Annotated in this window: 54 protein-coding genes (1 of these 54 running past the window's edge); 35 read left to right on the top strand and 19 right to left on the bottom strand. The window is 42.2% G+C overall.

The window, feature by feature from the left end; all coding sequences use genetic code 11:
* The 11 genes from TY87_RS15075 to TY87_RS15025 form a co-directional block, all read left to right on the top strand.
* On the top strand, nt 1–1659 hold the 3' portion of the coding sequence (locus TY87_RS15075) for a motility hub landmark protein FimV (RefSeq protein ID WP_100187698.1). It extends 555 nt beyond the left edge of the window; 1659 of the gene's 2214 nt are visible here — the last part of the coding sequence; the start codon falls outside the window, past its left edge; its stop codon occupies nt 1657–1659.
* Nucleotides 1652–2476, top strand: a complete 825-nt coding sequence (gene truA, locus TY87_RS15070; protein ID WP_100187697.1) for a tRNA pseudouridine(38-40) synthase TruA — start codon at nt 1652–1654, stop codon at nt 2474–2476. The genes TY87_RS15075 and truA overlap by 8 nt, the downstream gene beginning before the upstream one ends.
* Nucleotides 2460–3077 (top strand): phosphoribosylanthranilate isomerase, encoded by a 618-nt coding sequence (locus tag TY87_RS15065; protein WP_100187696.1) that lies wholly within the window; start codon nt 2460–2462, stop codon nt 3075–3077. Before truA ends, TY87_RS15065 begins: the two co-directional genes overlap by 17 nt.
* On the top strand, nt 3070–4281 hold the full coding sequence (gene trpB / locus TY87_RS15060) for a tryptophan synthase subunit beta (protein WP_100187695.1): 1212 nt from the start codon (nt 3070–3072) through the stop codon (nt 4279–4281). The genes TY87_RS15065 and trpB overlap by 8 nt, the downstream gene beginning before the upstream one ends.
* Complete coding sequence (gene trpA / locus TY87_RS15055; protein ID WP_100187694.1) at nt 4278–5084, top strand: tryptophan synthase subunit alpha; 807 nt, start codon at nt 4278–4280, stop codon at nt 5082–5084. Before trpB ends, trpA begins: the two co-directional genes overlap by 4 nt.
* Nucleotides 5085–5115: 31 nt before the next feature.
* Complete coding sequence (gene accD / locus TY87_RS15050; protein WP_072839205.1) at nt 5116–5979, top strand: acetyl-CoA carboxylase, carboxyltransferase subunit beta; 864 nt, start codon at nt 5116–5118, stop codon at nt 5977–5979.
* A 4-nt stretch (nt 5980–5983) separates the two neighbouring features.
* Nucleotides 5984–7240: a bifunctional tetrahydrofolate synthase/dihydrofolate synthase gene (folC, locus tag TY87_RS15045; RefSeq protein ID WP_100187693.1), complete on the top strand. Its 1257-nt coding sequence runs from the start codon at nt 5984–5986 to the stop codon at nt 7238–7240.
* A gap of 3 nt (nt 7241–7243) precedes the next feature.
* A complete protein-coding gene (locus TY87_RS15040) occupies nt 7244–7852 on the top strand; it encodes an SPOR domain-containing protein (RefSeq protein WP_232617150.1) in 609 nt (202 codons plus the stop codon).
* A gap of 75 nt (nt 7853–7927) precedes the next feature.
* Complete coding sequence (locus TY87_RS15035; protein ID WP_072839203.1) at nt 7928–8461, top strand: CvpA family protein; 534 nt, start codon at nt 7928–7930, stop codon at nt 8459–8461.
* 77 nt (nt 8462–8538) lie between these two features.
* Nucleotides 8539–10044: an amidophosphoribosyltransferase gene (gene purF / locus TY87_RS15030; RefSeq protein WP_072839202.1), complete on the top strand. Its 1506-nt coding sequence runs from the start codon at nt 8539–8541 to the stop codon at nt 10042–10044.
* Between the two features lie 99 nt (nt 10045–10143).
* Nucleotides 10144–11319, top strand: coding sequence for an O-succinylhomoserine sulfhydrylase (locus TY87_RS15025; RefSeq protein ID WP_100187692.1), 1176 nt, complete (start codon nt 10144–10146; stop codon nt 11317–11319).
* A gap of 102 nt (nt 11320–11421) precedes the next feature.
* Here the strand turns inward: TY87_RS15025 and TY87_RS15020 are convergent, their stop codons facing one another.
* On the bottom strand, nt 11422–14634 hold the full coding sequence (locus TY87_RS15020; RefSeq protein ID WP_100187691.1) for an efflux RND transporter permease subunit: 3213 nt from the start codon (nt 14632–14634) through the stop codon (nt 11422–11424).
* 11 nt (nt 14635–14645) lie between these two features.
* Entirely contained in the window at nt 14646–15740 is a 1095-nt protein-coding gene (locus TY87_RS15015; protein ID WP_100187690.1) for an efflux RND transporter periplasmic adaptor subunit, read from the bottom strand.
* A gap of 260 nt (nt 15741–16000) precedes the next feature.
* On the opposite strand from TY87_RS15015, the gene TY87_RS15010 reads away from it, so the two are divergent.
* The 4 genes from TY87_RS15010 to TY87_RS14995 are packed head-to-tail and all read left to right on the top strand — an operon-like array spanning nt 16001 to nt 23049.
* Nucleotides 16001–17932 carry an ATP-binding cassette domain-containing protein gene (locus TY87_RS15010; protein WP_100187689.1) on the top strand — a complete coding sequence of 644 codons (1932 nt, stop codon included), beginning with the start codon at nt 16001–16003 and terminating at the stop codon, nt 17930–17932.
* Nucleotides 17933–17935: 3 nt separating this feature from the next.
* Nucleotides 17936–18544, top strand: a complete 609-nt coding sequence (locus TY87_RS15005) for a DUF2760 domain-containing protein (RefSeq protein WP_100187688.1) — start codon at nt 17936–17938, stop codon at nt 18542–18544.
* 3 nt (nt 18545–18547) lie between these two features.
* Nucleotides 18548–20326 (top strand): Hsp70 family protein, encoded by a 1779-nt coding sequence (locus tag TY87_RS15000; protein WP_100187687.1) that lies wholly within the window; start codon nt 18548–18550, stop codon nt 20324–20326.
* 2 nt (nt 20327–20328) lie between these two features.
* Complete coding sequence (locus tag TY87_RS14995) at nt 20329–23049, top strand: hsp70 family protein (RefSeq protein WP_100187686.1); 2721 nt, start codon at nt 20329–20331, stop codon at nt 23047–23049.
* Nucleotides 23050–23099: 50 nt separating this feature from the next.
* Here the strand turns inward: TY87_RS14995 and TY87_RS14990 are convergent, their stop codons facing one another.
* The 7 genes from TY87_RS14990 to TY87_RS14965 all read right to left on the bottom strand — a co-directional run bounded on the left by TY87_RS14990 (nt 23100) and on the right by TY87_RS14965 (nt 29678).
* Nucleotides 23100–23933 carry an ABC transporter ATP-binding protein gene (locus TY87_RS14990; protein ID WP_100187685.1) on the bottom strand — a complete coding sequence of 278 codons (834 nt, stop codon included), beginning with the start codon at nt 23931–23933 and terminating at the stop codon, nt 23100–23102.
* Nucleotides 23930–25015 (bottom strand): FecCD family ABC transporter permease, encoded by a 1086-nt coding sequence (locus tag TY87_RS14985; RefSeq protein ID WP_072839193.1) that lies wholly within the window; start codon nt 25013–25015, stop codon nt 23930–23932. The genes TY87_RS14990 and TY87_RS14985 overlap by 4 nt, the downstream gene beginning before the upstream one ends.
* Nucleotides 25012–26031 (bottom strand): FecCD family ABC transporter permease, encoded by a 1020-nt coding sequence (locus TY87_RS14980; RefSeq protein ID WP_072839192.1) that lies wholly within the window; start codon nt 26029–26031, stop codon nt 25012–25014. The genes TY87_RS14985 and TY87_RS14980 overlap by 4 nt, the downstream gene beginning before the upstream one ends.
* A 5-nt stretch (nt 26032–26036) precedes the next feature.
* On the bottom strand, nt 26037–26978 hold the full coding sequence (locus TY87_RS14975) for an ABC transporter substrate-binding protein (RefSeq protein WP_100187684.1): 942 nt from the start codon (nt 26976–26978) through the stop codon (nt 26037–26039).
* 266 nt (nt 26979–27244) lie between these two features.
* Nucleotides 27245–28114, bottom strand: coding sequence for a lipase family protein (locus TY87_RS14970; RefSeq protein ID WP_100187683.1), 870 nt, complete (start codon nt 28112–28114; stop codon nt 27245–27247).
* A 155-nt stretch (nt 28115–28269) separates the two neighbouring features.
* Entirely contained in the window at nt 28270–28425 is a 156-nt protein-coding gene (locus tag TY87_RS22495; protein ID WP_157789903.1) for a hypothetical protein, read from the bottom strand.
* 335 nt (nt 28426–28760) lie between these two features.
* The gene (locus TY87_RS14965) at nt 28761–29678 is read right to left on the bottom strand and encodes a ParB/Srx family N-terminal domain-containing protein (RefSeq protein WP_100187682.1); all 918 of its coding nucleotides are present in this window, start codon (nt 29676–29678) and stop codon (nt 28761–28763) included.
* 197 nt (nt 29679–29875) lie between these two features.
* On the opposite strand from TY87_RS14965, the gene TY87_RS14960 reads away from it, so the two are divergent.
* Nucleotides 29876–30340 carry a GNAT family N-acetyltransferase gene (locus TY87_RS14960; protein ID WP_100187681.1) on the top strand — a complete coding sequence of 155 codons (465 nt, stop codon included), beginning with the start codon at nt 29876–29878 and terminating at the stop codon, nt 30338–30340.
* A gap of 84 nt (nt 30341–30424) precedes the next feature.
* Here TY87_RS14960 and TY87_RS14955 read toward each other — a convergent pair whose 3' ends face one another.
* Nucleotides 30425–31483: a 2,3-butanediol dehydrogenase gene (locus TY87_RS14955; RefSeq protein WP_100187680.1), complete on the bottom strand. Its 1059-nt coding sequence runs from the start codon at nt 31481–31483 to the stop codon at nt 30425–30427.
* Between the two features lie 336 nt (nt 31484–31819).
* Between TY87_RS14955 and TY87_RS14950 the strand changes: the two genes are divergently transcribed.
* Nucleotides 31820–32431 (top strand): MarC family protein, encoded by a 612-nt coding sequence (locus TY87_RS14950; RefSeq protein WP_072839186.1) that lies wholly within the window; start codon nt 31820–31822, stop codon nt 32429–32431.
* Between the two features lie 30 nt (nt 32432–32461).
* On the opposite strand, the gene TY87_RS14945 is transcribed toward TY87_RS14950, so the two are convergent.
* Entirely contained in the window at nt 32462–32947 is a 486-nt protein-coding gene (locus TY87_RS14945) for a putative 4-hydroxy-4-methyl-2-oxoglutarate aldolase (RefSeq protein ID WP_072839185.1), read from the bottom strand.
* A 101-nt stretch (nt 32948–33048) separates the two neighbouring features.
* The gene (locus TY87_RS14940; protein ID WP_072839184.1) at nt 33049–33564 is read right to left on the bottom strand and encodes a hypothetical protein; all 516 of its coding nucleotides are present in this window, start codon (nt 33562–33564) and stop codon (nt 33049–33051) included.
* Nucleotides 33565–33601: 37 nt separating this feature from the next.
* Between TY87_RS14940 and TY87_RS14935 the strand changes: the two genes are divergently transcribed.
* From TY87_RS14935 to efpL, 3 genes are all read left to right on the top strand, one after another.
* Nucleotides 33602–34756, top strand: coding sequence for a M14 family metallopeptidase (locus TY87_RS14935; protein WP_100187679.1), 1155 nt, complete (start codon nt 33602–33604; stop codon nt 34754–34756).
* Between the two features lie 3 nt (nt 34757–34759).
* On the top strand, nt 34760–35122 hold the full coding sequence (locus tag TY87_RS14930; RefSeq protein ID WP_072839182.1) for a nucleotide pyrophosphohydrolase: 363 nt from the start codon (nt 34760–34762) through the stop codon (nt 35120–35122).
* A gap of 172 nt (nt 35123–35294) precedes the next feature.
* Nucleotides 35295–35867, top strand: a complete 573-nt coding sequence (gene efpL, locus TY87_RS14925; protein WP_072839181.1) for an elongation factor P-like protein EfpL — start codon at nt 35295–35297, stop codon at nt 35865–35867.
* 88 nt (nt 35868–35955) lie between these two features.
* Here the strand turns inward: efpL and trmJ are convergent, their stop codons facing one another.
* The 3 genes from trmJ to TY87_RS14910 all read right to left on the bottom strand — a co-directional run bounded on the left by trmJ (nt 35956) and on the right by TY87_RS14910 (nt 40716).
* The gene (trmJ, locus tag TY87_RS14920; protein ID WP_072839180.1) at nt 35956–36738 is read right to left on the bottom strand and encodes a tRNA (cytosine(32)/uridine(32)-2'-O)-methyltransferase TrmJ; all 783 of its coding nucleotides are present in this window, start codon (nt 36736–36738) and stop codon (nt 35956–35958) included.
* Between the two features lie 185 nt (nt 36739–36923).
* Nucleotides 36924–38237 (bottom strand): J domain-containing protein, encoded by a 1314-nt coding sequence (locus TY87_RS14915; protein WP_100187678.1) that lies wholly within the window; start codon nt 38235–38237, stop codon nt 36924–36926.
* Nucleotides 38238–38340: 103 nt separating this feature from the next.
* Nucleotides 38341–40716 carry an EAL domain-containing protein gene (locus TY87_RS14910; protein ID WP_232617149.1) on the bottom strand — a complete coding sequence of 792 codons (2376 nt, stop codon included), beginning with the start codon at nt 40714–40716 and terminating at the stop codon, nt 38341–38343.
* Between the two features lie 260 nt (nt 40717–40976).
* Between TY87_RS14910 and moaC the strand changes: the two genes are divergently transcribed.
* Genes moaC through TY87_RS14895 form a run of 3 tightly spaced genes read left to right on the top strand, consistent with a single transcriptional unit; the run spans nt 40977 to nt 42156 of the window.
* Nucleotides 40977–41459 (top strand): cyclic pyranopterin monophosphate synthase MoaC, encoded by a 483-nt coding sequence (moaC, locus tag TY87_RS14905; protein ID WP_100187676.1) that lies wholly within the window; start codon nt 40977–40979, stop codon nt 41457–41459.
* On the top strand, nt 41452–41706 hold the full coding sequence (locus TY87_RS14900; RefSeq protein ID WP_100187675.1) for a MoaD/ThiS family protein: 255 nt from the start codon (nt 41452–41454) through the stop codon (nt 41704–41706). The genes moaC and TY87_RS14900 overlap by 8 nt, the downstream gene beginning before the upstream one ends.
* Nucleotides 41707–42156 (top strand): molybdenum cofactor biosynthesis protein MoaE, encoded by a 450-nt coding sequence (locus tag TY87_RS14895; RefSeq protein ID WP_100187674.1) that lies wholly within the window; start codon nt 41707–41709, stop codon nt 42154–42156.
* 47 nt (nt 42157–42203) lie between these two features.
* Here the strand turns inward: TY87_RS14895 and TY87_RS14890 are convergent, their stop codons facing one another.
* Nucleotides 42204–43451 carry a tyrosine-type recombinase/integrase gene (locus tag TY87_RS14890; RefSeq protein WP_100187673.1) on the bottom strand — a complete coding sequence of 416 codons (1248 nt, stop codon included), beginning with the start codon at nt 43449–43451 and terminating at the stop codon, nt 42204–42206.
* Between the two features lie 332 nt (nt 43452–43783).
* On the opposite strand from TY87_RS14890, the gene TY87_RS14885 reads away from it, so the two are divergent.
* The 3 genes from TY87_RS14885 to TY87_RS14875 are packed head-to-tail and all read left to right on the top strand — an operon-like array spanning nt 43784 to nt 44695.
* Entirely contained in the window at nt 43784–44056 is a 273-nt protein-coding gene (locus TY87_RS14885; protein ID WP_100187672.1) for a hypothetical protein, read from the top strand.
* A 52-nt stretch (nt 44057–44108) separates the two neighbouring features.
* Nucleotides 44109–44381, top strand: coding sequence for a hypothetical protein (locus TY87_RS14880; RefSeq protein ID WP_100187671.1), 273 nt, complete (start codon nt 44109–44111; stop codon nt 44379–44381).
* A gap of 32 nt (nt 44382–44413) precedes the next feature.
* Nucleotides 44414–44695, top strand: a complete 282-nt coding sequence (locus tag TY87_RS14875) for a hypothetical protein (protein ID WP_100187670.1) — start codon at nt 44414–44416, stop codon at nt 44693–44695.
* A 64-nt stretch (nt 44696–44759) separates the two neighbouring features.
* Here TY87_RS14875 and TY87_RS14870 read toward each other — a convergent pair whose 3' ends face one another.
* A complete protein-coding gene (locus TY87_RS14870; protein WP_100187669.1) occupies nt 44760–46181 on the bottom strand; it encodes a M48 family metallopeptidase in 1422 nt (473 codons plus the stop codon).
* Nucleotides 46182–46216: 35 nt separating this feature from the next.
* Here TY87_RS14870 and TY87_RS14865 point away from each other — a divergent pair, with 35 nt between their 5' ends.
* Both TY87_RS14865 and TY87_RS14860 read left to right on the top strand, forming a co-directional pair.
* Nucleotides 46217–46462, top strand: coding sequence for a sulfurtransferase TusA family protein (locus TY87_RS14865; RefSeq protein WP_072839169.1), 246 nt, complete (start codon nt 46217–46219; stop codon nt 46460–46462).
* A 12-nt stretch (nt 46463–46474) separates the two neighbouring features.
* Nucleotides 46475–47536 (top strand): AI-2E family transporter, encoded by a 1062-nt coding sequence (locus TY87_RS14860; RefSeq protein WP_072839168.1) that lies wholly within the window; start codon nt 46475–46477, stop codon nt 47534–47536.
* A 106-nt stretch (nt 47537–47642) separates the two neighbouring features.
* Here TY87_RS14860 and TY87_RS14855 read toward each other — a convergent pair whose 3' ends face one another.
* Nucleotides 47643–49268, bottom strand: a complete 1626-nt coding sequence (locus TY87_RS14855; RefSeq protein WP_100187668.1) for an alpha-amylase family glycosyl hydrolase — start codon at nt 49266–49268, stop codon at nt 47643–47645.
* A 189-nt stretch (nt 49269–49457) separates the two neighbouring features.
* Here TY87_RS14855 and TY87_RS14850 point away from each other — a divergent pair, with 189 nt between their 5' ends.
* Nucleotides 49458–50609, top strand: coding sequence for an MFS transporter (locus tag TY87_RS14850; RefSeq protein WP_100187667.1), 1152 nt, complete (start codon nt 49458–49460; stop codon nt 50607–50609).
* A gap of 28 nt (nt 50610–50637) precedes the next feature.
* Here TY87_RS14850 and TY87_RS14845 read toward each other — a convergent pair whose 3' ends face one another.
* A complete protein-coding gene (locus TY87_RS14845; RefSeq protein ID WP_100187666.1) occupies nt 50638–51519 on the bottom strand; it encodes a LysR family transcriptional regulator in 882 nt (293 codons plus the stop codon).
* Between the two features lie 93 nt (nt 51520–51612).
* Between TY87_RS14845 and leuC the strand changes: the two genes are divergently transcribed.
* From leuC to hpf, 6 genes are all read left to right on the top strand, one after another.
* The gene (gene leuC / locus TY87_RS14840) at nt 51613–53040 is read left to right on the top strand and encodes a 3-isopropylmalate dehydratase large subunit (RefSeq protein WP_100187665.1); all 1428 of its coding nucleotides are present in this window, start codon (nt 51613–51615) and stop codon (nt 53038–53040) included.
* An 11-nt stretch (nt 53041–53051) separates the two neighbouring features.
* Nucleotides 53052–53702, top strand: a complete 651-nt coding sequence (gene leuD / locus TY87_RS14835) for a 3-isopropylmalate dehydratase small subunit (RefSeq protein WP_100187664.1) — start codon at nt 53052–53054, stop codon at nt 53700–53702.
* 29 nt (nt 53703–53731) lie between these two features.
* Nucleotides 53732–54811 (top strand): 3-isopropylmalate dehydrogenase, encoded by a 1080-nt coding sequence (leuB, locus tag TY87_RS14830; RefSeq protein ID WP_100187663.1) that lies wholly within the window; start codon nt 53732–53734, stop codon nt 54809–54811.
* Between the two features lie 78 nt (nt 54812–54889).
* Nucleotides 54890–56008 (top strand): aspartate-semialdehyde dehydrogenase, encoded by a 1119-nt coding sequence (asd, locus tag TY87_RS14825; protein ID WP_100187662.1) that lies wholly within the window; start codon nt 54890–54892, stop codon nt 56006–56008.
* Nucleotides 56009–56172: 164 nt separating this feature from the next.
* The gene (locus TY87_RS14820) at nt 56173–56850 is read left to right on the top strand and encodes a YoaK family protein (RefSeq protein WP_100187661.1); all 678 of its coding nucleotides are present in this window, start codon (nt 56173–56175) and stop codon (nt 56848–56850) included.
* Between the two features lie 322 nt (nt 56851–57172).
* Entirely contained in the window at nt 57173–57565 is a 393-nt protein-coding gene (gene hpf / locus TY87_RS14815; protein ID WP_072839160.1) for a ribosome hibernation-promoting factor, HPF/YfiA family, read from the top strand.
* The last annotated feature ends 106 nt before the right edge of the window (nt 57566–57671 follow it).

Raw genomic sequence — 57671 nt, 5'->3', positions numbered from 1 at the left:
GGTCAAAATCGTCCGACGAATCAACTAACCATCTATCAAACAATGATGGCGATTCAAGCGCTCAATAAAGATGCTTTTTATTCAGATAATATTAACCTTTTGAAAGAAGGTGCCATTCTGCGTTTGCCAACACAGGATCAAATCGCACTTTTTAATAACTCAATTTCAAAGGAAGAATTCCAACGTCAACATGATGCTTGGATGGCACTGAAAGGCTCTAAAAATAGTTCAGCTATTGAACAAGCTCAATTAAATACTCAAGCAAAAGCTAAAGCTGCATCTAATGCGCCCGCAGCTGGCGGTGATAAGTTGACCTTGGCTTCTGGGCAAAGTTTACTGCCTGAAAATGCTGCGAGCTCAAATGCTGGTGATGATAAGAGTGCCGCCCTAAATGCTTTGCAAGGTGAATTATCTGCTTCACAAGAAATGCTAGACAAAGAGCAGCGTGAAAAAGGTGAATTATCAACTCAATTGGGTGATTTGAACAAGCAGCTTGAAACTCTTGAGCAGCTGATTAGTTTAAAAGATAAACAAATGGCAGATTTGCAACAGCAATTTGCCAGCGCTCAGCAGGCTCTTCAGGAGCAAAAAAATACTGTTGACCAGCTTCTAGAGGCAGATCAAATTCGTCGAGAAAAAGAGCTGGCGGAAGAGAACTCCCTTGTTAACAAGATATTCGGCAATCCAATCGTTGTATCAATCGGTGCGGTGGTATTGCTGCTGTTTGGTTTCTTGATTGGCCTAGTTATGCGTAGAGCTGGTAAGAAGCAAGAGGAGCAAGATCCATTAAAAAAGGATGAGTTTGATCTCTCATCAGCTGCGGTTGTCGCGCCTGTTGCTGTAGCTGCGGCAGCTAATTATGCATTAGACGATGGAATCGAAGAGAAAGAAGAGCTAAAAGAAGAAGATCCTTTCGCTTTTGATTTTGATACGCCTGATGAAGACGATGATCTTGAAGATTTTGGTTCTTTTGGGGACGATATTGCTTCTGTAGAATTTACTGACCCAATGGTCGATGACAAAATAGACTTATCTGAAGATCCGGAAGATGAACTTGAAAGTGCAGTAGAAGATGATGCTATTGACGATGACATGTTTGCGTCTTTTGATGAGCCAGATGATTTGTCTGATCCAGTATTAGACTTTGATGAAGACGATGAGCTAGATGAACTGGAAACCTTTGTTGAGGATGATATACCAACAATGATACCAGAGGCTGTTGAGTCGGTTTCTGATGATGTGGAAGATGAGGTTGAAAGTGAAGAAGAGTCTTTTGTTTCGAGCCTATTAAATGATGTTGATCAAGATGATGTTGATGAGTCGTCTATCTTTAGTGGTACTCCAAATGATTCTTTGGCTAATTCAATAGAAGAAACATTAGCTGAGGCTCAGCAAGAGGAAGATGAAATAGAGGTTCCTTCATTTGGCGAGGCTGAAGCTGCTGAAGATGAAGAAGTTAGCGATGAAGAAGAAGAGTTCGACTTCTTTGATGCTAGTGGTGATGAGGTTGCAACCAAGCTTGATTTAGCAAGAGCCTATATGGATATGGGTGATGAAGAGGGTGCTCGAGTTATTCTGGATGATGTTATTGAGTCAGGTAATGAACAGCAGATTGCTGAAGCACAGAATATGATGGAGCGAATGTTCCCAAGTGACTAAAAAAGTAGTACTAGTTGTTGAATATAATGGCTCTGAGTATAAGGGCTGGCAAGCACAGAAATTTGGTGTTCCAAGTGTTCAGGAGAATTTAGAAAAAGCGTTAGCCATAATTGCAAATCATCCTGTTAAGGTGGTTTGTGCCGGTCGAACGGACTCAGGTGTCCATGCAAGCGCCCAAGTGGTTCATTTTGAAACTGATGTTGAGCGTAGTGAACGTGCATGGACGATAGGAGTTAATACTTATCTTCCCACAGATATTACCGTTGTAGCTGCAAGTTCTGTTTCAGATGACTTTCATGCTCGTTTTAGTGCATTAAGCCGTCGTTACCGATACGTTATTTATTCGTCGGCTTTTTGTCCGGCAATATTAGCCAAAGGAGTAACTTGGACGTACAAAACACTTGATGTTGCGGCTATGGAAGCAGCTGCGAAAGTGTTTCTGGGTACTCACGATTTCTCTTCTTTTCGCGCGATTGGCTGCCAAGCCAATACTCCTATACGGACGATCCTAAACTTTGATGTACAGCAGCTGGGGCAATATATTGTCTTGGATGTTCGAGCCAATGCTTTTTTGCATCATATGATTCGAAATTTCGCAGGTGTCCTGATGTCTATTGGTGCGGGCGAAAAGCCTGTTTCTTGGGCAAGACAGACCTTAGAGGCAAAGGATCGCACCAAGGGTGGAATTACAGCGCCACCGACAGGGTTGTATTTTGTTGACGCTCAATACCCTGATGTCTTTAATGTACCGAAACGACCTTTAGGTCCTCATTTTTTACCCTATGTAGACGAGCCAGTTTATGAATTGCCGAGTTAAAATCTGCGGGATCACAAATTTAGACGACGCAATAGTTGCGTGTCGCTATGGTGCAGATGCTTTGGGATTTGTTTTTTACGAAAAAAGCCCCAGATATGTTGCTCCTGATGTGGCGAATTTTATTGTTACTCAGTTACCACCATTCGTAACCCCAGTTGCTTTATTTGTAGATGCGGATAGATCTCTGGTTCAATCTGTAATAAGTGGCAGTTCCCGCTGGACTATTCAATTTCATGGTGGTGAACCTGAATCTGAATGTATTTCTTATCAACGCCCTTATATGAAGGCATTGAGAATACAGCAAGGGGATGATGTTGCTGCTTTGGTGGATCAATACCCAAGTGCTAGTGCTATTTTGCTAGATGCTTATAAAGCTGGCGTTCCTGGTGGAACGGGTGAAGTATTTGATTGGTCTTTAATACCGGTCGGCTTGTCTAAACCAATTGTGTTGGCGGGCGGTTTAACGCCAAGTAATGTTGAGCAAGCAATAAGACAAGTTAAGCCATATGCCGTCGATGTAAGTGGTGGTGTTGAATTATCTAAAGGCATTAAGAGTGAGCTTAAGGTTCAAGAATTTATTAGTGGAGCGAAATGTGGATAGCAAAGACATTAATCTAGATTTACCAGACTCTCATGGTCGTTTTGGTCCCTATGGCGGCATATTTGTTTCCGAAACGCTGATGTCAGCGTTGGAAGATCTGACTGAGATGTATGAACGCCTGTCTAAGGACAGCGATTTTCAAGCCGCCTTCGATTATGACTTAGCGCATTACGTTGGTCGTCCTTCACCGCTATATTTTGCTGAGCGACTAACGAAAAAAGCAGGTGGAGCGAAGATATATCTGAAGCGTGAGGATTTAAATCACACTGGCGCTCATAAGATAAATAATACAATCGGTCAGGCTCTGCTTGCGAAGCATATGGGCAAGCCAAACATTATTGCAGAAACCGGCGCTGGACAGCATGGTGTGGCTTCTGCGACGGTTGCTGCTCGATTGGGTTTAAAGTGTAAGGTATTTATGGGGGCGGAAGATATTCGTCGTCAATCACTTAACGTATATCGTATGAAGCTATTAGGTGCGGAAGTGATTTCCGTTGAGTCCGGCACCAAAACGTTAAAAGATGCGCTTAATGAAGCGATGCGTTATTGGGTAGGGAATGTGGATGATACCTTTTATATTATAGGTACTGCTGCAGGTCCTCACCCTTATCCTAAATTGGTTCGAGATTTTCAATCTGTAATTGGTCGCGAAACTAAGGCTCAGTGTTTAGCTCAAGAGGGACGTTTGCCAGATGCTCTAGTCGCTTGTGTTGGTGGTGGGTCAAATGCCATTGGTATGTTTCACCCATTCATCAAAGATGAAAGTGTCGCAATGTACGGAGTTGAAGCGGGTGGTGATGGCATTGAAACAGGTCGCCATGCGGCTCCATTAAGTGCTGGGCGCCCTGGTGTTCTGCATGGCAACCGTACTTATGTCATGGCCGATGATGATGGTCAAATTATTGGTACTCATTCTATCTCTGCGGGTTTGGATTATCCTGGTGTTGGTCCTGAATATGCTTGGTTAAAGGATATCGGGCGCGCTAACTACGTGGCGATTAATGATGATGAAGCGATGGATGGCTTTAGAGATTTAACTCGCTTAGAAGGCATAATGCCTGCACTTGAGTCAAGTCATGCTGTGGCTTACGGTATGAAGTTAGCGGCGACCATGGATAAAGATAAGATTGTTGTGATCAACCTTTCGGGGCGTGGTGATAAAGATATTCTTACCGTTGCAGAATTGGATGGGATTGAAGTATGAGTCGCATTAAACAATGTTTTGAAAATTTAGAAAAATCTGGTAAAAAGGCGCTCATTCCGTATATTACCGCTGGCGATCCTAGTCCTGATTCTACAGTGACCTTGATGAATGCTTTGGTTGATGCTGGGGCTGATGTGATTGAAATTGGTATGCCTTTTTCGGATCCCATGGCCGACGGCCCAGTAATTCAGTTAGCCTGTGAACGTAGCTTGGCAGCTGGCACCAGTGTTAAAAAAGTATTGCAAATTATTACTGAATTTAGACAAGGTAATAAGCAAACGCCTATTGTTTTGATGGGTTATTTAAATCCAATTGAGTTTTTTGGCTATCAAGCTTTTTCAGATGCCGCAAAAGAAGCGGGTGTTGATGGTATTTTATTAGTAGATCTGACTCCTGAAGAGGCGACAGATGTAGTAGAATGCTTCCGAGAGAACGAGATAGATCTTATTTATTTGCTGTCACCTACGACAACACCAGATCGCGCAAAGAAAATCTGTGACTTGGCATCAGGCTATGTGTACTACGTTTCTGTGAAAGGTGTAACTGGTTCTGCTGAACTGGATGTTGATAGTGTTAAGAAGCATGTGGATTCATTGCGTGAAATTACCAACTTACCTATTGGTGTTGGTTTTGGTATACGCGATGCTAAAACTGCAGCGGCAGTAAGTAAATGTGCTGATGGCGTGATTGTTGGTAGTGTATTAGTGAATGCTATCGCTGAAAATAAAGATCATCAAAAAGAATATATAGCTGACGCTTTAAGCGCCATTTTATCGCCTATGCGAAATGAAATGGATGCTTAAGCGATAGCAAACGAGAAATGTGGAGAAGTAAATGAGTAGCTGGTTAGATAAATTCGTCCCTTCTATAGTACGAAGTGAATCAAAGCGTAGTGCAGGTTCTGTACCTGAGGGTCTTTGGAAAAAATGTCCAAAATGTGAAAATGTTCTATATCGTCCAGAGTTGGAAAAAAACTTAGATGTTTGTCCAAAATGTAATCATCATCTTCGTGTTGGTGCTCGTCGTCGTTTGGATATTTTCTTGGATAAAGAAGGTCGTCATGAAATCGGTGCTCATCTTGAGCCTGAGGACAAATTAAAATTTAAAGACTCAAAACGCTATAAAGATCGTCTGGCTGATGCTCAAAAAGCAACGGGCGAAAAAGATGCTTTGGTTGCGATGCAAGGTGCTTTGAATGGAATGCCAGTGGTTGCTGTTGCGTTTGAATTTAGCTTTTTGGGCGGTTCGATGGGCGCAATAGTCGGTGAACGTTTTATTCAAGCAGTTAATGTTTGTTTGGAAAAACGTATTCCACTTGTGTGTTTTTCTGCCAGTGGTGGAGCGCGTATGCAAGAGGCGCTAATTTCCTTGATGCAGATGGCGAAAACAAGTGCTGGTTTGGAGCGCCTGAAGCAAGAAGGCATTCCATATATTTCTGTTATGACAGATCCAGTTTTTGGTGGTGTATCTGCTTCTTTGGCTATGTTAGGCGACTTGAACGTTGCTGAGCCAAATGCCTTGATTGGTTTTGCTGGTCCGCGTGTTATTGAGCAGACAGTTCGCGAAAAATTACCTGAAGGTTTCCAGCGTAGTGAGTTTTTGTTGGAAAAAGGTGCGCTAGATATGATCATCAAACGTGATGAAATGCGTAATCGCTTATACAATATCCTGTCTTTGCTGACTAATAAGGTTGCTTAATTAGATGACGCACACGTCATTAGCTAGCTGGCTCTCATATATTGAGAGTCAGCATCCTTCAGAAATAGAGTTAGGTCTAGAAAGAGGGAGCAAAGTATTAGCTCGATTAAATTTATCTAGACCTAAGCATAAAGTGATCACTGTAGCTGGAACAAATGGTAAAGGCTCAACCTGCGCCATGTTGACTCAGTATCTGTGCGAGCAAAATTATTCTGTTGGTACCTATACTTCTCCCCATTTTCTTGCTTTTAACGAACGCATAGCATTGAACGATTTGCCTTGTGACGATGAGATTCTTTGTTGTGCATTCGAGGCAATTGAGGCGGCGCGTGAAGGCATCACTTTGACCTATTTTGAATTCAGTACACTTGCAGCGCTATGGATCTTCGATCAATCCAACCTGGATTATTGGGTGCTAGAAGTGGGGCTGGGTGGTCGCTTAGATTCTGTCAATATGATAGATACCGACGTTGCTGTTGTTACCTCTATTTCTTTGGATCACATAGATTGGTTGGGCGATAACCTAGATGTTATTGCGCGAGAAAAAACAGGCATTGCGAGAAAAGATAAGCTACTCATCAGTGGTGTTGTTAATCCTCCTAGTACTATTGCTAGCACAGCGTTAGAGGTGGGGGCGCATTTGCGTCAAAAAGGTGTCGACTTCCACTTTGAGTTAGATAGCAATACCTGGTCGTGGTCTGGTGATGGGCTTCAGTTTGAAACATTGCCGATACCATCACTTCCTCTGCAAAACGCAGCTACAGTTATTGCAGTTTTGGTTTATATGGGCTTTTCTCCTACGCATGCTGATTTAGTTTCTTTATTTAGCCGTGCGCAGCTAATGGGGCGTTTTCAGAAAGTAGCTACGTTTCCTGATGTGTACATTGATGTGGCCCATAATCCTGAAGCTGCTATTGAATTAGCTCATCGCATAAGCAATTTGCCGATTCAACCAGTTGCTGTCTGCGGTATGTTAAAAGACAAAGATATTGCTAGTGTTATGAAGCATCTTGCAGGCAGTTTTTCTGATTGGTTTTGTTGTGATTTAGCTGGACCAAGAGGGGCAAAGGCAAGTGAGCTTGTTAAGCATATTGTGCATAGTTCACCTTCTCTCGCTTTAAACGCAAAGGCTTTTCAGTCTGTTGGTGATGCTTTTAGTTCAGCTTTAGTGAAAGCTCAAGATGAGCAGCGTTCAGTGATTGTTTTTGGCTCCTTTGTAACTGTCTCGGATTATTTGGCGCTTAATCAATCAAAAGAGTGATTTATGATAGATAGAACCATTACATACAGACTTATTGGCGCCGGCATTATGGTGTTATCAGCGGCCATAATATTACCTTTGATTTTGGATGGTGAGCGTCCAGCTGAGCTTGATGTTCAGGTTCAAGTCACTACTCCCCCGGCTTTTCCCATTGTTGAAATTGCCCCAGTTCAGTCTGTCGATAATTTACCGATAGAGCAATCAATTGGTGAAGATAGGGCGGCAGAGGATATTCGTTTGATTCCAGTTCCTCAATCTGCTAATGACGTTTCAAGTATTAGTGGAGTGGAGTCGACTGTTTCCGCTAAACCTGAGGCCAAACCAGAAGCGAAACCTGCAGTAGAGAAAGAGCCTGTTGAAAAATCGGCACCTGTGCAGGTTGCTGATCGTTGGGTACTTCAGATTGCTACTTTTAAGAGCAAAGAAAATGCTGTTCGTTTAGTCGAAAAGCTTAAAGGGGCAAATTATGATGCCTACAGTTTGACGACCAATTCACTTTATAAAGTGTATGTTGGTCCTGAATTCAAGCGAGAAACCTCCGAAAAAATGCGTGAAGAGATTAAGAAAAAATTTAACTTAAACGGAATTGTTGTTAAATATTCAGTGAATTAGTTCGAGGTTTGGTGTCGTGGTATTTGGAAAATCCTAGGCATCTGTTAAACTTCGCAGCGATTTTTAGAGGTATTCATGGGGCAAATAAGTTCAATGTCGACAATTGATTGGTTGATTATTGCTGTAGTGGTTCTTTCTACTCTTTTGAGTTTAAAAAGAGGCTTTGTTAAAGAGGTTTTATCACTTCTTACTTGGGTTGTTGCCTTTGTTGTGTCGGTAAAGTTCTCAGATCAGATGCAGGCATTGCTTCTTGATCAAGTTCAAAATGACCAGATTCGTTATATTGTTTCTTTTGTTTCCCTATTTATAGCAACGTTAATTGTTGGGTCCTTGGTGAGTTTTTTACTGGGTTCTCTGATTCAAGTAACGGGCTTGTCGAGCACTGATAGAGTATTAGGCATGTTATTTGGCTTTGCTCGTGGTGGTTTGATTGTTGTGGCTTTCGTTTCTTTATTGAGCTTGAGTCCAGCGATAGAAAAAACTGAGTTTTGGAAAACTTCACAATTGATCCCTCAACTGGGGCAGTTGAATGACTGGACGCGTGATATGTTAGGCAAGAGCTCGGATCTTATGGATTCGTCTCTCATTGATCGCGCCCTTGGAAATTAGTTGCTCGAAGTAGCAATCAAATAGATAAAGAACCTTTGCGGCGTTTGTCGCAATTCCCCAACACGAGGATCTAGAACATGTGTGGTATCGTTGGTGTCGTAGGCACGTCTGTGGTTAACCAAGCAATTTTTGATGCGTTAACCCTTCTTCAGCATCGTGGGCAAGATGCTGCGGGTATGGTTACAAGCCATAACGGACGATTATGTTTACGCAAAGACAATGGTCCGGTGAGTGAAGTATTTCGCACTCGCCATATGAAAAAACTACACGGTAACATAGGTATTGGGCATGTCCGTTATCCAACGGCAGGGACTTCTAGTTCAGCAGAAGCTCAACCTTTCTATGTTAACTCTCCCTACGGCATTTCACTTGCACACAATGGTAATTTAACGAATACCGCTAAACTGAAACAAGAAGTGTTTGAATCTGACTTGCGTCATATCAATACAACTTCTGATTCTGAAGTTTTGGTAAACGTTTTGGCTCACGAACTTCATGAAGAAGGGAAGTTGGTGCCAACACCTGAAGATATCTTTAATGCGCTTGAGCGTGTTTACAAGCGTATCGAAGGCGGCTATGCGGTAGTCACTCTGATCACAGGTTATGGTATTTTGGCTTTCCGTGATCCAGATGGCATCCGCCCATTGATTTATGGCTCCCGTCAAACAGATGAGGGCGTTGAATATATGGTCGCTTCTGAGAGTGTGGCGCTTGATGCGGCAGGCTTTAAAATTGAGCGGGATATTCAGCCAGGTGAAGCGATCTTTTTTGATCTAAACCACAATGTTCATGTCCGTCAGTGCACACCAAAAAAAGTAGCGCGTCCTTGTTTGTTTGAATATGTGTACTTTGCTCGCCCCGATACCGTTATTGACAGCATCTCAGTATACAAAGCACGTATTAATATGGGGGATCGTCTTGCAGCAAAAATTCAGCGTGAATGGATAGATCATGATATTGATGTGGTTATTCCAATTCCTGATACAAGCCGAACAGCTGCTTTGCAAATCGCACAAACATTAAATATTCCGTTCCGTGAAGGTTTGGTTAAAAACCGCTATATCGGTCGTACGTTTATCATGCCGGGTCAGGCTATTCGTAAAAAATCTGTACGTCAAAAGCTGAACCCTGTGCCTTTTGAATTCAAAGATAAAACGGTATTACTAGTTGATGACTCCATTGTTCGTGGTACGACGAGTAAAGAAATCATAGAGATGGCGAGAGAAGCGGGTGCGAAGAAAGTATACATAGCATCAGCTGCGCCAGAAGTTCGTTACCCGAATGTTTACGGTATCGATATGCCTGCAGCAAAAGAGCTTATTGCACATGATCGTAATGTTGATGAAATTTGCAAATTAATTGGTGCTGATAAATTGATATTCCAAGATTTGCAAGATTTGATAGATGCATGTATAGATGAGAAGCATTCAGATGTTCGTGAATTCGATACGTCTGTGTTTGACGCAAAATACATTACAGGCAATATTGATGCTGCTTACTTGGCAGGCATTGAAGGCGCGCGTAATGACTTAAATAAAGCTGCGGTTGAAGACCAAGCTAGCGATATGATGCACCCTATGTAATATTTGCATTATCTCGTGACGGATAAAACTAAGCCAGGTCACGCCTGGCTTAGTTGTTTTTGGGAAAAGATTTTTTGAAGCATGTCTTGGAGTGAAGTAATGGCTGATTATAAAGATGCAACGAATGCGATTCGTGCAGGTATTCGTCAAACGCAAGAGCAAGAAAACAGCGAAGCCATTTTTATGACCTCGAGCTTTGCTTATGGTAGTGCAGAAGAGGCGGCAGGGAAGTTTTCCGGTGAAGAGGATGGTAATGTTTATTCTCGTTTTACCAATCCAACAGTAGAGTTATTTGAAAAGCGCTTAGCGACCTTAGAAAAAGGCGAGGCTGCTATTGCAACAAGTTCTGGCATGGCGGCATTAATGACGTTGGCCTACAGTTTGTTAAGTGCAGGTGATCGGGTTGTTTGCTCCCGCAATATCTTTGGCTCAACAGTTAAGTTTTTTAATGCCTATACAACAAAATTTGGTGTTGAAGTGCTTTATGTGGATGCGACAGATTATGCGGCATGGGAAGAGGCGATTAATGAAAATACACGTTTTTGTTATTTCGAAACGCCTTCTAACCCACTGTATGAAGTGGTCGATGTTTCTCGAGTGGCTGCCTTGGCGCATGCTAAAGGTGCGTTGCTTTGTGTTGATACGGTTTTAGCGACACCAGCGTTGCAGAATCCTTTGACGCAAGGTGCTGATATTGTCATGCAATCAGCGACTAAATTTATTGATGGTCAAGGCCGCTGCTTGGGCGGGGCTTTAATTGCCAGCCAAGAAATAGTTGATGTCTTCACTGCCTTTATGCGTAGTGCTGGGCCATGTATGAGTCCGTTTAATGCTTGGGTGTTGTTAAATGGTCTAGAGACTTTGTCTTTGCGTATGACAGCACATTCTGCAAACGCTATGAAGCTGGCTACATATTTAGAAGCGCACCCTAAAGTGCTTAAAGTAAATTACGGCGGATTGCCGAGCCACAAATATCATGAGCTGGCTAAACAACAGCAAAAAGACTTTGGCGGATTGTTGTCTTTTGAAGTGGAAGGTGGTCGCAAGTCTGCTTGGGCCGTCATTAATGCATCGAAATTGATGTCGATTACAGGCAACTTGGGTGATACCAAAACTTTGGTGACTCATCCGGCTACTACGACTCATGGGCGATTGACGGACGATGAAAAAGCCAAAGCTGGTATTACAGAAGGATTGATTCGAGTCTCTGTTGGTTTGGAAGATATCGACGATATTATTGCGGATGTTAAAGAAGCGTTAGACCAATTGGTTTAAGCCTCATTTGTAACCAAATAATCGGTTATAAAAAAGCGGACTTAGAAGGTTTTCTAAGTCCGCTTTTTTGTTTTCAGTTGTTCTATTTTTGACAGCCAAATTTTAGTTGTCTTTGTCAGGTGCGTTCTTATTGTCAGCCGTTCCAAACGGCAGGTCTTGTGTTTCTCCCTTTGGAGCTTCTCTTTCCAATGCCTGTTCTTCTAATACTTGCAGCTGCTTTCGCTCTTTACGTCGATAACCTAAAACCAATAAACAGGGCGTCAGAATAAGCGTTAATGGTGTGGCAAAGGTTAGGCCACCAGCAATGGCAGTGGATAGTTGGGTCCACCATTGAGCCGATGGTGCGCCTATGCTGAAGGATTGGTGAATCAGATCAATATTGAATTGAAACACCATAGGCACCAAGCCAAGGATAGTTGTGATAGTGGTTAGCATAACAGGCCTGAGGCGCTGAACGCCTGTTCTGATAGCTGCTTCACGCACCAACATGCCTTGTTTACGCAAACCGTTGAAGGTGTCGATTAGAACGATATTGTTGTTAACCACAATGCCTGCCAAAGCAATAACACCAACCCCGCTCATTACAATGCCAAATGGCTGCCCTTTTACCATTAGGCCAATGAATACACCCATGGTTGAAAAGATTACCGCACTCAGAATTAATAAACATTGGAAGAAATTATTAAACTGAGTAACCAAAATGATCGCCATGATGAAAAACGCTACACCAAATGCTTTGATCAAAAATACCATGGATTTTTGTTGGTCTTCAGTGTTGCCGCGGAACTCATAGCTAACAGATTTATCTATACCTGCAGCATTTAGTTTTACTTTTATGGCTTTTATTACTTCATCAACGACTAAGCCGTCTTTCACGTCGGCATCAATTTTAATGGTTTTTTTGCCATCGGTCCTGTTTATCACACCTTGCTTCGGTGCTGCATACCGATGAATGAAGTTGCTGGCTGGAATACTTCCTTGGTTTGTAGGGATCTGCAGTTGATCTAATTGATCAAGGCTGCGTTGATTAACGGGATAGCGTAAAACAATATCAATTTTGTCATCGGCTCCTTCCGGTAAGAAATCGCTCAGAGTTATACCTGTTGTAACTAGTTTAATGACATTGCCGAGACTGTTAACGTCGACTCCGTATCGGCTGGCTTCTTCGCGATTGATATCAATACGCCATTCAATGCCAGCCAAGGATCTGTCATCGCTAACCGTTATTATCTCATCTCTCAACAATAGCTGTTTGCTGATCTCATCAGCGGCAAGATTAAGGGCTTCAGTGTAATTGGAACTAAGCTGTAGCTGGATATCAGCCCCAGATTGTGGCCCACCTTGTTCTTTTTCTGCGCTGATTTCAATGCCGGGTATTTGCTTGGTTCTTTCTCGTATACGATCCAAAATAGCGCCAGCGGAGTCTCGATTGTACCACTCAATAAACTCCATACTAATGGAGCCAATACTATCTGGTGCAGCGCCATTTCCAGGGGTGGCGTAAGATGTTGCGACGACACTTTTTAGTTCTCTTGTGCCGATAATTTGTTGCTCGACTTGTCTTACCAAAGCATCTTTTTCTTCTAAAGAAAGATCACCCCGGGCTCGTATATCCAAATTAGCGGATTCGGGTTCGATATTAGGGAAAAACTCAATGCCTTTACCAAACTTACCATAACTAGCAAAAATGCTAAGCAGCAGAGCAATGGTGAATAGTAAAACCCAAATAGGATATTCGACTAAACGAGTTAGCGTTCTTCCATAGAAACCTGTTGGTCCAGTAAGTTCGCTTAGGTCACCCGTTTCCGTGATGCGTAAGGCGTGCATGGTTTTTTCGGTGTAGGCACCTTTTTTGCCAATAATAGAACCGATGGTTGGTAATACAATTAACGCCATTACCAAAGACGAAGAAAGCGTCGCTATGATGGTGATCGGCATAAAACGCATAAACTCCCCAACTATGTCGGGCCAAAAAAGCAATGGCATGAAAACCGCTAAAGTAGTAGCAGTAGAGGCCGTGATTGGCCATGCCATGCGTTTAGCTGCTTCACTGTAAGCTTGTCGCTTGGACGCGCCTTCTGCTAGTTTGCGGTCTGCATACTCTGTGACAACGATAGCGCCGTCTACCAGCATGCCGACACTAAGGATTAGGGCAAACAACACCACCATATTGATGGTGTAGCCTTGTAAATCGAGAACCAAAATACCAGAGAGGAAGGCGCCGGGAATAGCGAGGCCAACCAATATGGCGCTTCGTACGCCAAGTGCCCAGACAATAACTATCATAACTAGCAAGGTTGCTGCCAAAACGTTATTGAACAGATCGTTTAGGGAGGTTTCGATGTCGATGGATTTATCACCAGTAAGGTCGTATTCAACACCATCTGGCCATTGTTCGCTTTCGTTCTTTACTGTGGCTTTAATTGCTTCAATGGTCTCTATAATATTTACGCCGACTCGTTTGGATACGGCAAGTGTTATACTGCGTTTGCCTTCTACTCGAGCGTAACTGGTTGGGTCTTCAAAAGTTAGTTCGCCTGTTGCAATATCGCCTAGTAAGACGACTTGATCGCCATCAGCCTTGATTGGCAAATTCAGAATGTCTTCTTTTGTCTTGAGTAGGCCGGGGACTTTTAAAGAAAAGCGCCCAGCGCCAGTATCTAGATTACCTGCCGCAACCAATTTGTTATTGCCAGAAACAAAACTGGCAACGTCAGCCAGAGAAAGATTATACGATTCAAGTTGCTCGGGACGAATGATGATCTGTGCTTGTTGGTCTCGGTCACCACTAATTTTTGCTTCTAATACGCCATCAACCGCTTCAATAGAATCTTGCAGGTTTTTTGCAATGCGACTGAGTGTTGCGAAGCTTACATTGCCAGATAAATTGACTCGTAGTACAGGGAATGTTGAAAGGTTTACCTCTGTTACGGTCGGTTCATCGGCATCGTCAGGCAATTCGCTTTTAGCTCTATCTACCTTGTCTCTAGTATCGCTAATTGCTTGGTCAATATTTACACCGGATTCGAATTCAAGCGTGATAGAGGCATGACCTTCAGAGGCGGTAGATTTTAGTTCTTTTAAACCTTCTAGCCCTTTGAGTTCTTTTTCTAACGGATGAACCAACAAGCTGTCAGCATCTTCTGGTGAAATGCCGTCTAGAGAGACAGAGACATAAGCCATTGGAATGGTAATGTCAGGATCACTTTCTTTGGCGATTTCGATGTAAGAAACCGTACCCATAATTAATATGAGGACGAAAAACATCAGTACAGTTCGAGAGCGAGCTAAGGCCGCCTCAATTAATAGTTGCATATTGGGCCTCCTTAGTTTTGGTAGTGAGCTTCAATTTTATCACCCGCAGACACAAAACCTTGTCCGACGGTGATAATGTTCACATTATCAGGAAGGCCGCGTACCCAAACTTGATCGCGTTCTGATTTAATGATTTCTACAGGTGATACAACGACAGTATTGTCGATGCTGATAGTTTTTATGGCCGTTCTGCCTGAATCATCTAAGGTCAGTAGTGCTGGCGAAAAAGCATGAGCTCTTTGTTGATCTAGAATGAAATCAACGGCAGCAGTTAAACCAGCAGGTATCGCATTGTCTGGATTATCTACCTGCATTTCGACACTGATAGTACGACTAGATTCGTTAGCGGTCGTGCTGATATAAGAAACAAAGCCTTCTGCCTCATAGCCAGATTCGAGACGAATGTTACCTTGAGTGCCAAGCTTTATAAGTTGAATCTTATTTTGAGGAATATTGACACTAACTTTGATTGGGTTAACTGAAACTAGAGTGCCAATAGTCGCACCAACCGCTAACACTTGTCCTTCTTGCACGTTTAATGTGTTCAATATGCCAGAGAATGGTGCTGTTACGTTTGCATTTTCCAAATCAACTTGTAATGCTTTTTCTGTTGCTTTGGCTGACGCTAGGTCTGTTTCTGCTTGGGCTAGATTGACCTTTGAAGTCAAATTACCTGCATTCAGTTTTCTTATGCCATCTAGTTCAAGCTGTTTTTGTTTGACGAGTAAGCCAGCTTGCTCTATTTGAACCTTTAGCGTGCGAGTGTCTATTTGCACTATAGATGAGCCTTTTTTAATAAAACGACCTTTTTCTACAGGTAATTTTATTATGCGTCCCTGATAACTGTTAATAAGCTGTAAAGTCTCATCTGCTAAGGTCTTTCCGCTTAATGGCAAGTGCATTTCAATGGTTTTAGTTATTAATGTTTTGGCTTGAACTGGATACGCAAGTTTGCTTTCTTTTGCCTGAGATGAAACGGTATCTTCATTGGGTTTTTTTTCAGTTTGACTAACCGTAATGCCATTGCCTCCTGCAAACATCCAGGTTACGGTTGCGATGGCAATGACCACAGCAGTAATTGGCCCTACCTTACTTTTAAACTCCATTTGTTACTCCATGAACCAGAAAGTTTATCGTTATGTTGGTTAAGTATATTCAGAAATAATGAGGAAGGAAGAAGTTTTGTTTAAACCTTGTAAAGAGAATAGCGAGATTAAATTGTTGTTTTCTGAGTGAAGTTGCTAAAAAAAATTTCTGAGCGTAAAAAAGCGTTTCTTTTTAATCACTAGTCACGTCTATTTGATGAACCTTCGCTTAGAAGGATGATACTATACTGCCACAAAATTTTTACTTTATATGGATAGATATGAGTCTATTGTCGTTAGAACAGATCAGTGTTGCTTTTGGGCATAATCCGCTGCTGTCAAAAATCAGTTTTTCAGCAGAAGCTGGAGAGCGTGTTGCAATTATCGGTCGTAACGGTGCAGGTAAATCTACACTGTTAAAAGTCATTTCAGGTGAGCAAATTGCCGATGAAGGTATGGTTCGTCTAGAAGGTGGCATGACCATCGGACAGTTACCGCAAGAACTGCCTGATGCAAATGAAAAAACCGTACGTGAAGTGGTCAGTGAAGGTGCTGGTGAAGCACATTCATTAATGACTCGTTACTTTAAATTATTAGAAGATTTCGAGAATGACCATTCAAATGAGTTAGGTGATATTCAGACAGAGTTAGACAAAATTCAAGGTTGGGATTTAGAGCAGCGTGTGAATCACATGATTCAGCGTTTGGCTTTGCCTGCTGACAAATTGATGTCCGAGCTTTCTGGTGGTTGGCGCCGTCGTGTTATTTTAGCGCAGGCGTTAATTTCCAATCCAGATGTGTTGCTACTAGACGAGCCAACTAACCATTTGGACGTTCCGACCATCGAATGGATGGAGCAACAGCTGCAGCAATTTCGTGGTTTGATCTTGTTTATTACCCATGACCGTCGCTTCTTAGAGAAATTGGCTAACCGTATCATCGAACTTGATCGCGGTAATTTGATTTCCTTCAGCGGTAATATTACTGCGTTTCTTGCCTTTAAAGAAAAAATGCTCGAAGAAGAAGAGCGCGCAAACGCCTTGTTCGACAAACGTTTGGCCGAAGAAGAAGTATGGATTCGTCAGGGAATTAAAGCGCGTCGTACTCGTAATGAAGGCCGAGTTCGTGCTTTGAAAGCATTACGTGAAGAACGTTCTGAACGTATTAATCGTCAAGGCAATGCGAAAATGGCGATTGAGACTAAAGATAAGTCTGGCAAGCTGGTGGCGGAATTCACCCAAGTTGGTCATTCCTTTGAAGACAAGGTTATCCTGCAACCAATGGATTTTGTGGTGAACCGTGGCGACCGAATTGGTCTGATTGGCCCAAATGGTTGTGGTAAAAGTACCTTCCTAAAAATTCTGTTAGGAGATCTAGAGCCTGAGACAGGTTCGGTTCGTCAAGGTACCAAACTTAACGTGGCGTATTTTGATCAGCTACGTGAGCAACTTGATCCAGAACAAACCGTTGCTGAAAACGTTGGCGAAGGCAAAGACGTTATCGAAATCAATGGCCAGAACAAACACGTTATCGGTTATCTTGGCGATTTCCTTTTCCCACCTGAGCGTGCTCGTACTCCAGTAAAAGCCTTGTCTGGTGGTGAGCGAAATCGTGTGTTGCTGGCGAAATTATTTACTCGTCCAGCTAACCTTTTGATCATGGATGAGCCAACCAACGACCTTGATGTAGAAACATTGGAGCTGCTTGAAGAGCTACTGATGAACTACGATGGTACCTTGTTATTGGTAAGTCATGACCGTGCTTTCCTAGATAACGTTGTAACCAGTGTTATTGCTTTTGAAGGCGAAGGCCGAGTGAAAGAATACGTTGGTGGCTATCAAGATTGGATTCGTCAAGGTGGTAAATTCCCAACAGAATCTACTTCCCAAACAGATGACGCCCCAAGCAAAAAAGAAAAAGCCAAAGCAGAAGCAAAAAAAGCGGAGGAGGCTAGCCAGAAATCTACTGTGCAAGCCAAACCAAAGGCCAAGCTAAGCTATAAAATTCAGCGCGAATTTGATGATATGCCAGCGACCATTGCGAAGTTGGAAGAAGAAATTGCGGCTTTGCATGTAACAACCAGCGCAGCAGAATTTTATGCTGGTGATGCGGATAAAGTTCAAAAAACCTTAGCAAAGTTAGCGCATAAAGAAGAAGAGCTTGAAACAACCATGGAGCGTTGGTTAGAGCTTGAAGAGATGCAAAACGGGTAAATTATGACGAATAAAATAAAACCAGTTTCATTTGTACCGCGCTTCTTTGGCGCATTTGGTCAGTTTTTTAAATACATGGGGAGCGGCGACTATGCCGCTCGCTGTGACACGGTTGGTCAAGGCGAGCAATTTGCCTTTGAAGTTGAACCAAAAGTCATTACAGAAGAAGTCGAAGTGATTCGTGAAATCGAAGTCGCTGCGCCTGTGTTAGATACGGTCAACGCTGACGGTGCACATCAGTTACTACAACTATTGCAACAAGAAGCTCGTTTTATCGACTTCATTCAAGAAAGTATCGATGATTACAGTGATGCGGATGTGGGGGCGGCATCTCGCCAAATCCACGCAGGTTGTTCGAAAGTATTGAAGCAACACTTTACTATTGATGTTGTATCTATCGACGTAGTGAACACCGCTGCGGAAAACAGCCGCGTAGAAGTACCATCAGGTTATGATGCAAAACAGATCAAACTGGAAGGTCGAGTGGAAGGCGATGGCCCATACGCGGGCACGCTGATTCACCCCGGTTGGAAAGTAACCGAAACGCGTCTTCCAAAAGTAACCAATACTGAAAGCCTGAACATTCTAGCGCCAGCTGAAATCGAGGTATAACTCATGAGTCAATATTTTATTGGTATCGACCTAGGTACCACGCATTCGGCTGTCTATTATTCGTCATCTAATCAAGCTGAAGCAGAAACGAATCAAGTAGGGCGCATTCAACAATTGGCCATTCCGCAGTTTATTGCGGCAGGCCAAGTGGGTGCTCGTCCTTTATTACCTTCGTTTGTGTATATTCCCCATAAAACTGAATTCTTAGAAAGCGATCTGCAATTGCCTTGGGGCAAAGCGCCTTCGATTGTGGGTCAGTTGGCTCGTGAGTTGGGGGCAAAATCCTCTGGACGATTGGTGCAAAGTGCTAAAAGTTGGTTGTGCCATTCGCGCGTTAGTGCTGATGAAGCGGTTTTACCTGTTGATGCATTGGAAGAGGTCGAAAAAGTCTCTCCAGCGCAAGTTACGGAAACGCTGTTAGCGCATTTAGTCAGTGCTTGGACAAACCAATTTCCTAATGCGCCGATTGCTGAGCAAACCGTAGTCATCACAGTGCCAGCCTCATTTGATCCCGCCGCTCGTGCTATTACCGAGCAAGCAGCGGAAAAAGTTGGCTTACGTGCTCGTTTAATCGAAGAGCCATTAGCCGCGTTTTACGCATGGTTGAGTGACCAACAGAATTGGGCAGATAGCCTAGACGTCAATGAACAGATTTTAGTGATCGACGTTGGTGGCGGCACGACGGATTTGTCGTTAATTCAAGCGGTCGAAAAAGAGGGCGCCCTTGGTCTAGAGCGCGTGGCAGTTGGTCGTCATATTTTACTTGGTGGCGATAATATGGATTTGACGCTGACCTATCATTTGGCCGCTCAGTTGGCACAAAACGGAACCAACCTTGAGCCTTGGCAAATTAGCGGTTTAACCCAAGCCTGCCGTGAAGCGAAAGAGCGATTGCTATCGAATACCGAGTTAGAGGAAGTCAGTGTTGTTGTGCCAAGTCGCGGTCGTAGCTTGTTCAATAACAGCATCAAAGCGACCTTGACGCAAAACGATGTGCAGCAGCTTTTGATTGATGGTTTCTTCCCGCAAGTGCAGTTAGGTGAGCAAGCTCAAAAAACAGCACGCAGTGGTTTTAGTGCGATCAATTTGGATTACGAAGGTGATCCAGCGATTACTCGTCATATTAGTGAGTTTTTAGCTCAACATGATGTGAAGCCAACGAAGATCTTGTTAAACGGCGGCGTGTTTAACGCCAATGTGATTCGTAGCACGCTTGAAGCTCGATTGGCTGCAATGCTTTCTGAGTCGTTGAGCGGTAGAGAATTAACCATGTTGACACCATCTCATTTGGATCACGCGGTTGCCAAAGGCGCGACTTACTATGCCCAAGTGCAAGCGGAAGGCGGCGTTAAAGTAAAAAGTGGTTTAGCGGCCAATTATTACATTGGTGTCGCTAGCCCAATGCCGGCGATTCCGGGCATGGCACCACCTGTCGATGCTATCTGTGTTGCACCTTTTGGTTTGGAGGAAGGCTCTGAAGAGCAAATGCTGCCGAATGAGTTTTCGCTTATCGTTGGTGAAAGCGTGACCTTCCGTTTCTTCCAATCAAAAAACAGTGAAGAGCAATCTGTCGGTAAAGTTATTGCGTCTTTTTCGGTTGCGCAACTTGATGAATTGAATCCTTTGTCGGTTCGTTTGGATGCGGGTCATTATCAAGCAGGCGACATGGTGCGAGTATATTTGACTGCTCGTGTTACTGAATTAGGATTGTTGCTATTGCAAGCACACGATACCCAATCTGACCTAAGTTGGACAATTGAGTTTCAAGTTAGGGAAGCATAACCATGACACAGCCAGCTTTTCATTCTGCTTATCGAGTTGGGATTGATTTAGGGACGACCAACTGTGTCGTCTCTTACATTCCAATATCGAAGTATTCGACTTCAAATATGCCAGCTTTGCTGCTCATTCCGCAAGTGATGGCGGATGGCTCGGTACAAGAGTTTACTTATTTGCCGAGTGCAATTTACGTTTTGGCGTCGGATGAAATTGGAAAAATTGATCCAGTTTTGCCCTGGCGTCACCATGATAAAGAACGAATCGTTGGTGTTGGAGCGTTAGCTTTAGGCCAGCGTCGAGCTGGGCAATTGGTACAAAGTGCGAAAAGCTGGTTGAGCCATCGTCAGGTAGATCGTCGTTCGCCGATTTTGCCTTGGGCGAGCGAATTTTCTAAAAAGCTCAGCCCACTCGAGGCGAGTAAAATTCTTTTATTGCATATTAGGCAGAGCTGGAATCATCGCTTTGCTGATGCACCGTTAGAATCTCAAACCATCGCGTTAACCTTGCCTGCATCCTTTGATGAAGAAGCGCGAGCCTTAACCTTGGAGGCTGCTAAACAGGCTGGTCTAAACGATTTATATCTTCTTGAAGAGCCGCAAGCGGCTTGTTATCACTACATTAGCGATGACGAAAAACTCGCCGCGTTAGCCGATAAAAAAATGCTCTTGGTGGTCGATATTGGCGGTGGCACTAGTGACTTTAGTTTGGTTGCTATTCAGCCTACATCAGCCAAGGCGAAAAGCGTTTCGCTTAAACGAATCGCGGTAGGTGAGCATCTATTGCTTGGTGGTGATAACCTTGATCAAGCCTTGGCGTTTCAGTTAGATCCTAAGCAGATATCTACGTTATCTGCTACGCGTTTAGCGGCTTTGGTCCAGCAAACCCGTCAGGCCAAAGAAACCTTATTAGGTAAAGACGCACCGGAATCGTTAAGTATCACCGTACTTGGTGGTGGTAGTCGTTTAATCGGTGGTTCGCAAAAATTTGATGTATCAAGAGAAACCTTATTGGAACAAATTCGTAGTGGATTTTTTCCTTTGGTTAATCAGGATGAAAAGGTGCAAAAGAGCGATTACGCCATGCATACCTTGGGCTTGCCTTATGAGTCAGATCCTGCGTTTACACGACATTTAGCGGCATTTTTACAGCAACATAAAGCAGTAATCGAAGCGGCAACAGGCTCTACCATGCCGGATGCGGTGTTGTTTAACGGCGGTTTATTTAACAGTCCTGTGTTAAAAGCTCGTTTACTAGAACAGCTGAATACTTGGTCTTCTAAGCCTATACTTGCTTGTTCTGCAGACGAACCTAACGATGCGGTTGCCAAAGGTGCAGCCATGTATTTGAACGCTTTGGCGGGAGAAAGTACTCGTATTGAAAGCGGTGTGGCGCACAGTTTGTATTTAAAAGTTGGCGAGGATCAATTCGTCGGTATCTTGCCAAAAGGCACCTTAAAAGGCGAAACTATTCGCTTAGAACAAGAGTTCTTTGTCACCCTTGGTCAACAAGTACAGTTCCCTTTGTATCGATCCGACGATCATATTGATTGTGGGGTTGGCAAAGTGCGTGATCAAGAGGGATTGCACTATATTTCTACCTTGATGACAGAACTGGACGGCTCCATTGATTCCCAAGAAACAGCGGTAACGCTATCGGTACAAATGACCGAAGTGGGTGTGTTGCAAGTGGTGTTAAACGCGAACAACCAGAAAGACCAATGGCGTTTAGATTTTTCAACCCAAGTCAGTTCTTCGCAAGAGTCTGAGCAATCCGATGACAGTGGTTTACTGCATGCCAATATGGGACAAGCAGAAGAACATTTAGCGAAGTGCTTTTCTAGCGCGGGTCAAAAGCAAAATCCGGACTTGGTAAAATCTCTTAAGCAGGATTTGGATCAGTTACTGGGTAATCGTGATGATTGGAACCTTACCACTTCGCGACGTTTGGTCGATAAGCTTTTAAGTCTTAAATCTGGTCGAACCAAAAGCGCTCAACATGAACGTCAATGGTTGCAGCTTATGGGCTATTGTTTGCGCCCAGGTTTCGGTGCGGCGGATGATTTGGCTCGTGTGCAGCAAGTGGTAAATGCCACTAAAGCCGGTGCTCAGTTCGATACGGCGCCAGTTTGGGGGCAATATTGGACCTTATATCGCCGTATTGCTGGCGGCTTATCGACAGAACAACAGACACACTTGTTCAAACAATTTAGCCAATATTATTCGCCAACAGGGCAAAGATCACGAGATAAAATGAAAGCGCTAACGACCAAGTCTAGTGATGATTTGATTCGTTTGGTTGGTGCGTTGGAAGGTTTGTCGAATGAAGATAAAGTCACAACGATTGATTGGTTGTTGAAGCGTTTGCAAAAGACCTCTGAGCCGGACACAGCTTGGTGGACGATAGGGCGAATTGCCTCACGCCATCTATTGTCTGGCAAGCAAGAGCAAAGAATTGCTGAAGAAAAACTGTTTCCGATCCTAGAAGTTACGCTAAAAGAAGATTGGAAAAAGCGTAAGCAAGCAGGACTTGCAGCTGTTTTGATGAGCCAGGTCAGCGTTGGTGAATCCGACAAACTCAGCGCGTTGCGCAAGAAAGTGGCCAATAAACTCAATAAAGACAAATGCCCAGCCCAATGGCTTGAGCGTTTGGAAAGCCAGATTGAGATTAACAGCGACGAGCTAAATGCATTAGTCGGGGAGAGTTTACCGATTGGATTACGCTTGTAGTTACGTGACAAACAGATCTGATTTTCAGATCTGTTTGTCTCATTCCTTATTTAGCTTCTGACTCGTTTCATATTAATTAGAATGGGGCTGCCAGTCATTGGATCTGGAATTAGGTCGCATTCAACACCATATAATTCACGAACAAGCTCTTTGGTCATCACGTCTTTTGGGCTGCCTTGGGTAATGATCTCGCCTTTTTTCATCGCAATTATATGATCAGAATATCGGCAAGCGCTTGGTAAGTCATGGACTACCATGGCGAGAGTTTTGCCTTGTCTTGATAAATTACGTATGAGCTCGAAGACTTCAATCTGATGCCCTAAATCCAGCGCAGACGTAGGCTCATCCAACAATAGCAAAGGCGTTTCTTGGGCAATCGACATGGCGATCCAAGCACGTTGGCGTTGTCCACCAGATAGCGTGTCTAGTAATCGATCTTTAAGCCCTTCTAAATCGGCAGCATTTAAAGCGTAGTTGATGGCTTGTTGGTCATCCATAGCCCATTGTTTTAGTAGACTTTGGTGGGGGTGGCGGCCAAAGCGAATCAATTCTTCAATGGTAATGCCATCTGGCGCTAAAGTGTCTTGTGGTAATAGTGCGAGTCGTCTAGCGACCTCTTTGGAAGGTAGAGAATGAATATCTTTACCGTCTAATAGAACAACACCTGAACTGGGTGAATGAACACGAGATAAGCCATTCAACAAGGTGGATTTGCCACAGCCATTTGGCCCAACGATGGCTGTTACTTTCCCATCTGGAAGAGAAACATCTAGATTTTCAATAATGCTGGCTTTGCCATGTTTTAAGGTGAGCCTTTCAGCCCCGAGACGAGCTAAGTTGTTTATTTCAGATGTCTGTTTAAATTGTAGAGACGTGGCCGTCATAACGAAGTCCTTGAAGTGCGTCGTACAAGTATCCAAATTAAGTAAGGACCGCCTATAACGGCAGTTACAATACCAACTGGTAGTTCAATTGGGGATAACACAGTTCTACCAAATAGATCGGCGAGAATCATCACCAAAGCGCCAGCGAGCGCAGAGCTTATCAACGGAATGCCACGATAACGAGCCAGAACTCGAGCGATCTCAGGGCCAATCAAGGCAATTAAGCCGACAGGTCCAGCTACCGCAACCGCAAGCCCCGTTAGTGTGATACATAAGATTAAAGCGACGATTCGGATGTATTTGATGTTTGCGCCAAGACCCATAATCACTTGGTCAGAAAAGGGCATCAAGGCAAACTGTGAAGCAAAAAGTAAGCAAGCCACTAAACAGATGACTAGACCAATGCCAAGTATACTAACCATCATTGGGTCTCGAGCACTCAAGCTACCAACCGTCCAAGGATAGGCGCTGTTTGCCACATCGATACTGACTTGGCTTAATAGCAATTGCGTTACAGCGCCAGCAATAGCGCCAATGCCAATACCGGCGACAATGAAACGATAGCCTCGTGTGCCACTGCCGCCAGCTAGGCCAAACGCCAATGCTGTCGCCGTAGCAGCACCTGCCAACGCCATAACAGAAGGCGCGAGTGAAATCCCCATACCAACCACTGACGACACTGCGAATGCCATCGCGGCGTTATCTATGCCAATTATGCCTGGTGTTGCTAAGCGGTTTCTCGCCATAGTTTGCATTAGACATCCTGCTAAACTAAAAGCAGCACCAGTAAATAAAGCGGCTAATAAGCGCGGTAAGCGTAAGTCTTGCACGATAAACTGACTCATTGCATTACCGTGGCCAAATAATACTGCAATGACTTCTTTTGGCGATATTGGCATGGTGCCAATACCAAGTGTTGCTACACAAGCTATCGCCAACAGAATTAATAACCAAACATTACGGATAATCGCTTGTTTCTCAATCAATATAGTCATGTGACGACCTAGAGACAATAAGCGATGACCATTTGGTGCTGTAGTAATTTCTTCGTTATTAGGAAGTGAGAGACTTTGATTTATCATAAGGTAGGCATTCTTCTAGATCGCACAATCAACAGTAGTACCGGGGCCCCAATAATCGCGGTCAGCACTCCTAATGGCATTTCTGCTGGTTGAGCAACAAGGCGTGATACAACATCTGCAGAAATTACAATAATTGGCCCTAGAGGTAAGCATAACCATAGAGTACGGCGAATATCAGGTCCCACTAAGGCGCGTGCGGCGAAAGGCACAACGAGGCCAATAAAGGCGACAGGTCCGGCAATTGCGGTTGCGCCACCTACTAACAAAGCAACAGCGACGATAACTACAGCGCGAACTCGCTGAGGTTTATGGCCAAGTCCTATAGCAACGCGTTCCCCAAGTGCTAGGGAAGCTAATGGCTTCGCTGTATATAAAATGCAAATTATCGCAATCAGCATGGAAGGCAAAACTGAAAATAGGGTATTAGTGTCTCGACCAGCGACGCTGCCTGTTACCCAAAAGCGAATTTCATCGGCGGCTCTTTGGTCAAATAGTAACAATAGAGAAGTTACAGCGAGTAACAGACTTGAAAGCGCGGCTCCAGCCAGCACTAAGCGAATTGGGTCGTTTTGTTGTCCTTGCATTCGAGCGACACCAAGCACACACAAACAGCCTAACAAAGCGCCAAACTGGGCAACACCAACAGTTAAAGTTGCCGTGCTGGCACCTAGTACCAAAGTAATTGCAACGGCAAGGGAGCTTCCAGCACTAACGCCAAGTAAACCAGGCTCAGCCAATGGATTGCGTGCTACAGCCTGCATTAAAGCACCAGCAATACCAAGTGTTAAACCGACAAATAAACCGATCAGTGTTCTGTTGGCGCGTAAATGAAATACGGTGAATTGAGTATCTGCGGAACCATTACCTAATAGTGTTTGAAAGGAGGCTTGGAGGCTTAACCCTCCAGCACCAAACAATAAACTGCAGAAACAGCAAAGTGCCAGCACAAAAAGTGCTGACACAAAAACACTAAACAATGGGCGTTGTGCAGGAGGAATATAGAACCAACTAATCATTTAGGTTATTTAATCTTGTTATTAATAATATTTTGAATGTCATCAAGAATGGCGTGGGCAGCAAGTGGACCAGCGGCGCTCGTCCATAACTGACCATTTACTGCGATAACTTTATCTTCTTTCACAACATTAAGACGTGAGAAAGAGGGCGATGTCTTGGCTGCTTCAAGTGCATCTTTACCTTCAGTGTTGAGTGTTGCCAAGAACAACCAGTTACTGTCGACTTTAGATAAATTTTCTAAGCTAAGAGGGCTGCTATGAGGACGGCCTTCTTTTATCACACCTGCATCGTTGATGATGAACCCAGCCGCTGCGAGAACATCGGTAGAGAAAATTTGTGATGACATAACGATAGGACCTTGAGGCATCCAGCGCGCTAATGTTGCAGAGCGCTCATTTTTTGGTAGCTTTGCAGTAATGACATCTTTCAGAGCGTTTTCACGATCTTTTATGTCGCTGAGGATGGTATTCATTTGTTCGTCTTTGTTTAACGCTTGCGCATACACTTTAGCAACTTTAATCCAGTTGTCAGATACCATTCCTGGTGAAATAGGGACAATGGTTGGTGCAATTTTTGACAGAATATTGTATTGATCCTGAGGCAAATATGCAGACGCTAAAATCAAATCTGGACGTTGTGCAGCAATAGCTTCAAGATTGTTTTGACGAGAAGTGCCTACCATATTAACGCCACTCGCGCGTTTTTGAATATATTCAGCTACAGAATCTCCACCACGAGTCGCAATAGCTCCTAGAGGTTTCACACCCAGAGCAATTGCGCTGTCTAGAGCATCTTCGGATAATGTTACTATGCGTTTCACATCGTCGTTAACTTTCACTTCGCCATATTTTGTAATGACACTATGTTCGCCAGCAAAAACACTGAACGATGTTGTAATGCAGGCACATAGCAAGATTTTTTTAAAAGAGAGGCGATTAAGCAACATAACGGATTCCTTTGATTTGAATATCTACAGCAGCTTTAATGGGGCATTGTTGAAAAACAAGTAATCAAGAATACTTGAAGCGCTTGGTAGGCTAATAAACTATGCTAATGATAACGCTTCTTATTATTCTTTTTAACTGTTTATATTCAATTAGATGTGACGAAATGCGCAACGTGACGTTTTATAAATCGCGTTGCCTTTTCTGATGTTGGAGAGTTGATTAGATGTTGCTTGCTAGTTAGCTAAATAGGCCAGCATAGAAAAGGCTAGTCGAATGAATAGCCGAATAGACTAATATCGGTTTTATAAGGGATTTCTTTCGGTGAGGCTTGTAGTTGCTCTATTAAGCTCAGATACGTCGCCATTTGATGTGCCAATAGATTCTTATCGCTTGGAATCGACGTGGTGAATTTTGTGGCTCTTAGCATACTTTTTACGCCATTAGTTTGGGTGAATTCTTTACTACCTAATAAAATTACTTCTTCGCCCATATGCCAAAAAATATCTAAATCTCTAATTTGCATCGGGCTAATAGGCGGAACCAAAGGAACGATATCGTTAAGCGTTACCACTCTGATTAGAGGTAAGTCATCGAATTTGTTTGCGCCTGTGACATTGGTGACTTTCGGCTGGCCAAAGGTAATTACTTGTTTCACAGGGTAGCCATCTTTTTGTAAATACATAGCCAATATGACAGCAATAGCGCCACCTAAACTGTGTCCAGTTAGTTGGATTGGCTGGTTTTTGACTAGAAAAGGTTTGATGTCCTCGTAAACGGCTTTTGCACCAGAGCCAAAACCTTGATGCAGTTTTATATCAAGAATAGTGTCTGACTTTAACTCAAGATCTAAATCCAACATGGCATTTTCTAAATTCGCCGTGCCTCGAATGGCAATGGTCTGAACGCCATTGGCACGACTTAAAAAATAACTGACTTGAGACAAAGGAATTAAAGACTGATGCACTAATATTTGGTCTTGTTCTTGCAGACGTTTTTCGAGCGTATTGGCATCTAGATAGGTATCATCTGATAATTTGGCTTGAATTTTTATAATGGCAAAATCGGGTGCAGAAAACGCCAATTGGAAAGGCATAACAATAAGAATACACAGTAAAATGAGCTTGTTTTTTAACATGAGGAAATAAAAGCAACATAGTAAATAGGGAAGCGCAGAGTACTAAAAAATAGCTTTTACTAACAGCAGTTTATCGTGGGCTGATAGCTTTGGTAAGTAGGAACACTGCTTACCAAAGTATCGAAGAGGAAGAGGCGGCACTAAAATTATAAAAACTATAAGTCGCAACCACTCCAATTAATACGTCTAACGCCATCAATGTTAAAGGTTGATAGTGTGTAGAAGTTACCTTTCATCATATATACCGCATAAGCGCGAGCCAGTGCTTTTTTGACTTTTTGTAGCGTGTCTTTTATTACAATTTTTTGCATGGTATTTTCCTCTTCAGGTTGCTTGATGCACTGATAATAGAGGCACAAATTCTGCTCAACAAACGACGTATTTTCACTGAAATGATGAAATAAATTCACTAATTTTGACGCTGTTATAAAACAGTTAAATTAGAGCTAAATTACCGATAAATAGAAGGTTTTTTGCATATTATATTCATAAATATAATGGACTGTGATGCATTTGAGGATGTTGAAGGTTTAATGTTCTGACCGATTGGATATATATGTTGAAATGCATCAAACATTGTTATGGCGCTTCTGTCAAAAAAAGACTGAGAAGAAGCGCCAAGGGTTCTACAAAAGACAGTTTTATCTTATAGATCGCTCTTATATTGCAGCATAAATGTTGCTTTGCCTTTTTGTGCATCAAACAATTTATCTAGATTTTTTTCATTGAAGCTATCGAACTGCCCCATCTCTTTTGTCGATTTTCCTGAACCACCTACATTGTCGCTTTTCATGGCAACTAAATAATGGCTAACGTCAGAGACCGCTTGGCGATAGCCATCTGTTGTGGCTAAGTCATACTTATCGAGATCAATCCCTTTTCGTAGTTCTCGTGACCAGTAGAACTCCAGAAAAGGCACTGGTGCTGCTGGTTTATCCCAAGCAATATCTCGTGAAAAATACATAAGTGAGCGGTATTTATCGTTTTCGAAATGTTCCATTCCAAGTGATGTTGGTAAAGTTTTATAAGAAATGGTATTGCCTGTACTGTTTTGTAGCCAAGTATTGCCATCCGCTATCATCACGTTCCAGAATTGACTCATATTGGTTAGATTACGATAATCTTTGGCGACAACGACATTTATTTTAAATTGCTCTCCGCCGCCTTGCATGTGCCAAAATGCATTAAAAGTATGGTGTCCATCTGTTAAGTAGTAATGGCCGTTAGGAGCAATCACAATGGTTTTCATGTCTTTAAGGTGCGAACCTATTGGTTCATCGCATTGAAAGCTTGTGGCATCGTTTGGTGTTGAGTTTGTATCGAAATGCGCCAAGCCCTTTTGGCCATTTGCCTCACAGATTTCATCAAATTTTTTCTTACTATCCAGCTTATAGCGTCCCAATTTGTAATACACCTGATCATATCCAATCGATGGTTGAGTAGGGATCAAATCACGAAGCGTTACTTGAGTTACCTTACCGGCGTATAACGTCTCGGCATTGGCAAACGTAGAGACAATAAGCAATACAGCGGAAATAAGCGGTAACAGAGCTTTAAATTTCATTAAATAGTTCCTTAGGGCTCAATTCGAAACGGGCATTCTACAAAACTATTATGACATTAATGTTTTGATGGTCGTTTTTGCAATACTATTGAAGCTGTTGTTTACACATCTACGTTTTATTTTTCTGCGACTAATGCGTATTAAAAAGTTTATGCTTTTTTAGATAGCTGAAAAAGTTCGATTTTTTAGGAAAAAATATGATCAAAATTCGTCAATATCAAGCTAAGGATGCAAAGGCTCTTTGGCATTTATTTTTCAATACGGTTCGTGCTGTGAATGCTCGGGATTATGCTCAAGCTCAGGTCGAAGCTTGGGCGCCAGAGTCTTTTGATATGACTGTTTGGCAAAACAAAATGAATGATATTCAACCTTTTGTCGCTGAGTTGGATTGTGTGGTTGTTGGCTATTGCGACTTACAGCCTGATGGTTTGATAGATCATTTTTTTTGCCATCATGAATATCAAGGTCAAGGATTTGGAAGGGCGTTGATGAATCATATTTTATCCTTAGCAGATGAACGAGACGCTTCTCGCCTTTATTCTCATGTGAGTATTACTGCTAGACCTTTCTTTGAGCACTTTGGTTTTTCGGTTATGAATGAGCAGAGAATATCTTTACGTGGGCAAGAGTTGACTAACTTCGTGATGGAAAGAAGGTTTTAATAAACACTTAGAGCGCTTATTTGCCGTCTTGTTATTGAAAAAAAGAGAATGGTATCGGGTATAAGCCGATACCATTCGGTGGTTTTAAGGACGAACAATAATTTTCACAGCGGATTCATTGTTGTGAATTAAGGTATCGAACCCTTGAGAAATCAGGTCATCTAATTCTATTCTTTGAGTAATAAAAGGCTCTAAGTTTACCTTGCCTTCTTCAACCAGTTTAATGGTTTCTGCATGGTTGTTTACATAAGCAATCGTACCGCGAATATCCAGTTCTTTCATGACAACACTATGAACATTGACTGTAGCTGGATGACTCCAAATGGAGACAATCACAATTGTCCCTGTCGCTCTGGTGCTTTCAACCAAGGTATCTAAAACCTTGTTGTTACTGGTGCATTCGAAAGAAACATCTACACCACGTTTTTCCGTAATCTTCATTACCTCGTCTGTGACGTTCACTTCAGTTGGATCTAAAATGTAATCCGCTACGCCTGTGTCGAGAGCTTTTTCTTTTCGCTTCGCACTTAGCTCTGTCATGATGACAGTAATGCCTTTTGCTTTTAAAACTGCTGATAACAATAAACCGATAGGGCCACCGCCGCCAACTAGCGCAACATCACCAGCTTTTGCTCCACTGCGGACAAACGCATGGTAGCCAACGGCCAACGGTTCAATTAAAGCAGCTTGATCCAATGGAATTGAATTAGCAATAGGATGAACCCAACGGCGTTTCACGGCAATTTTTTCGGATAAACCACCACCACAACCACCAAGACCAATAAAGTTCATATTCTTAGAAAGATGGTAATTTTCACCCGGTCCAGTAGGCACATCATCGGCAATAATATAAGGCTCCACTACCACATGTTGGCCGATTTTAATATCTTCCACGCCTTCACCTACAGCGTAAACAACACCTGAAAACTCATGCCCCATGGTCACTGGTGCAGACTCTCCTGAAATAGGGTGCGGATGGCCACAAGGCGGAATAAAGATTGGTCCTTCCATGAACTCATGTAGATCCGTACCGCAGATGCCACACCAGGCAACATCAATGCCTACCGTACCAGGTTCAACACTAGGCTCTGGAATATCCTCAATACGGATATCACCTCTATCGTAAAAACGAGCAGCTTTCATTTGGCTTTCCTTGTGTTTGATTAAAAAAATGACTAGATAAAACTACTTAGCACACTAAAGGATGTCAAATTGAATGATCAGAATCGCACTGATCACTGACAATTATCAATTAATTTGAATTAGAAGCTCTGAAGATTGCAGTGCGGATATCAATGCGCCATAAAAGAGTTGATTAATTCGCTATTACAAGATCTTTCTCTGAGAATATTGATGTTTTGCTGGTGAACGAATGAAGGGGATTAGAACGAAAAGCCAAATAGCATCAGCTATCACCACAAGTTGTAATGCGTTAAACTACGCGCCCACAATTTTCTGTAACACTAGCCTGAGTATCAAATGAGCGCTGAGTTTTCTATTTTATCTGCCACTTTGTTGTTTTTGTTTGTTATCGATCCGTTCGGTAATATTCCTATTTTGTTGTCTGTAATGAAGGGTGTTCCGCAGAAACGTCAATATCAAATCGTGGTGCGAGATGGTTTGATTGGCTTGCTTATTCTGGTTTGTTTCTTGTTTTTCGGTGCGGAGTTTTTGGCGCTGTTGCATTTGGAAACGGAATCCATTTCGATTGCCGGTGGTGTTGTATTGTTCGTTATTGCATTGAAAATGATTTTTCCTTCGCCTTATACGAAAGACGCTGGTCCAGTGATGGAGCCGTTCATAGTGCCGATTTCTATTCCTATGCTGGCAGGACCGTCTACTTTAGCGACGTTATTGGTGATGGTTAAGAGCTACCCAAACGATCAGCAAGACTTACTTATTTCCGTTGGTGCAGCGTGGGGGATTTCTGTGGTCATTTTGGCTATGGCTCCTTTGTTGAACCGAGTATTGAGAGAGAAAGGCTTGGCTGCACTAGAACGTTTGATGGGTATGTTGCTGCTGATGATGTCAGTACAGATGCTCGTGAACGGTGTGCGTAGTTTGTTCACGCACACGTTAGCTTCATTGTAGTTGGATCCATTAGCTGAACCATTAACCCTTCTATGGAAGGGCTAATGGTTGTTTGGATACGACGATACCATTTAGGTCGCAATAAATATAATCCCCTTGGGCGATCGTCATACCCGCAAAGCGAAGTGTTTTTCCTAGATCGCCCAAGCCGCGTTTTTCCGTTGGCATTGGGTGCGCGCATAAAGCGTGAATGCCAATGTTTAGTTGTGATTGAGCTGCTATGTCACGAATTGCTCCGTTTATCACAAATCCTTCCCAGCCATTATTGACCGCTTTTTCAGCCAGCATATCGCCAAGCAAGGCGCGTCGTTTACTGCCACCGCCATCAATGACCATGACTTTTCCTTTGCCATTTTCAGCGACTAATTCCCTTACTCGACTATTGTCTTCAAAACAGGATACGGTCACGACTTCACCATAGAAATGAGTGCGTTTTCCATAAGAGATAAAAATAGGCTCAGCGATTTGTAGCTTTTCTGGGTACAAATCGCAAAGGTCAGGGAGAAGGTCTTTCATGTTGGCACCTACTTAGAATCAAAGAGTATGTCTTCGACTCTAAGTAGGTGAGTGTTAAATAGCCAGTGGTTCTGGTGGATATTCAGTATTCAGTGATGTGATTAGTCTTCTATTGCCGGGATGTCGTTAGGATCGATTAGGCCGTGTTCTACTGCGATTTGTAGCAGCTGAATGACAAGTTCATCTGGCGGCAGTAGGTGTAAAGGCGTTGTTTGGCCTTGTTCTGCTACGGCGTCGTCTAGGTCAACGTCACGTTCTTGAAACCAAGAGTGAATGCTTTGTACTTCGAAACTTGGCTCTAAGCCTTTTATATCGTAAGTAGCTTCGACTAAAAGACTAAGTGACTCAGGCTCAAGAGCGTAAATCACATCAGTATCAAATTCATTGATCCATTCTGCTAAGATATCGCTGGCTTCAAAGCCAAATTCGTAGAGTTGTTGTTCATCAAGGTCGTGTGCGTTAGGCTCGATACGATGGTTTTCTAGCCACTCGTCGTCAGGGATCACTAGCACTTCTTTGACTTGTGCTTCGTGAGTCGACCACGTGAAAAGTAATGGGAAAGCTGGCTCGTCTGAAGAGTTGGCGACAGCCGTCATGAATATAGGTAAACTTGCCATAATTTAGAACCAATGTTTGATTGTTAAGGAAGAATAAATGACCAGCCGAATCAAGATCAGTAGTGCGTTTGATGGCGGTAACATCTCCGTTATTAATGCTTCGGAGCCGGACAATATTAGAGTAAAGATCCCTAATGATACAAACTCTAAATTTTTGCAGTGGTTTTATTTTCGTTTACAAGGCGGAATGGGTGAGCAATGTGTCATCCATTTTGAGAACGCCAACGATGCCGCTTACCCAGATGGCTGGGTAGATTACCAAGCGGTAGCGTCTTACGACCGCGAGTATTGGTTCCGAGTACCTACCGAATACGTGGATGGTAAATTGGTGATTACTCATCAACCAGAACAAGACAGTGTGTATTATGCTTATTTCGCACCTTACAGTTACGAGCGTCATTTGGATATGATTGCTTGGGCTGCCAGCAATGAAGATTGTATTACTGATCATTTGGGCGAAACGGCTGAAGGTCGTGATATCACTTTGTTGGAGATTAGCAAAACCCAAGGGCTAGCAAAAAACATTTGGATTATTGCTCGCCAGCATCCTGGTGAAACAATGGCTGAATGGTTTATCGAAGGTTTACTTGAGCGTTTGTTTGATGAGTCTCACCCGATTGCACGCTCGCTTTTAAAGCAATGTCGTTTTTATGTTGTACCAAATATGAATCCAGACGGTGCTGTGCATGGTAATTTGCGTGTGAATTCCAAAGGTGTAAACCTGAACCGTGAATGGAAGAACCCAACGGCAGAATTCAGTCCAGAAGTGTTAGCTGTACAAAAGAAAATGGCTGAAACGGGCGTTGATTTATTCTTGGATATTCATGGTGACGAAGCTTTGCCAGTTAACTTTGTGGATGGTTGCCAAGGCGTACCGTCGTTTGATGCTCGCATGGAAGCGATGGAAACCTTGTTTAAAGATGTCTTTACGGCTGTTAGTCCTGATTTTCAGACTGAGATCGGTTATACACCATCACAATTTGGTGAAGCGAATTTAACCGTGGCAACCAAGTGGGTAGGGGAAACGTATAAGTGTTTGTCTTTCACCCTAGAAATGCCGTTTAAAGATAACAAAAACTTGCCTGATGATGTTGTTGGTTGGTCTCCAGAGCGGGCGAAAATTCTGGGTGCTGATGTCTTGTACCCAATTCATCAAGTGATTATGAGTGCTCACATGAAGGCAAATGATTGATTTATGTCTGCTACAAATAACGACACCTTAGAGTTATTAAAACTCGCCATGCGCCAATTTGCACAAGAGAGAGAATGGGAGCAATTCCACTCTCCTAAAAACTTGTCGATGGCGTTGGCGGGCGAGACGGCTGAATTATTGGACTGCTTTCGTTGGCTAACAGAAGAGCAATCTTATCAGTTGGATAATAAGCAGATGTTTGCGGTGAAAGATGAGCTAGCGGATGTGTTGCTTTTTACTGTTCGTCTGGCCGATAAACTGAACGTCGATCTGTTAAGCGCAGCACAACAAAAAATCGCTAAAAATGCCGAGCGTTATCCAGTCGAAAAAGTGAAAGGTAATGCGAAAAAATACAATCAGTATTAGCTTTTAGCTGTTAATACTTCTATTTGTAGCCATTTTTCGTTAATTGTAAGGTAAATCTTGATTTAGTGTCTAGCGAACTTGGGCAAACTGGATTAGGATCTGGCATTCGAAATTGCAATGAATTTAATACCCATATTTATTTTTATAAAACGTAATTTTAGGACGAAGAAAAATGCCTAAGGCAAGTGAAATCAAAAAGAATATTGCTATCAGCTATGACAATAAAACGTACATAGTAAAGGACATTGAGCGATCTGTACCACAGGGTCGCGCAGGCGGTAGTCTTTATCGTATGCGTATGTACGACGTGGTAACTGGCCGTAAATTGGATGAAACGTTCAAAGATTCCGATATGATCGATCTTGCCGATCTTGTTCGTCGTCAAGTGATGTTTTCTTATTCTGATGGCGATGAATTTGTGTTTATGGATAACGAAGACTACACGCCTTACAGTTTGAACAAGAGTGCTGTTGAAGAAGAGATTCTTTTTGTTAACGAAGAGACAGTGGGTATTCAGGTCGTTTTGGTTAACGAAGTGCCTGTTGTTATTGAGTTGCCAACTAACGTTGAGCTAGAAGTTATCGAAACAGATCCTTCAATCAAAGGCGCGTCTGCGACTTCTCGTAACAAACCCGCTAAATTGTCTACTGGCGCGATTATCCAAGTGCCTGAGCATATTTCTACCGGTGACCGTATCAAGGTCAACGTAGAAGAACGTAAGTTTGCGGGCCGTGCGGAGAAGTAATACTTCCAACACTTTGCCAAAAATATAAAATGCAGCCAATTGGCTGCATTTTATATTTTAGACATTAGGTAAAAGAAGGGGTTGGTGCTTAATCTTTTTTAGCCGCTTCTTTTAATGCGTCTTTGGCCTTTTTCTCTGGATGGTTGTTTGCTTCTGTCAGTCCAGCTTCGCGTTGTACCGCAGCCAACACTCCGCGTAAAATTCCTAATTCTTGTTTCTCTGGACGAGAGCGATTAAAAAAGCGATGCAACTTATCTAGAACCTTGCCTGGATGGCTACGGATGATGAAGTTGATACCATAAAGTGTTTCTTCTAAATGTTCGTAGAAAAGATCCATGTCTTTTTTATGTGGATATTCTGGCGTTTCTTTTTTGTAGTTTTCTTTGTTTTGATTTGCCATCCAGATTTCATAAGCGACAATTTGTACCGCTTGTGAAATATTTAATACCGGATATTCATCATTGGCGTCGATATAAACTTGGCGATGACATTGAGCAATTTCATCGTTTAATAAGCCTGTGGTCTCACGGCCAAAAACAATAGCAACATTATGATCAACGGCTTCTGGAATTACGCTTTCGGCGCATTCACGAGCATTCATAATAGGAAGCTGAAAAGTGCGATGACGGGCGCTTGTGCCAATGACAAGACTACAGTCTGCGATGGCTTCTTCTAATGTAGAAACGATGGTGGCATTTTCAAGCAGATCAACAGCACCGGCAGCGCGGCTGGTGGCTTCTTCTGATGGGTAGTCATTTGGGTCAACTAAATAAAGGTTGGTTAGTCCCATATTCTTCATCGCTCTGGCAATGGCGCCGACGTTGCCAGGATGAAAAGTGTTGATTAGTACGATTCGGATGTTACTTAGCATGGGTCGTGAAGTACTCTGGGTTGTTTGTCTCTTAGAGACCTTTGCACGGCTACTGTGCTCGCCAATACTTTGTTAAAAATAGACTCAAAATGCTCATTTATAACTCATAAACTCTGCTTTCTCGTGTATTTTTGCCTCGTCTTGGCTTCGCTCGTGACTTCGTGCAAAGGTCTTCAATAGTCAGATTATGGCTTTAGCGTGAGTGACTGCTCAGTGCTGGCAAAATCGACATTGTCTAAGATGACTTTGGTTGTGTCATTAAAGAGGAATTGGTTACAGGCGTGATGATACAGGGAACCTGTCTCTAACACCAACCGGTAGTTGCCTCTGGGGATGTAATTGGCTGCGTATGCTTGTTTTCCATACAAGTAGATAGAAAAGGGCGCTTGTCCGTCATAGGACTCGAAGGTGAGCATGCTGTGCTCGGGTAATTGGTTCAAAATGCGCAAACGGCTACTTCCGTCAGCCACACCAATTAACTCGCCATGCTGAGGTGCAGCACCGGGCTGGCCAAAGCAACCGGTTTGAAGTGCGTGTTGAATACTACCAAAGCCAATATTTTTTGTTTGCACCCATCCATTCATGCCGTTGTAACGGACAGTCAACCAGTTGCCTTGCGATTTAATACTTTGCAGATCTGATTGAGTTGGGATGGTTTGCAAGATGGCGCTGGATACATCTGGCTCTGCATAAAGCGTGGTGTCGGCTAAGGTGTAACTTATTCCAACACGAAACTGGGGATATAAGCCACTGATGTAGGTGGCTACTTTTTGCTCGGAGGCTGTTTCCTGCTTGGATGATTGCCAATACAGCGTGCTGTAAATGCCAGCAGCAAAACAAGCGATATAGGTAGCAGCGCGAAATGCAGCCTTTGCTGCGTCTAATTTAATCGGTTGGCTAACTGGTTCGTTATAGAACGACTGTGTGGATTGTGTAGATTGTGTGTATTCTTCTTCATCGTCCACAAAGGATTGGTAAGGTGGTATATCTGGTTTTTCGCCGCTTTGGTTGTCTGTATAGCTGTAGCCTTGTGAAGTAAAGTTTTTGGATGCCTTGAAGGCTTCTTCGTAAAGGGCTTTAACGCGTTTTTCATTTATGGTATTACGTGCTGCTTTGATAGCGTCATTACGTGTTTTTTCATGGTGAGCGTTGTTGCGCTTCATTTCTTCGTAGGCACGTTGTCGCTCTTTGACAAAGGCTTCCTGTTCTTTGTCTGTGGCGGTCGAAAAATTCGTATAACGGTTTTTGGCGCCAGAGCTTTGTGTGTTTTCTTTGGTAAAGGTAAAAGGTTTCCAGTCGTTGACTTGCGCACCTTGGCGAATGGCGTTGGTAACATTTTCGTAAGCAGCCTGAAGACGCTGAAAAAGCTCCGTTGTGTCTTTATCAGGATTTTTATCAGGATGATAGCGCCTTGCCAAACGTCTAAACGCGGTTTTTGCTTCCTGCTCGCTGGCGGTGGTTGGGATCTCCAGCAGTTGATAATCGTCTATTAGGCTCATGCGATGTTAGCTATTAACCGTGTTTTTGTGGTGAGTGGATTCTGATGTCATTAATGTTTACAGCATTATGCACGATTTGTTGGCGCTGACAAAGGCGGAACTTTTAATCTAATAATTTGAGATAATCGTTCGGCGACATAGGTCGGTAGAGGTGATAACCCTGTCCAATTTGGCATTGCCATTGTAGTAATAGTTGTAAGATTTCTTCGGATTCAATACCTTCAGCAACACTAACGATATTAAGTGCCTTACAGAGATCTATCATGTTGCGGCATAAGGTCTGGCTTTGGGGATCATTTAATAAGTTCATTACAAAGAATTGGTCAATCTTTAATTCATCTGTTTCTAAAGCAACGAGATTTTGCATAGAGCTATAACCTACGCCAAAATCATCGATAGCAAGCTTAAAACCTGCATGATGTAGCTGTCTTACGTTGTTATGTACTATGTCGTTGTTTTGGAAGATGCTGGTTTCAGTGATTTCTATAGTGAACTTACAGGCTGATAAATGATGATTTTGAAGCTTTTCAATGACTTGATTGGCAAAGTCTTCTTGAAGCAAATCAAGTGCAGATATGTTGATGGATAGGCGCTGTGTTGACAATGCAGCTGGGTGTTCAAAAGCCCACTGAAACACTTTTTCAAGCAACATATCTGTGAGCTTGTATATAAGACCTGTTTGTTCTGCTAATGGAATGAATTCTGCTGGCGATACTTGCCCTAAGTGCTTGTTGTGCCAACGAACAAGAACTTCACCACCGATAATACTTCGATCTGCTAAATTGACTTGAGGCTGAATGTGAAAATAGAGCTTTTCATGTTCAATATCATCTGTCAGCTGAGTGATTAAACCCAATTGATGGGCGTGATTACTTTTTAAATTATCGGTAAAAGCAGCCCAGTTACCGGATGAATAAGTGACCGAGTGGTTAGCGATGAGTGCGTTCTGATACAGTTTGTCTAAATCCGCTCCCTGTGTAGGGTAAAGTGCGCTACCTATTTTATATTGGTGTCTGAAATGAATTTTGTTTACCAGTGTTGGGGTATCAAGAATCCGCTGGATTTTTAGTATCTGTTGCTTGATTTGATCTGGAGTTGTACTGATTAAGATGATATTGGTTGCTGTTATCCGAATGACTTTATTAATACTTTTATTGGGTAAAGGAAAAGATAAAACGCCTTCCATCCTTAGGGCTTGTTGATGAATACTTTGAATGATTTTTGATATAACGGAGTCTGCTTTGGCAGGGCCAAAAGCTTGGTTCAAAGTTTGGTAGTTGCTGATGTCTATCATGACAAGTGCTAGCTGTGGAGAGTGTGGCGCTATTGATGCTAATAGTGTTGGCAGCTTATCAAAATAATAGGTTCGGTTTGGGAGATTGGTTGATGAATCAGTGAGCGCTTGTAGTTTTCGATTACGTTCAAACTGCTTGGATTTATCTGCAAAAGCAAAGGCAAAGCCAAGTAGTTGTAGCATGCTAGAAATAGGAAGAATAGATTCCGTAAAAAGGTTTATGGGTAATATTTTCCAAAAGATAAGAGTGTTTAGTATGCTGCCAATGATTAAAAAGAACCAAGAAAACAAATAAAAGCGTACCGCAATAAAGCCTTTTAGATAGGCTTTTATGCCCCAATAGATACAAATAAAAAATAGAAATACTTCGAGGCAAGCAAACAGGAGCGCAGCGGTTTTAACCGAGAATAGTTGTGTCGAAAGTAAGAATATGATGAAAATGCTGTCACCATATTTTCTAATCAATGATTGAGAGGAAGGGATCCGAACTTCTTTTAAAAAATGTATGCTGAAGCGAAATAGTATCCAAGCTCCGATACCAAATATGACAAATAGGTTTCTAATGATCCATTGGCTAATTTCTTCTGAAAAAATCCATCTACTGAACCCTGTGACAACGGATAGCGCAATAAATATAATGATATTTAGGCCAAGGTAGTAAACAAAGCCTGGCTGTCTTAGTAGGATAAAAACAAAGACATTGTGAGCGAGTAGAATAACCAAACTACTGATGATAAAGGTCCAGAAAATCAGTTTTTCCTCTTTTTTGGCTTCAGCGTTTGTATCATCAAACAACATAAAAGGTGTTAGTAGCGGACTATTACCCTGTTTACGGACTAATAGCGTTGTATCCTGCTCATTGGACAATGATATCGGTATCCAAATGCCGTTGTAGCGTTTTGTATCACCTTTCCAGCTTTCTAGTGCGCCTCTTTTCCATTGTGACTGAAGCTGATCTCCATGAAATAAATAGAAATCAAGGTGTTCGATGACGTAGTAGTTTAAGGCAAGATGAATCGTTTGCCCCATGTTTGGTGTTGTGGTTTTGGGAAAGCTTAACTTGTGCCAGTAAGCGCTTTCTGAGAAGCCTTGGGACTCTTCATAAATGCTTTGTTGAAATTCCCCATTTGATAGTACATCTTTAGCTGAAATGGGTTGTGTTTCTTTGAAGGTTGGAATTAGCACGTTGATCCTTGGATCACTTCCATTGGAAATGATCGTATTTTCTGCCCATAGCTGCGTTGCTATAAAAAGAAAAAAAAGAAAACACTTTGATGCCATTCCTACTGTTCCTAACTGAAAAAGGTGATGATTAGGGGAGATCCGTCTAAGAGCGGTATTATAAGTATGTTAGTGCAGTATCTCTAAGACTTTACTTGCATTCCTACTGGCTTTCTTAAAATATAGGCGACATTTTTAATCTATGTATACTGTTTAGGATTTTTATGAGCGATAAACTTACCCACTTGGATCATCAAGGCCACGCACATATGGTTGATGTCTCAGACAAAGACATTACTAAACGCACGGCAACCGCTCAGGCAATTCTTTTAATGCAACCAGCTACGTTAAAAAAAGTGATAGAAGGAGGTTTGCCAAAAGGCGACGTGTTGGCAACAGCTCGTATTGCAGGTATTCAAGCGGCAAAGAAGACATCTGACTTGATTCCATTGTGTCATCCTTTGATGTTAACGAAAGTGACGGTCGATATTATTGTTATCAGTGATTGTGAGTTGGAAGTGTTATGTACTTGCTCACTATCCGGTAAAACGGGTGTTGAGATGGAAGCCCTTACGGGTGCTAGTATCGCAGCATTGACGCTTTATGATATGTGCAAAGCAGTTGATAAGGGCATAGTTATTCGGAATGTGTCTTTGTTAGAAAAAAAAGGCGGTAAAAGCGGTGACTGGAGTAAAGGGAATGTCTAAGGTGAGGGTGGTATTTTTTGCGTCTTTGAAAGAAAGCATTGGTCAGAGCGAATACATTGCAGAGTTAGCATTACCTTTGAGTATTAGCGAATTAAAACACCAATTGGCTAATGAATTAGATAAAGGACAAGCGCTGCTTGAGAAAGGTATCCAATCCTCTATTGATTTCGAATTTGCTAGAGACCCAGATATTGTCCCTGAATCTGTCAGTGAAGTGGCTTTTTTTCCACCTGTCACCGGAGGCTAAATGATTCTCGTACAGGAAGAAGATTTTCACGTTGATGTTTTATATAAAAATTTATTGAAGGCTAATCAAACGGGTGCTGTTGCCATGTTTGTTGGTTTGGTACGCCAATTTTCTGACTTACCCAAAGAGGCCTGCAGCTTCGAGCTTGAGCATTATCCAGGAATGACGGAGCGTAATTTGCAAGTCATTGTTGATGAAGCCAATGCACGTTGGCCTTTATTAGACGTTTGCGTTGTGCACCGTGTGGGTCGTTTGTCAGTAGATGATCAGATCGTATTTGTTGGTGTCAGTGCCTCTCATCGTGCCGAAGCTTTTCAAGCGTGTGATTTTATTATGGATTATTTAAAAAGCCGAGCAGCGTTTTGGAAAAAAGAATCTGAAGGCTCAGATAGTCGTTGGGTAGAGGCCAATACTAACGACGAAAAAAGCCTAGAGCGTTGGTCAAAATAGCACAACTCACAATAAAGAGAAGTGCTAGTTCTTGTTGTGAGTGGTAATTAATGAGGTCGAAGAGTTTTCTTTCGGCCACTTGCATGGCGCTCCCGATATTCGGTATCAATGTATTTATCTGTTGTAGCCATGCTGGCATGGCCTGCGTCTTCTCTAACGTGTTCTTTTGGTCTCGTTTTTACGTCTTCCGATATGCCTGTGTGTCGTAACCAGTGAACGGTTGCAACACGTAGGTCATCAGCATCGGCTCTCATGCCATCTTCACACATGCGTTCATAAGCTTTGTCAAAGCACAGCTGAACTATGTTGCGAACCTGTCGTGAGCTTGTCATCGCACCTTGCCCTCGGTTTTTAGGTACAAGAGGTGTGTTTTCAGCAATGGTTGGCAGTAATGGTAAATCTCGAAACTGTCGATAGCGTTTTAACGCATTCAACATATCATCAGATACTGCAACAAGTCGTTCTTTATTACCTTTTGAAAGAACTTTAAACCACCAATGTCCGTCGGCGTCTTTTATAAAGTCGCCCATCACTGGCGCAGACCGTTCATCGGCGACTAATTCAGAAATTCGTAAATACATGCCAAGTAAAGCATTCATTATAAATAGAGTGCGTTCATGGTGTGCGGGATCTTCTTCAGCCAACATCTCTGCTGTTTCTATTACATAATCCCACTGTAAATTAGAAATACGTCTGACTTGTTTACGAGAGATTTCTTTTTTTACAAATTTACTTTTTTGTCGAATCAATGCCACAGGATTTTGCTGTGCAGCATCCTCTTGCATAAGAAATCCATAATAAGACGATAGGATTGAAAATGTTGCCCTGATGGCTGCTTGAGATAATGAGTGTTGTTTGGCTTTAGGTACATCACCATTTTTAAATTCTAATTTACTCACATGCGCAACAAATGGTCGCCAATCTTTATTGGCTGTTCTCTGCCCCATATGTAATTTAAAACGAGCGACGTTTTTAGTGCCAATCCAGCTTTCTGGAGGTGTTATACAAAAATGTATAAATTCTTCGATCTGATCACGACGTAACTGGGTTGTTGGGCATAAGGCGATATGCCATGACCAGAGGAGTAATCGCTCAACTTCTCGTCTATAAGAGTTGAATGTTGCTTGTGAGCCGTTGTAACTATAGATAAAGCATAATGCTAGCTGAAGATCTCGTCGATACTCAGGATCATTGATATGAGGTGTAGAGCTTTCTAAATGAGCAACAATACCTTCAAACTGAGTAAAAGGATTCGGTAAATGTTCTAAGTTATCTATTAAAGCAAGCGGTGTCATAATCTTTTATATCCAAACAGATGATGTATATTAGCAAATTTTTCGATCTATCCCTATCGATTTGTCTCTATATCGGGAATCGCTCTTAAGTGAAAGTCACGTGTTGTGTATTTATTCCTTATTCGACTGTTTTTTTGCCTTATTTATTTTGATTTCTACCTATTTTTTGTGATCTTTACTCGAATTGATGTTTGTTAGTTCGTATTTGGAAAAAAGGTGGAAGATATTGTTTTGGGCTTTTTAATTTTCAGTAAAGGACTATTATAAAATTATCGAAGCGATAAACGATTTGAATTTTAAATATTAATGATTGCTCTCTCAAGGAGAAAAATATGAAAACTATCACTAAAGTAACTTTGGCTCTATTAACTGCTTCTGCAATGACAACTGCAGCTTTTGCTGAAACAGGCATTGAACGTGTTCAAAGTGCAAAAGGTAGTGTTGAGGCGTTAGGTGTGACTCTTGAAAATATGGGCGCTAATGTTGATACCAGTGTTGATTTAAATGGTGCTTATACTTTTGAACAGAAAACAGCTGTTTATAATGCGAAACATGCTGAACTTCAAAATCAATTTGACGCTTTGCATGCACAATCTGCAGAGTAATTAAACGCTTGATGATCGATTCAAATACTATTTAATTTTAAAGGTGAATATTATGAAAAACTTAAATAAAACTATTTTAGCGCTATTGGCTGCTTCTGTAATGACGACAGCAGCTTTTGCTGAAACAGGTACTGAACGTGTTCAAAGTGCAAAAGGCAGTGTTGAGGCGTTAGGGGTAACACTTGAAAATATGGGTGCTAATGTTGATACCAGTGTCGATTTAAATGGTGCTTATACGTTTGATCAAAAAGCGGCTGTATATGACGCTAAGCATACAGAATTGCAAAACCAATTCGATGCATTACATGCTCAAACAGCGGAATAATAACCCCATTTAACAGATTAAAGGATAACGATATGAAAACTTTAAATAAAACTATTCTAGCTCTAGTAACAGCATCTGTAATGGCTACAAGTGCGTTTGCAGCTTCTGGTGAGAGTCCTACTGACCGCATTCAAAGTGCTAGAGGTAGCGTAGAAGCACTTGCTGTAACACTTGAAAACATGGGCGCTGATGTCGATGCAAATGTTAATTTGAATGGTGCATATAGTGTAGATCAGAAAGTATCTGCATACGAAACTAAACATGCTGAATTGCAAGCACAGTTTGATGAACTCCACGCACAATCAGCAGAATGATGCTGACTTGCTGTAGATAAAAAAGCCAAACTTTTAGTTTGGCTTTTTATTTTTTTATATTTCGCTAATTTCTATTTTCTTCTTCTAAGTCTTCTTGTTTTTCTGCTTCATTAATTATTTTAAATTTTGCTGCTGTCTCTTGTATGGCATTTTTGTCGTTATCTTTAGCGTCATTTTCGGCTCGTTTAATTAAATACTCTGCAGTTTTATCCTTTCCTTGGCTAAAGTCTAATAAAGCTCGATAGTTTAGTGCCATAGGGATGTTGTTTCTAGATTGATAATATTGAATATTTGCTCTCCAAATTAATCGCTGCTCATAAAGATAATTTGAATAAACTGAGATAGGTTTTGTCTTAGTTAATTGTGCATTAAGCATTGAAAAAAGAATATCTTTTGGTGCAAGGTCTAGCCGCATATTTATGATGTTAAGGCCTTGCTCTGTTTGGCCTGAAGCAGCATAACTAAGCGCTTGTAAGTAATCTGTAAATTGATTATGTTTTTCTAGTTTATTTAAAAAAATTAGAGCTCTTTCGGGGGATTGGATAAGATAAGAGAAAAGTCCTTTGGCGAAATTTTTAGCATCATTATCCTGTATTTTTTGATCTAAATAGGTAAAGGGTTTGTCCTCAATACCAGCTCTGTACGCTAGTAGGCTTGCTCTAAAAAATTCAAAGTCTGTTGTTGTATTGTTGCTTAAGATAGTTTCTTTAGTCTCGGTACTAAAGGAATCAGATAGCCTTGAGTTTGGCGAAGGATGGCTTGATAAATATTCCAGTTTTGGTCTTCCCAGTGCCTGCTTAAAGAAAGCCTGAAATAATTTTGTCATACCCTCTGGTGCGAGTCCTGCGTTGATTAGATATTCTCGACCACGTCGATCGGCTTCTTGTTCTTGGTTGCGACTATAAGTTAGAGTATTTTCTGCCTGATTCGCTATACCCCCTAGCCAAAGTGCTGTTGTGGCATCAGAGCCGGCGCCAGCTAGGGCTGCAGCTATTCCTGCCCCCAGCATGACAAGAGTCTTCTGTAACTCTTCACCAGAATGTTTGGTTTGGCGCTCATAGTGCCGAAGGTCCAAATGAGCAATTTCGTGTCCTAATAAGCCAAATAGCATGTCTTCACTAGTTATCATCTCCATAATATCTGAGTAAATGAAAAGATGATTGCCTGGAATGACAAAAGCATTACTCTGCGAGCTGTTCAAAAGTGTCATTTCGACTGTGGTGTTATAAAGATTCGTTTGCGGAAGAATTTGAGATAGCGCATCTTTTAAGTAATCGTAGGCTGGAGGAAAGTCGATTAATGCTCGGCTTCCATTTAGTTTTCGAAACCAATATTGTCCTAGTATGTAGGAGGGATTAGACAAGGCTCTTTCGTCTTTGTTCGCTTCCAGATCAGGAATGCTGGCTGTACTTATATTGGACAAAGTACTTGTAAAAACAACGGCTAAGATGGTTAAGCCTGTTGTAACGTTTGAAAATAGTCTCATAATATGGCTAATGTATTCATTGGGTAAATTATAAAATGACGATCAATCTAGGCAATCAGTATGACGTAATCTTGGATGCAAGAGAAGATCGTTGCCCAATGCCTTTGTTAAAGGCAAAAATGGCGTTAAGTAAGATGGCGGTGGGAGAGCGCTTATGTGTGACAACCTGCGATGCAGGTTCGTTAAAAGATATCCCTCAATATACGGCACTCGTCGGATTTACTTTATTGTCAACATGTGAAGACAATGATGTGTATACCTTTGTTATTCAAAAAAGCTGAAACGGACTCGATATGTTTAAAATTGTTGATACGCTGATTAAACGGTATTTTTCTAATGAAGAAGTAGTGGTCTTTCTTTTATTACTGATTGCTACGCTCTGTGTTTTGGCTTTTTGGGGCGGGATTCTAGCACCAATATTAATTGCTATCGTCTTAGCATTTTTACTGCAGGGTTTAGTTGATCGGCTGCAACGTCTCCGACTGGGTCATCTCACATCTGTTTTTATTGTATTTTTTACTTTCTTAACCGCCTGTAGTGTTTTTATCGGTGTCATGGTACCAATTATTTGGCGCCAAGCTGTACGACTCGTGCAAGATGCACCGAGGATGTTTATGGTAATTCGCAATGAAGTGCAGCAATTTGCTGAAGGGCATAGTGATTTAGTTAGTCAAGCGGCGATAGATGAAGTAACAAATTCACTGGCCAATGAGTCAACGAATCTTGGGCAATGGTTGTTATCTTTTTCATTGTCGAGCATTCCTTCGTTGTTCTCAGTTGTTATTTACGTGGTATTAGTGCCATTGGTGATTTTTTTCTTGTTAAAAGACCAAGATAAAATACTTGATTATTTGACGTCTTGGTTACCTAAGGAAAGAAAAATGATGCGTAATATCGCTCATGAAATGAATGGCCAGATTGCAAATTATATTCGAGGCAAGTTCATTGAGATGTTTGTCGTTGGTGTAGTGACTTATGTTGTATTTTTGGTGTTTGGTTTGAAATACGCAGAGTTGCTGGCCTTGTTAGTCGGTTTGTCGGTGTTGATTCCTTACATCGGTGCGGCTGCCGTGACTATTCCAGTTGTGTTGGTGGCGTTCTATCAATATGGAACTCAGAGTGAATTCATCTATGTGGTGGTTGCCTATTTAATCGTTCAAGCATTGGATGGTAATGTGCTTGTCCCTTTATTGTTTTCAGAGGCAGTGAACTTGCATCCGCTGGCAATCATTGTTGCAGTTTTGTTTTTCGGTGGTATATGGGGATTCTGGGGGATATTTTTTGCGATTCCATTAGCTACTTTGGTAAAAGCTATTATTAATGCGTGGCCAAACCAAGAGCTGTTGTCCTCATAGTTTTTTCTTTTGCTGCATAAGCTTAAAGCCCCGCTCTTTATTGCTTTAAGAGTGGGGCTTTTTCTTAGGTCTAAAAAGTAAGTTTAAAAAGGGTAGGTTTAAAAAGTTAGTCTAGAACGGATGCGAGCAAAATACTAAAAGGAGGAAGGACGATAGTCTTTCCATCTATGTACCCACTGTGCATGGCTTCTGGCAAGGTCAATGCTGATAGTTTGAGTTCGACTGGTAATATGATGTCTTGGTTAGCGGTATTGATTGCCACGTAAAGACGTTTGCCATTATAGCTACGAAGGAATGTCAGTGTTGTTTCATCGTTGTAGATAAACTTAATGTCACCATGGCGTAACTCAGGATGACTGCGTCTTACATGAAGAAAATCTCGATAAGCATGCAAAACAGAATGGCGGTTGCCTTCCTGTTCGCTAACCGCTAATGGTTTTTGGTCTTCTGCAATGGGTAGCCAAGGTTGAGCGGACTGAGTGAACCCTCCCAGTGTTTCGTTTTTCCATGGAATAGGGGTTCTGCAACCGTCTCGACCTTTAAACTCTGGCCAGAAAGCAATACCAAAAGGATCAACTAATTGATCAAATGTCAGCTCTGCTTCAGGTAGTCCAAGCTCCTCTCCCTGATACAAACAAACACTCCCGCGCAAGGTTAAAAGCATTGCCATATAGATTTTGCTTTTGGCAATTGGATCATGGTTATTTCCCCAGCGTGTAGTTACTCGTTCCACGTCGTGATTGCCGATCGACCAACAAGGCCAGCCATCGCCTAATCCCGCTTCTATTGTTTCCATTGTGTTGCGAATGTGAGCCATCGAGGAATCATGAGTGAGTAGGTCGAACGAGTAGCACATGTGTAACTTATCTTTGCCTTGTGTATAAGCTGCCATGGTTTCAAGTGCAAAATCACAGCCTACTTCACCAACGGTTGTAGTGTTTGGATATTGGTCTAATAAGGTGCGTAAACGTTTTAAAAAGGCAATATTTTCAGGTCTGGATTTGTCATATAGATGCAGCTGGTAAGCGTATGGATTGTCGAGTCGTACCCCAATACTTCCTTCCACCACTTCTTTTTTGGGAGGGTTACTTTTTAGCTCAATGTCATGATAGTAATAATTTGCTGTATCTAGTCGGAAGCCGTCTACGCCGCGTTTTAACCAAAACTCAACGGTTTCAAGTAATGCGTCGACAACGACAGGGTTATGGAAGTTTAAGTCTGGCTGGCTGTCTAAGAAATTATGAAGATAATATTGTCTACGACGACTATCCCAATGCCAAGCTGGACCACCAAAAACAGACAGCCAATTATTAGGGACTGTACCATCTGGATTTGCATCCGCCCAAACATACCAATCGGCTTTGTCGTTGTCATGACTACTGCGAGACTCAACAAACCATGGATGCTGATCTGAACTATGATTTAGAACTTGGTCAATCATAACTTTAAGGCCGTGATGATGAGCGGAAGCAATCAGTTCATCAAAGTCGGCCAGTGTTCCGAAAATAGGGTCCACGTCACAGTAGTTGGAAACATCATAACCAAAGTCTTTCATGGGTGAAGTGAAAAACGGAGAGAGCCAAATCGCGTCAACGCCTAATGAAGCGATGTAGCTCATCTTCGCCGTTACGCCAGGAAGGTCGCCGATACCATCGTTATTTGAGTCGAAAAAACTACGAGGATAAACCTGATAAATTACGGCGCCACGCCACCATTCTGTTTTGTTTGTCATGATTGTCCTCGTTGTAAATAAGAAAATTATTAATATGAGCAGGGACAGGATAGGTTAAATTTGTAGCGGACTTGCACCATTATCTGTCGTGCTTTTTTACAATATTTCCAGCATACTTAATCATTATAATTAATGCATGATCTTTGTTGTCTTATTTGGCAGTAAACATCGTAATTTTTTGGAGCCATGATGTTTTCTGAAAATGCTCGCCCTGTGGCTTGGCCTTTATTTTTCTTTTACTTTTTTTTCTGTGCTGTTATCGGCGTCATGATGCCTTATATATCGATGTATTATAAATCGATTGGCTTAACCGCTTCCGAGATTGGTCGTTTGATGTCTACTTTCACTTTGTCTGGCATTTTGGTACCGCATTTTTGGGGATGGTTAACTGCGAAAGTAGGTTTGCCAAAACGCATACTTCAATTAGGCATTTTAGGTTGTTTTATTGCCGTCATTCCGTTTAATTGGAGCGATCAATTTGAAACCTTGTGGCTATTGACCTGTACTATGGCGCTGTTTTATTCGGCACTTATCCCGATGACGGACTCTTTGACTGTGCGTAGTATCCGACAATTGGATGTACCCTATACACGTTTAAGAGCCGGTGGTTCAATTGGTTATGTGTTTGCAGTAACTGGAGCTGGTTTTTTAATCGGTCAATTTGGGATAGGTGTCGTTATTCCTACAATGTGTGCATTTATGGCACTTGCAGTTGTGACGTCTTTTTTCCTTAAAGAACAGGCCTATGAGACCAATCAACCCAAGGCGACAACTTCTTTTTTTGCATTAGTAAAAAATCCTGAATCGATGCTGTTTTTTGTTTTAGCATTTTTGGCTTTTATGTCACATGCGCCTTTCAATGTTTTCTTTGCCGTGCATCTGTCTAACTTTGGTTACAGTGGCGAACAAATTGGCTTATTGATGGCTTTGGGTGTGGTGATTGAAATTTTCTTGTTCTTATTTTTTGGTAATACAATTAAGCGCTTTGATGTGGTCCACATTATTACACTTTGTTTTATTTGCGGTATTGTTCGTTGGTTATTAGTCGGCTGGTTTGCCTCTATTGCATGGGTGCTTATTTTTACGCAGTTGCTCCACTGTATTACGTTTGCACTGTTTCATATGGTTTCCATTGAGCAGATTAGACGTCTTTTTCCAGAACGATTTGCTGGTCAAGGTCAAGCCATGTATAGCGCTTTTGCTATCGGCTTAGGCGGTGGACTGGGAATGGTAATTACTGGTTATCTTTGGGAATGGTTGGGTGGAGCTTGGGTTTTTACTCTAGCAGCTTGTGTTAGTACGCTGGCACTAACAATACTTCTTATTAGTCAGCGCCGTTAGTTTTCCTAAAAGTCTTTTCCTAAAGATCCTATAAACTTGTGCTGTCGCATTTAAGTAATTCAATAAAAGCGATAGCAGCACGGCTAAGTGTTCTTTGCTTATGATGAATAACTCCTAGTTTTCTTTCTACGTTCAAATCCGGCAAGTTTAATACGACGAGTTTTTCGTCGACTAGTGTCGAAGGAAGTAGTGACCAACCCCAGCCAATGTTAACCAGCATCGCTAATGTTTCTAGGTTGTTCGTGTTCATTCGCACCTGAGGTTTTAGGCCTTGTTTGCCAAATGCTTGTTCTGCTATTTGTCTTGTGAAAGTGTTTTTGTTGGGCAAAACGCAGGCATGCTGTGCTAATTCAATTAGACTCAAGTTTTTAGAAAGCGCGAGAGGGTGATCTTTACTGACCACACAGGCAAGTGGATCAGACCAAATAGGCAATGATTCAATGAGCGGATTTTCTTTATTAGATAGAGTAATAATCCCCAGTTCTGCTCTTCCTTTTAATACATCTTGATAAGCTTCTTCAGATTGAACAAATTCAATTTCTAATTGTGCGCTTGGGAAATCTTCTTGAAATCGTTTGAGAGATTTAGGTAAGCGGTGTAAGCCAACGTGATGGCTAGTGGATATGCGTAATTCACCGCTTACATCTTGCATTTGTAGTGTCATGCTGCGCTTTATGTCTTGCAGGTCCTCTGCCATTTTTCGTGCTTTGGGTAATAGACGAATACCGGCTTCTGTTAATTGAACCTGACGCCCGATGCGATCAAAAAGTTTTACTCCAAGACTGCTTTCAAGTGAGGCAACACGTTTGCTAATAGCGGGTTGGGTAACAAAAAGTTGATCACCAGCTGCTGAAAAAGAGCTGGTTTCGGCGACTTTTATAAAAGTAAGCAGTTCGGCAATGTCTATCATTCCAAAAAATTATCCAAAACATGAAAAATATGAATTTGAGTAATTTAAGCCAAAGTTTTAGGATAGCGCAATAGATTTCTGAGGAGAGAACTTATGTCAGGTAAAACACTTTATGACAAGTTGTGGAATAGCCACCTTGTTCAGCAGCGAGATGACGGCAGCGCATTGATTTATATCGATTTGCAGTTGCTTCATGAAGTAACATCGCCTCAAGCATTTGAAGGGCTTCGATTGGCAGGACGTAAGCCTTGGCGTGTGTCTTCAAGTTTGGCAACGCCAGACCATAACGTGCCAACGACTAAGAAAGAGCGTATTTCTGGCGTAGATGGTATTGCCGATCCAGTTTCTAAAATCCAAGTTATCACTTTAGATGACAACTGTAACGAATTCGGTATTACTGAATTCAATATGAAAGACATCCGCCAAGGAATCGTACACGTTGTTGGGCCAGAGCAAGGTGCGACGCTTCCAGGTATGACGGTTGTTTGCGGTGATTCACATACATCTACTCATGGTGCTTTTGGTGCTTTGGCACATGGTATCGGTACATCAGAAGTTGAACACGTATTAGCAACTCAGTGTTTGGTACAAAAGAAAAGCCGCAATATGCTGGTTCGTGTTGATGGTGAATTGTCGCCATGGGTTTCTGCGAAAGACGTTGTCTTGGCGATTATCGGTGCGATTGGTACGGCTGGTGGTACGGGGTACGCCATTGAATTTGGTGGAACGGGTATTCAATCATTGTCGATGGAAGGACGTATGACTGTCTGTAACATGGCAATCGAAGCGGGCGCTCGTGTTGGTTTGATCGCAGTAGACGATACCACTATCGAATATGTAAAAGGTCGTCCTTATGCGCCAAAAGGCGAGCATTGGGATATGGCTGTTGAAGCCTGGAAAGATCTTGTTTCTGATAAAGACGCGCAATTTGACGAAGTGGTTGTGCTGAAAGCTGAAGATATCAAGCCACAGGTTACATGGGGAACGTCACCTGAAATGGTTATCGCCATTGATGAGCCAATTCCTCGCCCTGAAGATCAGAAAGATCCGGTGAAAAAAGAAGGTTATGCGCGTGCTTGGAAATACATGGGTTTAGAAGGCAAAACTATGCTGGCTGATGTCACTCTTGACCGCGTTTTTATTGGCTCTTGTACTAATTCACGCATTGAAGATTTACGCATCGCAGCGCAAGTTGTTAAAGGCCGTAAAGTGGCTTCTACTCTTAAGCAAGCGATTGTTGTCCCGGGTTCTGGCTTGGTTAAAGCGCAAGCTGAAAAGGAAGGTTTGCATGAAATCTTTGAGGCGGCTGGATTAGAGTGGCGCGAACCAGGTTGTTCTATGTGTTTGGCAATGAATGCTGACAAGTTAGGTGCTGGCGAACATTGTGCGTCTACCTCGAACCGTAACTTTGAAGGCCGTCAAGGCTTTGGTGGTCGTACGCATTTGGTTAGCCCTGCGATGGCTGCGGCCGCAGCAATTGCTGGTCACTTTGTTGATGTTAATGAGTTTGTGAAACACTAGGAGAGAAGAGCATGCGTCCCTTTACTAAACACACAGGTTTAGCCGCTCCTTTGGATTTGGCAAACGTTGATACAGATATGATTATTCCGAAGCAGTTCTTGAAATCCATCAAGCGTACTGGCTTTGGTAAAAATTTATTTGATGAGCTTCGCTACGAAGATGAAGGTCAACCAGACCAAGAATGCGATGGTCGTCCTATTCGTAAGGATTTTGTTTTAAACCAAGATCGTTACAAAGGCGCGAGTGTGTTATTGGCTCGTCAGAACTTTGGTTGTGGCTCTAGTCGTGAACATGCGCCTTGGGCATTAGATGATTACGGTTTCCGCGCGATTATTGCTCCAAGCTTTGCGGATATTTTTTACAATAACTGTTTTAAAAATGGTTTGTTACCGATCGTTTTACAAGCTGAAGAAGTGGATCAATTGTTCGCTGAAGTGGCATTACGTGAAGGTGCTCAAGTGATTGTCGACCTTGAAAACCAAACTGTTACATCGCCTTCTGGTGCGATATTTGAGTTTAATGTCGATAACTTCCGTAAACATTGCTTGTTGAATGGTTTGGATGATATTGGTTTGACGTTACAGCAAGATTCTGCGATCCGTCGTTACGAAGAAAAACGCATGAATGATGCGCCTTGGCTTTTCTTGCCACGCGGTCAGTAAACAAAAGACATAGCTTTTAAGGGTTTAAAATGACTAAAAATGTATTGGTATTACCGGGTGATGGTATTGGCCCAGAAATCGTAGCGCAAGCGGTTCGAGTATTGGATGCGGTTAATGAACAGTTTTCATTGAATATTCAACATGAAAGCGCATTGGTTGGTGGTTCTGCTTATGATGAGACGGGTTCCCCATTACCTGAAGCGACATTAGCAAAAGCGAAAGCAGCCGATGCTATTTTGCTTGGTGCTGTGGGCGGACCTAAGTGGGATAAGTTAGACATGTCTGTTCGTCCTGAAAAAGGCTTACTTGGCTTACGTTCTAACCTTGAGCTGTTTTCGAATCTTCGTCCTGCAATTTTGTATCCGCAGTTAGCTGATGCGTCTAGCTTGAAACCAGAAATCGTTGCTGGCTTGGATATTCTTATTGTTCGTGAATTAACAGGCGGTATTTATTTCGGTCAGCCTCGTGGTATTCGTATATTAGAAAATGGCGAACGCGAAGGCTTTAACACCTATGTTTACAATGAGTCAGAAATTCGTCGCATCGGTCGTTCAGCTTTTGAAGCAGCTCGTCAACGTGGCAAGCGCGTCTGCTCAATTGACAAGTCCAACGTACTAGAAGTGACGGTTCTTTGGAAAGAGGTCATGGAAGAAGTAGCGAAAGAGTATCCTGACGTCGAATTGACTCATATGTTAGTAGATAATGCTGCAATGCAGCTTGTTCGTGCACCAAAACAGTTTGATGTAATGGTTACTGGCAATATGTTTGGTGATATCCTTTCTGATGCTGCGGCTATGTTGACAGGTTCTATTGGTATGCTACCTTCTGCTTCTCTAAATGCTGAAGGTCGCGGTATGTATGAGCCATGTCACGGCTCTGCGCCAGATATTGCAGGCAAAGGAATCGCTAACCCATTGGCGACAATTTTGTCAGTTGCTATGATGTTGCGTTATTCTTTAGACGCAAAAGATGCGGCCGATGCTATTGAAGCGGCAGTAAGTAAGGTTCTAGATCTAGGTTTAAGAACCGCAGATATTGCATCAAAAGGATGCGAAACTGTTAGTACGCAAGCCATGGGCGATGCAGTTCTAGCAGCATTAAAAGCGTAATATCATAACGATATTGGGCATTCATTAGGGATACTGCTCTTGGTATGAGTGGCCCCACAAAAAAAGGTAACATTAACCATGTCAAAACAAACTGTAGGTTTAGTCGGATGGCGCGGAATGGTCGGTTCCGTGTTGATGCAACGAATGATGGAAGAAAAAGACTTTGATCATATTGATCCAGTTTTTTTCACTACATCTCAAACGGGGCAGAAAGGTCCAGAAATTGGTAAAGATATTCCATTGCTTCAAGATGCAAGTGACATTGAATCATTGAAAAAGATGGATATTATTATTACCTGTCAAGGCGGGGATTACACCAAGGCTATTTACCCACAGTTGCGTAATGCTGGTTGGAAAGGTTACTGGATTGATGCGGCGTCTTCGTTGCGTATGGATAAAGACGCGATTATCGTACTTGATCCTGTTAACTTAAATGTTATCAAGCAAGGTTTAAGCAATGGCGTAAAAACGTTTGTAGGCGGTAACTGCACAGTTAGTTTGATGCTATTGGCGCTAGGTGGGTTGTTCGAGAAAGGTCATATTGAATGGATGACCTCTATGACTTACCAAGCTGCTTCTGGAGGCGGTGCACGCCACATGCGTGAATTGATCAATCAAATGGGTATGTTACATGGTTCTGTTGCGGCTGAGCTTGCAGATCCTGCTAGTGCGATTCTAGAAATTGATCGTAAAGTCGCAGAAACAATGCGTTCTGGTGTATTGCCAACTGACCAGTTTGGTGTGCCATTAGCTGGTTCTTTGATCCCTTACATTGACAGTCAGCTTGATAACGGTCAAAGCCGTGAAGAGTGGAAGGCGCAGGCGGAGTGTAACAAGATCTTAGGTATCGATGGTAAGCCAATTCCAGTTGACGGGTTATGTGTCCGCATCGGTGCGATGCGTTGCCATAGTCAGGCTTATACTATTAAGCTAAACAAAGACATTCCTATTGCTGATATCGAAGGCATGCTTGCTCAACATAATGATTGGGTAAGTGTTATTCCTAATGATAAGCAAGCAACTATGGAGCGTCTAACTCCAACAGCGGCGACTGGAACATTGAATATTCCTGTTGGTCGTATTCGCAAGTTGAACATGGGGCCTGAATATATCAGTGCTTTCTCTGTTGGTGATCAGTTATTATGGGGTGCAGCAGAGCCATTGCGCCGCATGTTACGCATTTTGCTAAATGACTAGAATCGCCTAGTTTATTTTCCAAAAAAAGCGCCAGTCATACGTGACTGGCGCTTTTTTTTGCTTGCTTGGTTGAGTAGGGCATGATGTTATCAATGAGTGGTATGGCTCCATTTTTTGATAGTAGGATTACGTGGCCAAGACAAATAGAAGCTTTAGGAGGGTGTGTGTTATCAAGATTGCCAAAGTGGGTTGAGTATGGTGCATTTTTGCTTGCTTTGATCGCTGGAAGTGTTAATGCAGTTGCTTTGATAGGTTTTCAGCATCAAGCAGTGTCGCATTTATCGGGTACTGCTACGCTTATTGGTAGTGCTTTGTTAAATCCAATACCGGGGACACTTTTGCATCTAATTGGAATACTGCTAAGCTTCTTATTTGGTTCTGCGCTTTCTGGTTTTATGTTGACGGGAACATCATTGAAACTAGGTCGCTTATATGATGTCTTATTAATCATTGAGGCCGCACTTTTATTAATTGCCATGTATTTTTTGTTAAACAATCATACCTCAGGCCATTATTTTGCGTCAGCTGCTTGTGGTCTTCAGAATGCTCTTGCAACAACTTATAGTGGTGCTGTGGTACGAACTACCCACTTAACCGGCATCTTTACTGATTTGGGCATTATGCTGGGAGGAGCTTTACAAGGAAAGCCTATGGATAAGCGAAGGGCTTTTTTGTTTCTTATCATAATGACAGGTTTTATTTTTGGTGGCTCAATAGGGACGTGGTTATTTCATCAATTTAGTTTTTATGCTTTGTCTGTACCGGCTGGATTATGCGTATTCCTCGCCATTCTTTATCGGTTGTACAGTAGTCGTTTGATGCGAAGTGTTGAGCCAGTTTAGGAACAAAATAAATTTGCTATTTAAACTTTCTATGATGATGCTATAGCCAGTTATAGGGAAAATAAATACATATTTTTATACAATATAGACTTGAAATGTTTGCTAGATTTTTAGACTTATGATATTGATATATAAAGTTTTTTAAGGCAGATTCTTTGCGTTTGTATGTAAGTTCTTGGCTTTAATCATGATCTTGAGCAAGTATTTACAATATGGGTATTGAAATTTGGGCATACCATCCTTAGATTATAGGTAAGGGCAACGGAGGAGGAACAAGACTTAAGTTAATAAAAAACCTGACCAAAACAGAAGGAAATTCTCTATGTATACATTGAATATTAGCGGTCACCACGTCCAATCTGGTGAAGAAGTTCAAGAAGTAGTAAAAGATAAAATGGATCATTTGGCGCGTATCAATAATCAGATAACCACCATTAATGTGACCTTAAATACAGAGAAGCATGGGACTCATGAATTAATTGTAGAAGCCAGTGTTCATATTCCTGGTCATGATCTTTTTGCAATGGTACAAACAGATAAACAACTTAAACCTGCCCTTGACCTGTTAGTTGGCAAGTTAGAGAAACAGTTAATTAAACATAAAGCGAAGCATGCTGGTCGACAGCACCATATTAACGCTAAGGATGTAGAAAGCCCTGTAGAGCGTCAGTTGCAAGCTGAATTTGATGAGCTTGTTGAGCGCGAAGTTATTTAGTTAACCAAATCTTCTAGGATAAAGCCTCGCTTATGCGGGGCTTTTTTGTTTTTATTAGTCGCTATTTTTGTTGGTTTGAACTGACCCCCAATAGTTGGACATTCCA

This window comes from Marinomonas sp. BSi20584, assembly GCF_002792415.1.
Taxonomy (GTDB): domain Bacteria; phylum Pseudomonadota; class Gammaproteobacteria; order Pseudomonadales; family Marinomonadaceae; genus Marinomonas; species Marinomonas polaris.
The sequence above is the reverse complement of the archived record's forward strand: the minus strand, read 5'-3'. Positions and strand labels throughout refer to the sequence as shown.

What these genes read in the sequence shown, in the direction of transcription:
- TY87_RS14890 (WP_100187673.1), bottom strand. Translation starts at nt 43,451, where the DNA reads ATGACACCGCTTGCTTTAATAGATAACTTAGAACATTTACCGAATCCT.
- leuB (WP_100187663.1), top strand. Translation starts at nt 53,732, where the DNA reads ATGACTAAAAATGTATTGGTATTACCGGGTGATGGTATTGGCCCAGAA.
- TY87_RS14990 (WP_100187685.1), bottom strand. Translation starts at nt 23,933, where the DNA reads ATGACGGCCACGTCTCTACAATTTAAACAGACATCTGAAATAAACAAC.
- TY87_RS14915 (WP_100187678.1), bottom strand. Translation starts at nt 38,237, where the DNA reads ATGAGCCTAATAGACGATTATCAACTGCTGGAGATCCCAACCACCGCC.
- TY87_RS14870 (WP_100187669.1), bottom strand. Translation starts at nt 46,181, where the DNA reads ATGAGACTATTTTCAAACGTTACAACAGGCTTAACCATCTTAGCCGTT.
- TY87_RS14845 (WP_100187666.1), bottom strand. Translation starts at nt 51,519, where the DNA reads ATGATAGACATTGCCGAACTGCTTACTTTTATAAAAGTCGCCGAAACC.
- TY87_RS14855 (WP_100187668.1), bottom strand. Translation starts at nt 49,268, where the DNA reads ATGACAAACAAAACAGAATGGTGGCGTGGCGCCGTAATTTATCAGGTT.
- TY87_RS22495 (WP_157789903.1), bottom strand. Translation starts at nt 28,425, where the DNA reads ATGCAAAAAATTGTAATAAAAGACACGCTACAAAAAGTCAAAAAAGCA.
- asd (WP_100187662.1), top strand. Translation starts at nt 54,890, where the DNA reads ATGTCAAAACAAACTGTAGGTTTAGTCGGATGGCGCGGAATGGTCGGT.
- efpL (WP_072839181.1), top strand. Translation starts at nt 35,295, where the DNA reads ATGCCTAAGGCAAGTGAAATCAAAAAGAATATTGCTATCAGCTATGAC.
- TY87_RS15015 (WP_100187690.1), bottom strand. Translation starts at nt 15,740, where the DNA reads ATGGAGTTTAAAAGTAAGGTAGGGCCAATTACTGCTGTGGTCATTGCC.
- TY87_RS14885 (WP_100187672.1), top strand. Translation starts at nt 43,784, where the DNA reads ATGAAAACTATCACTAAAGTAACTTTGGCTCTATTAACTGCTTCTGCA.
- TY87_RS15065 (WP_100187696.1), top strand. Translation starts at nt 2,460, where the DNA reads ATGAATTGCCGAGTTAAAATCTGCGGGATCACAAATTTAGACGACGCA.
- TY87_RS14965 (WP_100187682.1), bottom strand. Translation starts at nt 29,678, where the DNA reads ATGAAATTTAAAGCTCTGTTACCGCTTATTTCCGCTGTATTGCTTATT.
- trmJ (WP_072839180.1), bottom strand. Translation starts at nt 36,738, where the DNA reads ATGCTAAGTAACATCCGAATCGTACTAATCAACACTTTTCATCCTGGC.
- TY87_RS14895 (WP_100187674.1), top strand. Translation starts at nt 41,707, where the DNA reads ATGATTCTCGTACAGGAAGAAGATTTTCACGTTGATGTTTTATATAAA.
- TY87_RS14940 (WP_072839184.1), bottom strand. Translation starts at nt 33,564, where the DNA reads ATGGCAAGTTTACCTATATTCATGACGGCTGTCGCCAACTCTTCAGAC.
- TY87_RS14975 (WP_100187684.1), bottom strand. Translation starts at nt 26,978, where the DNA reads ATGTTGCTTAATCGCCTCTCTTTTAAAAAAATCTTGCTATGTGCCTGC.
- TY87_RS14950 (WP_072839186.1), top strand. Translation starts at nt 31,820, where the DNA reads ATGAGCGCTGAGTTTTCTATTTTATCTGCCACTTTGTTGTTTTTGTTT.
- moaC (WP_100187676.1), top strand. Translation starts at nt 40,977, where the DNA reads ATGAGCGATAAACTTACCCACTTGGATCATCAAGGCCACGCACATATG.
- TY87_RS14900 (WP_100187675.1), top strand. Translation starts at nt 41,452, where the DNA reads ATGTCTAAGGTGAGGGTGGTATTTTTTGCGTCTTTGAAAGAAAGCATT.
- TY87_RS15010 (WP_100187689.1), top strand. Translation starts at nt 16,001, where the DNA reads ATGAGTCTATTGTCGTTAGAACAGATCAGTGTTGCTTTTGGGCATAAT.
- TY87_RS14935 (WP_100187679.1), top strand. Translation starts at nt 33,602, where the DNA reads ATGACCAGCCGAATCAAGATCAGTAGTGCGTTTGATGGCGGTAACATC.
- TY87_RS14860 (WP_072839168.1), top strand. Translation starts at nt 46,475, where the DNA reads ATGTTTAAAATTGTTGATACGCTGATTAAACGGTATTTTTCTAATGAA.
- TY87_RS14945 (WP_072839185.1), bottom strand. Translation starts at nt 32,947, where the DNA reads ATGAAAGACCTTCTCCCTGACCTTTGCGATTTGTACCCAGAAAAGCTA.
- hpf (WP_072839160.1), top strand. Translation starts at nt 57,173, where the DNA reads ATGTATACATTGAATATTAGCGGTCACCACGTCCAATCTGGTGAAGAA.
- TY87_RS14955 (WP_100187680.1), bottom strand. Translation starts at nt 31,483, where the DNA reads ATGAAAGCTGCTCGTTTTTACGATAGAGGTGATATCCGTATTGAGGAT.
- purF (WP_072839202.1), top strand. Translation starts at nt 8,539, where the DNA reads ATGTGTGGTATCGTTGGTGTCGTAGGCACGTCTGTGGTTAACCAAGCA.
- TY87_RS15020 (WP_100187691.1), bottom strand. Translation starts at nt 14,634, where the DNA reads ATGCAACTATTAATTGAGGCGGCCTTAGCTCGCTCTCGAACTGTACTG.
- TY87_RS14850 (WP_100187667.1), top strand. Translation starts at nt 49,458, where the DNA reads ATGTTTTCTGAAAATGCTCGCCCTGTGGCTTGGCCTTTATTTTTCTTT.
- accD (WP_072839205.1), top strand. Translation starts at nt 5,116, where the DNA reads ATGAGTAGCTGGTTAGATAAATTCGTCCCTTCTATAGTACGAAGTGAA.
- TY87_RS14875 (WP_100187670.1), top strand. Translation starts at nt 44,414, where the DNA reads ATGAAAACTTTAAATAAAACTATTCTAGCTCTAGTAACAGCATCTGTA.
- trpA (WP_100187694.1), top strand. Translation starts at nt 4,278, where the DNA reads ATGAGTCGCATTAAACAATGTTTTGAAAATTTAGAAAAATCTGGTAAA.
- TY87_RS14985 (WP_072839193.1), bottom strand. Translation starts at nt 25,015, where the DNA reads ATGATAAATCAAAGTCTCTCACTTCCTAATAACGAAGAAATTACTACA.
- TY87_RS14865 (WP_072839169.1), top strand. Translation starts at nt 46,217, where the DNA reads ATGACGATCAATCTAGGCAATCAGTATGACGTAATCTTGGATGCAAGA.
- TY87_RS15035 (WP_072839203.1), top strand. Translation starts at nt 7,928, where the DNA reads ATGGGGCAAATAAGTTCAATGTCGACAATTGATTGGTTGATTATTGCT.
- leuD (WP_100187664.1), top strand. Translation starts at nt 53,052, where the DNA reads ATGCGTCCCTTTACTAAACACACAGGTTTAGCCGCTCCTTTGGATTTG.
- TY87_RS15025 (WP_100187692.1), top strand. Translation starts at nt 10,144, where the DNA reads ATGGCTGATTATAAAGATGCAACGAATGCGATTCGTGCAGGTATTCGT.
- TY87_RS14995 (WP_100187686.1), top strand. Translation starts at nt 20,329, where the DNA reads ATGACACAGCCAGCTTTTCATTCTGCTTATCGAGTTGGGATTGATTTA.
- TY87_RS14880 (WP_100187671.1), top strand. Translation starts at nt 44,109, where the DNA reads ATGAAAAACTTAAATAAAACTATTTTAGCGCTATTGGCTGCTTCTGTA.
- TY87_RS15000 (WP_100187687.1), top strand. Translation starts at nt 18,548, where the DNA reads ATGAGTCAATATTTTATTGGTATCGACCTAGGTACCACGCATTCGGCT.
- TY87_RS15040 (WP_232617150.1), top strand. Translation starts at nt 7,244, where the DNA reads ATGATAGATAGAACCATTACATACAGACTTATTGGCGCCGGCATTATG.
- TY87_RS14930 (WP_072839182.1), top strand. Translation starts at nt 34,760, where the DNA reads ATGTCTGCTACAAATAACGACACCTTAGAGTTATTAAAACTCGCCATG.
- TY87_RS14970 (WP_100187683.1), bottom strand. Translation starts at nt 28,114, where the DNA reads ATGTTAAAAAACAAGCTCATTTTACTGTGTATTCTTATTGTTATGCCT.
- folC (WP_100187693.1), top strand. Translation starts at nt 5,984, where the DNA reads ATGACGCACACGTCATTAGCTAGCTGGCTCTCATATATTGAGAGTCAG.
- TY87_RS14960 (WP_100187681.1), top strand. Translation starts at nt 29,876, where the DNA reads ATGATCAAAATTCGTCAATATCAAGCTAAGGATGCAAAGGCTCTTTGG.
- leuC (WP_100187665.1), top strand. Translation starts at nt 51,613, where the DNA reads ATGTCAGGTAAAACACTTTATGACAAGTTGTGGAATAGCCACCTTGTT.
- TY87_RS14980 (WP_072839192.1), bottom strand. Translation starts at nt 26,031, where the DNA reads ATGATTAGTTGGTTCTATATTCCTCCTGCACAACGCCCATTGTTTAGT.
- TY87_RS15005 (WP_100187688.1), top strand. Translation starts at nt 17,936, where the DNA reads ATGACGAATAAAATAAAACCAGTTTCATTTGTACCGCGCTTCTTTGGC.